At 43.2% G+C, this 42,308-nt stretch carries 35 protein-coding genes and 2 pseudogenes (1 of these 37 running past the window's edge); 17 read left to right on the top strand and 20 right to left on the bottom strand.

The genetic code is table 11. The features are described 5' to 3' along the window. From N5E87_RS22530 to mobI, 12 genes are all read right to left on the bottom strand, one after another. Window positions 1-331, bottom strand: a 331-nt coding sequence (locus N5E87_RS22530; RefSeq protein ID WP_279776079.1) for a hypothetical protein, incomplete at its 3' end; no start/stop codon positions are given. A gap of 31 nt (window positions 332-362) precedes the next feature. After that, on the bottom strand, window positions 363-1,715 hold the full coding sequence (locus tag N5E87_RS22525) for a TraB/VirB10 family protein (protein WP_279776078.1): 1,353 nt from the start codon (window positions 1,713-1,715) through the stop codon (window positions 363-365). An 11-nt stretch (window positions 1,716-1,726) separates the two neighbouring features. Beyond that, on the bottom strand, window positions 1,727-3,001 hold the full coding sequence (locus N5E87_RS22520) for a hypothetical protein (protein WP_279776077.1): 1,275 nt from the start codon (window positions 2,999-3,001) through the stop codon (window positions 1,727-1,729). Window positions 3,002-3,004: 3 nt separating this feature from the next. Continuing rightward, on the bottom strand, window positions 3,005-3,661 hold the full coding sequence (locus tag N5E87_RS22515) for a TraE/TraK family type IV conjugative transfer system protein (protein ID WP_279776076.1): 657 nt from the start codon (window positions 3,659-3,661) through the stop codon (window positions 3,005-3,007). A gap of 11 nt (window positions 3,662-3,672) precedes the next feature. Continuing rightward, the gene (gene traL / locus N5E87_RS22510; RefSeq protein ID WP_279776075.1) at window positions 3,673-3,984 is read right to left on the bottom strand and encodes a type IV conjugative transfer system protein TraL; all 312 of its coding nucleotides are present in this window, start codon (window positions 3,982-3,984) and stop codon (window positions 3,673-3,675) included. 67 nt (window positions 3,985-4,051) lie between these two features. Continuing rightward, window positions 4,052-4,441 carry a hypothetical protein gene (locus tag N5E87_RS22505; RefSeq protein WP_279776074.1) on the bottom strand — a complete coding sequence of 130 codons (390 nt, stop codon included), beginning with the start codon at window positions 4,439-4,441 and terminating at the stop codon, window positions 4,052-4,054. A 120-nt stretch (window positions 4,442-4,561) separates the two neighbouring features. Beyond that, on the bottom strand, window positions 4,562-5,551 hold the full coding sequence (gene sppA / locus N5E87_RS22500; RefSeq protein ID WP_279776072.1) for a signal peptide peptidase SppA: 990 nt from the start codon (window positions 5,549-5,551) through the stop codon (window positions 4,562-4,564). A 55-nt stretch (window positions 5,552-5,606) separates the two neighbouring features. Then, complete coding sequence (locus N5E87_RS22495; protein WP_279776071.1) at window positions 5,607-6,248, bottom strand: DUF4400 domain-containing protein; 642 nt, start codon at window positions 6,246-6,248, stop codon at window positions 5,607-5,609. Next, window positions 6,249-8,135, bottom strand: coding sequence for a conjugative transfer system coupling protein TraD (gene traD / locus N5E87_RS22490; protein ID WP_279776070.1), 1,887 nt, complete (start codon window positions 8,133-8,135; stop codon window positions 6,249-6,251). Between the two features lie 9 nt (window positions 8,136-8,144). Further along, window positions 8,145-11,009: a MobH family relaxase gene (gene mobH / locus N5E87_RS22485; RefSeq protein WP_279776069.1), complete on the bottom strand. Its 2,865-nt coding sequence runs from the start codon at window positions 11,007-11,009 to the stop codon at window positions 8,145-8,147. 12 nt (window positions 11,010-11,021) lie between these two features. Then, on the bottom strand, window positions 11,022-11,705 hold the full coding sequence (locus tag N5E87_RS22480; protein WP_279776068.1) for a hypothetical protein: 684 nt from the start codon (window positions 11,703-11,705) through the stop codon (window positions 11,022-11,024). After that, window positions 11,698-12,207, bottom strand: a complete 510-nt coding sequence (gene mobI / locus N5E87_RS22475) for a conjugative transfer protein MobI(A/C) (RefSeq protein ID WP_279776067.1) — start codon at window positions 12,205-12,207, stop codon at window positions 11,698-11,700. The genes N5E87_RS22480 and mobI overlap by 8 nt, the downstream gene beginning before the upstream one ends. 842 nt (window positions 12,208-13,049) lie before the next feature. Here mobI and N5E87_RS22470 point away from each other — a divergent pair. Both N5E87_RS22470 and N5E87_RS22465 read left to right on the top strand, forming a co-directional pair. After that, window positions 13,050-14,129 (top strand): PRTRC system protein D, encoded by a 1,080-nt coding sequence (locus tag N5E87_RS22470; RefSeq protein WP_279776066.1) that lies wholly within the window; start codon window positions 13,050-13,052, stop codon window positions 14,127-14,129. A gap of 15 nt (window positions 14,130-14,144) precedes the next feature. After that, window positions 14,145-14,525, top strand: coding sequence for a hypothetical protein (locus N5E87_RS22465; protein ID WP_279776065.1), 381 nt, complete (start codon window positions 14,145-14,147; stop codon window positions 14,523-14,525). Between the two features lie 65 nt (window positions 14,526-14,590). Here N5E87_RS22465 and N5E87_RS22460 read toward each other — a convergent pair whose 3' ends face one another. Both N5E87_RS22460 and N5E87_RS22455 read right to left on the bottom strand, forming a co-directional pair. Next, window positions 14,591-15,793, bottom strand: a complete 1,203-nt coding sequence (locus N5E87_RS22460; protein ID WP_279776064.1) for a hypothetical protein — start codon at window positions 15,791-15,793, stop codon at window positions 14,591-14,593. After that, entirely contained in the window at window positions 15,793-16,734 is a 942-nt protein-coding gene (locus N5E87_RS22455) for a ParA family protein (RefSeq protein ID WP_279776062.1), read from the bottom strand. Before N5E87_RS22455 ends, N5E87_RS22460 begins: the two co-directional genes overlap by 1 nt. Before the next feature lie 445 nt (window positions 16,735-17,179). Here N5E87_RS22455 and N5E87_RS22450 point away from each other — a divergent pair, with 445 nt between their 5' ends. The 9 genes from N5E87_RS22450 to N5E87_RS22410 all read left to right on the top strand — a co-directional run bounded on the left by N5E87_RS22450 (window position 17,180) and on the right by N5E87_RS22410 (window position 32,613). Next, entirely contained in the window at window positions 17,180-18,643 is a 1,464-nt protein-coding gene (locus N5E87_RS22450) for a hypothetical protein (RefSeq protein WP_279776061.1), read from the top strand. 1,394 nt (window positions 18,644-20,037) lie between these two features. Continuing rightward, window positions 20,038-21,981: a hypothetical protein gene (locus N5E87_RS22445; RefSeq protein WP_279776060.1), complete on the top strand. Its 1,944-nt coding sequence runs from the start codon at window positions 20,038-20,040 to the stop codon at window positions 21,979-21,981. Window positions 21,982-22,098: 117 nt separating this feature from the next. Further along, window positions 22,099-22,497 (top strand): hypothetical protein, encoded by a 399-nt coding sequence (locus tag N5E87_RS22440; protein WP_279776059.1) that lies wholly within the window; start codon window positions 22,099-22,101, stop codon window positions 22,495-22,497. A gap of 11 nt (window positions 22,498-22,508) precedes the next feature. Further along, on the top strand, window positions 22,509-23,027 hold the full coding sequence (locus N5E87_RS22435; protein ID WP_279776058.1) for a FlhC family transcriptional regulator: 519 nt from the start codon (window positions 22,509-22,511) through the stop codon (window positions 23,025-23,027). 163 nt (window positions 23,028-23,190) lie between these two features. After that, window positions 23,191-24,225 carry a conjugal transfer protein TraF gene (gene traF / locus N5E87_RS22430; protein ID WP_279776056.1) on the top strand — a complete coding sequence of 345 codons (1,035 nt, stop codon included), beginning with the start codon at window positions 23,191-23,193 and terminating at the stop codon, window positions 24,223-24,225. Next, a complete protein-coding gene (locus tag N5E87_RS22425; protein ID WP_279776054.1) occupies window positions 24,222-25,658 on the top strand; it encodes a conjugal transfer protein TraH in 1,437 nt (478 codons plus the stop codon). Before traF ends, N5E87_RS22425 begins: the two co-directional genes overlap by 4 nt. Before the next feature lie 2 nt (window positions 25,659-25,660). Next, entirely contained in the window at window positions 25,661-30,910 is a 5,250-nt protein-coding gene (locus tag N5E87_RS22420) for a conjugal transfer protein TraG N-terminal domain-containing protein (RefSeq protein WP_279776053.1), read from the top strand. Window positions 30,911-31,034: 124 nt separating this feature from the next. Further along, a complete protein-coding gene (locus N5E87_RS22415) occupies window positions 31,035-32,369 on the top strand; it encodes a hypothetical protein (protein ID WP_279776052.1) in 1,335 nt (444 codons plus the stop codon). A gap of 1 nt (window position 32,370) precedes the next feature. Further along, on the top strand, window positions 32,371-32,613 hold the full coding sequence (locus N5E87_RS22410) for a hypothetical protein (RefSeq protein WP_279776051.1): 243 nt from the start codon (window positions 32,371-32,373) through the stop codon (window positions 32,611-32,613). A 300-nt stretch (window positions 32,614-32,913) separates the two neighbouring features. Here N5E87_RS22410 and N5E87_RS22405 read toward each other — a convergent pair whose 3' ends face one another. Genes N5E87_RS22405 through N5E87_RS22395 form a run of 3 tightly spaced genes read right to left on the bottom strand, consistent with a single transcriptional unit; the run spans window position 32,914 to window position 34,934 of the window. Continuing rightward, a complete protein-coding gene (locus tag N5E87_RS22405; protein WP_279776050.1) occupies window positions 32,914-33,546 on the bottom strand; it encodes a hypothetical protein in 633 nt (210 codons plus the stop codon). Continuing rightward, window positions 33,543-33,977 (bottom strand): hypothetical protein, encoded by a 435-nt coding sequence (locus N5E87_RS22400; protein ID WP_279776048.1) that lies wholly within the window; start codon window positions 33,975-33,977, stop codon window positions 33,543-33,545. The genes N5E87_RS22405 and N5E87_RS22400 overlap by 4 nt, the downstream gene beginning before the upstream one ends. Before the next feature lie 57 nt (window positions 33,978-34,034). Beyond that, on the bottom strand, window positions 34,035-34,934 hold the full coding sequence (locus N5E87_RS22395; RefSeq protein ID WP_279776047.1) for a DNA replication terminus site-binding protein: 900 nt from the start codon (window positions 34,932-34,934) through the stop codon (window positions 34,035-34,037). A gap of 378 nt (window positions 34,935-35,312) precedes the next feature. On the opposite strand from N5E87_RS22395, the gene N5E87_RS22390 reads away from it, so the two are divergent. Continuing rightward, window positions 35,313-35,900 (top strand): OmpA family protein, encoded by a 588-nt coding sequence (locus tag N5E87_RS22390; RefSeq protein WP_279776046.1) that lies wholly within the window; start codon window positions 35,313-35,315, stop codon window positions 35,898-35,900. 43 nt (window positions 35,901-35,943) lie between these two features. On the opposite strand, the gene N5E87_RS22385 is transcribed toward N5E87_RS22390, so the two are convergent. Next, on the bottom strand, window positions 35,944-36,270 hold the full coding sequence (locus N5E87_RS22385; RefSeq protein WP_279776045.1) for a hypothetical protein: 327 nt from the start codon (window positions 36,268-36,270) through the stop codon (window positions 35,944-35,946). A 425-nt stretch (window positions 36,271-36,695) separates the two neighbouring features. Between N5E87_RS22385 and ung the strand changes: the two genes are divergently transcribed. The 3 genes from ung (at window position 36,696) to N5E87_RS22370 (ending at window position 38,813) form a co-directional block, all read left to right on the top strand. Then, window positions 36,696-37,415 carry a uracil-DNA glycosylase gene (gene ung / locus N5E87_RS22380; RefSeq protein ID WP_279776044.1) on the top strand — a complete coding sequence of 240 codons (720 nt, stop codon included), beginning with the start codon at window positions 36,696-36,698 and terminating at the stop codon, window positions 37,413-37,415. 323 nt (window positions 37,416-37,738) lie between these two features. After that, on the top strand, window positions 37,739-38,143 hold the full coding sequence (locus N5E87_RS22375; protein WP_279776043.1) for a hypothetical protein: 405 nt from the start codon (window positions 37,739-37,741) through the stop codon (window positions 38,141-38,143). A gap of 262 nt (window positions 38,144-38,405) precedes the next feature. Next, on the top strand, window positions 38,406-38,813 hold the full coding sequence (locus N5E87_RS22370) for a hypothetical protein (RefSeq protein WP_279776042.1): 408 nt from the start codon (window positions 38,406-38,408) through the stop codon (window positions 38,811-38,813). Window positions 38,814-38,840: 27 nt separating this feature from the next. On the opposite strand, the gene N5E87_RS22365 is transcribed toward N5E87_RS22370, so the two are convergent. Then, entirely contained in the window at window positions 38,841-39,197 is a 357-nt protein-coding gene (locus N5E87_RS22365) for a hypothetical protein (RefSeq protein WP_279776041.1), read from the bottom strand. Between the two features lie 763 nt (window positions 39,198-39,960). Here N5E87_RS22365 and N5E87_RS22360 point away from each other — a divergent pair. Beyond that, window positions 39,961-40,710, top strand: a pseudogene (locus tag N5E87_RS22360) (DUF4158 domain-containing protein); the annotation flags it as partial. A 10-nt stretch (window positions 40,711-40,720) separates the two neighbouring features. Here N5E87_RS22360 and N5E87_RS22355 read toward each other — a convergent pair. Beyond that, window positions 40,721-41,929 (bottom strand): IS4-like element IS10A family transposase, encoded by a 1,209-nt coding sequence (locus N5E87_RS22355; RefSeq protein ID WP_088585397.1) that lies wholly within the window; start codon window positions 41,927-41,929, stop codon window positions 40,721-40,723. Window positions 41,930-42,029: 100 nt separating this feature from the next. On the opposite strand from N5E87_RS22355, the pseudogene N5E87_RS22350 reads away from it, so the two are divergent. After that, window positions 42,030-42,308: pseudogene (locus N5E87_RS22350) on the top strand (Tn3-like element ISKox2 family transposase); its annotated part runs 1,974 nt beyond the window's last position; the annotation flags it as partial.

Genomic DNA, 42,308 nt, shown 5'->3' with positions numbered 1-42,308 from the left:
CTTCAAATTGACCAACCTTCCCAATCACAGAGGCCTTATCAAGTATGATGTAGCCTTTCTCGTTGTAAAAGTTGACTGTGGTTTCAACCGCCTTCATCGCTAGCTGGTCTGAGCGCCCAGCCCATTCTCTGGCAGTCTTTGCTAAATCTAGCGTTACGATCTTTGGCGATACGGCCACCTGTTTCGACAAATGAGAAATTTTTGACTCTAATACCGTCTTATCTTCGGCAAATCGGTTTGATTGACTATTTAGGGCAAAACCAAACAAAAGGCCCAATACGGCAGTCCACGCAACAAGCACACCCATCATGATTTTTAAATCTTTACTCATTATTTATACTCTCTGTTGAGAAACGCCCAGGTTATTCTAGGCGTAAACTTGAACCGCGTTGAATTATAAAGTCGATGCTTTGACCAGGGTTGACCTCGATATACGGCTTCATTTGCTCCGCTATCTCGATGTAGTAATCAGCTAAACGGTTCATTGCGTCGCCAGCACCTTGTAGCGCCGCCGAACCAGCAAGTGTTTTCATCGCTTCTCTTGACTGGAATACTCCAAATGCACCAGTTTCGCGGTCGCTGATACTCAGTGTCGATGTGCCTGCTAAATCAGAAAGGCCCCCCAAAAATCCCGCCCATGCAGATTTCATAGCCGCTTCTCCATTCTTGGACACAAGACGACCTGGGACTCCGTTGCGACCATCTGGACCTACAGCAAAAGCGTTTAGGTTAGCTTCGACCGCTTGACCTTCATCAGTAACACAACTAATCGCTTCTGCTCTCATGTACGCACGACGGCTTGCAATGTCACCTATAGCTGAAGCCACAATCACACACTCACGAATATCGGCAGTAAAATTGTTTGGTAGCAACGCCTCTTCTTTGATTCGCAAAATCGAGGGGAACGGATCACGCATAACCGAGTTACCGGTAGGAACATCCATACCCGTGATAAGAACACCACTCAAGATACTGCCAGCGGGTAGAAACATCTCAACTGGTTTCTTCGGCTCTTCTTTTTGAGGCTCTTGATTAGCTACTTCCTTATCCTTTGGCTTCTTATCCTCTGGGGTCTGGTCAATCACGTTACCCTGTGAGTCTTTAAAGTGATCGCCTTGACCATTAATGGTACGGATACCTACCCGCTTTCTGTCGATAACTCGCGGCATGATTGTCTCCACTGCGTTAGCCATCGGCACGTTTGGTGCTACAGGTTGCTGAGGTTGTCCTTGTGTCGGTGTTACCCTTGTTGCTGGTGGTGCAAATGTGCTTTGTGTTGGCGCTGTCTGGTTACGAATATCATCTGACGCCGTCTTCTGAATCTCCATTTCGCGTTTAAGATCGTTCTGAGCAAACTTCAATGATTCAAGTTCTTTAAGCAAGCGCCCTTCCATCATTCGCATTTCTTGCTCACGATCATCAATTTCTTTTTCACGTTCAGCTAACTGGCCTTCCATCAGGTCATAGATTTCATCCATGCGGCCTTGGTCGATTTGATCTGCTCCAGATTGTGTAAAGAAGTTAGCTTCCACCTTTTTTTGAACCTGCTTTTCCTCTGCCACAATAGGGCCCTTTGCACCGCCCGTATTCATATCATCTGTATTGAAGGCTATAAGCGAGATGATAATAAGTAAAATGGTAGCAATTGCCCCGTATCTAACTTTAGGTTTTTCCCAATGCTCCTGCAGAGCACCTTTGATTGAAGTCTTATCCATGCTCAGCCCCATTAATTAGTAGTTGTCAGGCGTGGACGCGCACGGGTACTTTTCAGTTTCTCCATGTGCAATTTATCTCGAAGAATGTACAGCTCTGTATCTTCTCCCGGAGCAAGAGTTGCCCTATCGAAAACACCTACTGCAATTACATCATCACCTAGGCAAAACTCTTCGCGTATCTCACGGAAACCATTGATGTCGTTTTTAACTCGAACAACATCTATGAGTTCTCTACCACTAATAAGACGCTGCCCTACTTCGTGATACATAGCCATGCGGCGAATATCACACGGGTAACGCTCTTCCTCTGGTATCTTGTCTGCCAGGTCAAAGCCTTGGGGAATTTCACCGTTAGCCACTTCTGCAAGAATGCTGCTAGCACGATCTACGTGTTTGCTATTAGTGCGAGGGTCGTTAATTCCAACTGGGTCTTGGCGAATTTCTTCTAGACGCTGCTCTTGGGCTGCAATCCTTTCTCTATCTTCTTTGAAGGTTTGATGTTCTTGCTTCAATTCAGCTGACATCTGGACATCCAGATCGACCATTACCGGCGGCACATCGAGAGGCATTAACGTCAGGCTGACCATCGTTTTAGGCATTCCTGCCTCACCAATCATCAGACCAATAGGTGCTTCTGACATTGGCGTGATATAGATAAATCCACCATCTACATCAATTGGCACCTCAGCATCAGAAGTCTTAACTTCGACCTGAACAAACTCTGTAGCTATCCTGTTTTGCAAACCAGTGGCGACTGGGATTAACTCACTCCGTCCTGGCTTTAGTTTTACTTCCTGGTGGGGTTTGTAGTTCTTTCGAACTTTGTCAATCACAGGATCACGTCCAGCAATTTGAGGGGCAATAGCTTCAATCGGAGTAGAAGGAGCAACAAGATTCGCAGCTGCAGTGCCTGGCAATGTTAATGGAGGTGGTGTAACTTCTGTTCTAACTTGAGGCACACCTTGCATCAGAGCAGGATTCAATCCAACTGCATTGTTATTGATTGGTCTACCATATAGGTCAACAGAACCTTCACTTACCCCTTTTGCAGTTTGTACAGATTCCATAGGGAGACTTTTCGCAACGGCTTCCATCATTGCCTCATCAATAGCGTTCGCAACCTTTCCATCTATAGCTGGTGGCTCAGAAACTGGAATTCTCTCGAGGTTGATTGGACTAACTGGAATATCTCCAGCAACGTTCTGTTCGTTGGCCGATAGCTGTGCAACAAATGAGATTGCTAAAAGCAAAGCCGCGGACGATTTGCGTATCTTAATTTGATTCATAACCTACTTGCCCTCAGCCTCTGCTGAATTCTGTGTTTGTTCCTGTTTCATTTCTTCCGCCTGCATTTCACGCATTTCAATCACTCGGTTGCGTGTATTTGGTGCCCCTTCATACTGAGTGAAATGAATGATTTTTGGCATTCCGTTACTTGCGGCGATTCGAATCTCGTAAGTCCACTTTTGAGTGGTACTTGCACCTGAACGGGTGGATGTAGTCTTCTTGTCTCCGTACACCCAAACCGTATCGACTTCACTGTTGTAGATAAGATCAAGAGGCGTGAAGGATTCTCGAACGCCACGGACTTTTAATGCCTCAACTTGAGCCATCAACTGGCGTTCAAAGCCATCGGCATCTTTGGCTTTAAACATCTTCCGTAACGTGTCCACAACGAATCTTGCATTCCGTTCGGAAATGTTGCCGGCAAGATTTGCGGCGAATAAGCCCCAGCCAGTTTTATATGCTTCGCTGGCCTGGTTGCCAACGAAAGTGATCTCTTCTGTAAATGTCGGCGGAACGACCACTACGGTTTGCTCTTTAGTTAGAACAGCATATGTAAGCCCAACAATTGCGATGGCTAAAGTTAAGTTACTCTGCGCCATTGTTTTAGCTAAATTAACGCTGTGACTCCACGAGCGAAGCGCTTTGGATTTGTTAAACACTAAACGTGCTCCTATCGGAATAGTTCTCTGACAAGCGGGTCGGGCATTGAGCGAGTTGTCTTCATTGGCAGCAGTCCATGCCACCAGCTCATATGCGAAAGGATGCCTTTTGCGTATTTTGCTTTGATTTTTCTGGCGATATAGAAGTACACCAAGCCTAGAGGGACAGCGTAGTTCACAATATCGAATGGCACCCCTAAGGCGAAACTCAAGATAATTGGCCTGACTTCGTCAACATCCCAAAAGATAACCATCATGGACTCATTGACCCTGATAGGTAGATAATGCTGATCTGCTCTTAGCGATTGGCGCTGCTCTTCCATATTGCCTCTGTATAACTAAGAATTAGAAAAAAAAAAGGGCGCCTTGGGCGCCCATTCCAGTGAACGCTTAACCACCGATGAGAGGGAGTAAAGCAGCTGGTGCTTCAAAGATTGTGGAAGTCAGCGATGAGTCAATGATCTTGCCTGCGTTAGCAAGTACAAGAACAGAAACCACACAACCTGCGAAACCCACAAGGTTTGGTTTCACGGTTGAGAAGAAGACAACACCCATAACCATCAGCATCATCAGAATCTTACCTGGAGCACCACCAGCAAGACCTTTCACTTCGCCCCACATCTCTGCGAACTCACCTTCTAACGTTCCGGTTGCAGCGATGGCATCAAATCCAACGAATAAAAGGCTGGCGCCAACTACAACCGCAAGCGCAAGCATCGCGTTGCGCAGAGAAAAAGGGGGGTAAAGTGCATTTTGGTCAATTTCAGCGTTTGCTTGCATTTTATAAACTCTCAATTTTGATCACGAAAGACATTAAGCATTACATGCTTAACTACCGAGAGATAGAATGCCAAGAAAAAGAGCCATGCATAGCGATTATGTAGGGCTCTGTAGGGGTAGTTATTCAAAGCTCAAAGAACTAGCTCCATTTTTAACATCATTTTTGAATGCGTGGTAAATAGAATCTCCCAATGAATCAGTTAAATAGCTTGCGTCCATAGAAAACAAATTGGTTAACTTGAACTTTGTCCTTCCGTGATAGATGTACTTGGTCACACCATGACGCGACTCAATTAGCGCCTCAAGTTCAGTTGGTGTTTTTACACCGTCAATCAAGCCCAACGTCACAGCTTCTTCACCAGTCCAAATCAGACCACTGAAAATATTTTTATCTTCCCTAAGACGAACACCCCTTCCCTCTTTTACAGAGTTTATGAATTGCTGATGTAGCTTGTTCATAAGTTGGTCCTGTATAAATAACCTTTCTTCATCAGTAACTGGCTTAAACGGGTCAAGAAGAGCTTTATGCTGTCCAGCATGAAATACTCGACGCTCTACACCCACCTTATCCATCACCTTCTGGAAGTCCCAGCCATCCATACGTACACCTATTGAACCAATAAGGCTGGAATTCAATGCATAGATTTCATCTGCGGCTGCAGCTATGTAGTAACAAGCTGAAGCGCAGACACCTCTGACAGTCACATAAATTGGCTTGCCATTATTACTATGGCGATATGATAGGATCGTTTTATAGATATGCTCAGCATCTGCCGGAGAGCCACCCGGCGAGTTAGCCTCAATAACTATCGCCCTGACATTGCCATCTTTCATCGCCTCGCCAATTTGACGGCTTACGGCCCATCCATCAGTTTCCCTGCTGCCAGTTTCAATTGCCCCGCTTAGGTTGATCACCGCAACATGAGGACCAATTTTCTCACTAGCAGCATCACTAAATGTGAAAGCAATGCTTAACAACAAACCTCCGCCGATAGCAGCGGCCTTGAACTTAGACACCCTTAGATGCTTGGCACTCTCTTGAGCGACGACACCTGCAAGGTTCACCGGCTCAGGTTTAACTTTATTGCGGCCAAACCAATTTTTGAACATGTAACCACTCCACAGATAGAAAAGCGCCTCCTCGAAGAAGGCGTGATTAAAAAAACTAGAAAACCTTACTCACGTTGGATAGCGCATAACGCATCGCGAAACCGAGGATCAGGAACATAACTGGCGGGAGAAGTACCCCAAAAAGACCCGCGGCAGGGAAAATGAAGTAAACATCAATGATAAAGAATGCAAACAGACCCGCTTTTACCCACATGCGAAACAAGTTTGCACTGGCCACACCAAATTCATATTGCTTAATTCGTCTCTTATAAAAGCCGTCAGCCGCCATGGCAAAAATTAAAGGCGCCCCAAGTGCAAGCCAGTGTAAAAACACAGACATACGATAGCTTGATTGATAGAACATCAATTTTAAGTTCTCAACAATTCGAACCATCGGCATGAGCCAGAAATCCTCTCCGTTTACAACTCCAGATGGACGGACAGCATCTTCCATGCTCTGCACAACCCCCGTTTCGATAAACGCCCAGTGGTACATAGCACCTGCTCGCTCAATTACATCCTTCGACTCAGTAGGGCCTATCACAGTTTTAAAAGCAGCAATTTCAGCTTGCAGCGTCTCGCGGTATGCTTCAGGAGTCATTAATATCATTATGTAAGCAAAGGAAACCAATGCGACTGCAACGACCATTCTTGCGAGAAATCCCTTCTGCTTACTTGACTCATTATCATCGAACATTTATGCCGCCTCCTTCGTTTCAGTAATGAAGGGGATCCGTCCTTTAATCTTCCTTCCGTCAGCAAGGCGCGCGATGTACTGTAGGTTTGGCAGGTCACCTAACATGGTTGCAGGGAATATTTTTTCTCTCGTATCAGTTAACTGCTCCTTCAGCCCCCCAGAAAACTCGCCAAGAGTCCCTTTTGTCGAGGTGCCGGAGTTAAGCGAAAAGCCCACAGCCCTAATACTGGCTTCGCCAAAGTTCTCAGTCGCATACTTTTGTGTGATGTCATCGTTCACACGCAGACAAAACAGATTGGACGCTAAACCAAGAATTCGCCTTGCTTGAGCCTCATCAGTTTTCGCAATGTAATCGGGCAATGTTTGGCTAGACACATACAACTCGAACTTGGCGCCACGAGCAACAGCCAGCATGTTGATGAGCGGGTCATTGATACATGCATGTGCCTCATCGACGAATAAACTCACACGACGGCCCTCTCCCTCCTCATAGTTGTAACGACGAGCAGAAGCAGCACAAACATCAGCAAGAACCAACTTCCCTATTGCAGAGGCAACCATGGCATCTGACAAACTATCTAGCGCAACATAAAGAACACCACCTGTGCGTACCAACTTGTCCACATCCACTAAAGGACGCAGATTATCGTCTTCTGTCATCGTGACTTTTGGAGAAAGAAGCTCATCGAGGGGCTTAGATGTAAGTTGGGCAAAAAGAGGTGCTGTAGTTGAAAGCATCTTACTCATGTGTTGGGCATCGTGAGTTACCATTGAGACAATACCATCAAGCGCTTGACATGAGTGTTCAGACATTAAGTTCATTTGGTAGTGGTAAATCATGCCGGCCAGCATGTCTCCCTGTCCTAATTTCGCAATGTCTTTACCCATCGCAGTTACCCATTCAGGGCCATACACCTTTAAGAACAACTTATTCAAACAGCGCTCTGCTAACTGGCGCTTACCTGACATAAGGTAGTATCCAACACTCGTAAGCTGCGGTTTTTCATCTACATACAACATAGCTTCGATGATCTGGTATATACATTTCCATGCAAATTGTACGAATGGGTCACTTTCAGATTCGCCCGGTAACAGTGAAGCAATACGAGAAGCGAGTTCTGTTGTACGAGCATATGAGCTCATTGGGTCAATACGACAACTCTTACTTGGGTGTGATGGATGGAAGAAGAAGAAACGGTCTTCCATTCCAATAGCTTTACACTCAGCTTGGATCCCTTTGCGCCATGCAGAATCGTTTTTCGGGTCGATAATAATGATCACGTTACCCCGATGAAGCGCTCCACTGGACAACATCTTAAGCAGCGTTGTTTTTCCTGTACCTGGATTTCCAAAGATTACTGAGTGCGCATGGAATACACTTTCATTGGCGGTAACCTCCTTCTCATCACCGAGCCCATGGATCCATGAGCGCCCGCCAAGTTTGCGGGTTGTTTCTTCGTACTTCTTACTCAATGGCTTAAGAACCAAAGGCAACTTGATTTCATGAAATTCCGTCGACATTGACATTACTTGGTATGCCCGTTGAGCATGCTCGGGGCCCCACTCAAAGCCTCGACCCAAGAATGAAGTTTCCTTGTCTTTCATGTTACGAGTTCTGAACTCAATATCAGAAATCATGTAGAAGTAGTTTACAAACAGTTGGAACTGCCTTTTAAGAAGAGGCAGACCTTGGCGGAACCGAATAATGGAAATAACGATCATCACACCTCCCACCACAAGGTGCGCAGGAACCTGCGTATCAAACGCAAGCCCTCCAGTGATAAGTGTAAATAGGCCACCAAGTAGCCATATTTGAGCTAGTTTTAACTCAAATACAGGACGGAATAGGTTTTCCATCCAAAACTGTCTAGATCTATCTGCTGCCATATGTACTCCTTAACCAATAACTGCTTTTTGAATTAGCAAGTGTTTCGTTTTCTTCTTGCCTATAGGCGTAACCATTTCTTCTACACCAACAGCCAACATGGTTAACTCCTTTGAAAGTTGATTTCGTTTCGCCCCTTTACGCTCTTCCTCCATAAATGCCTTAACAGCTCCTTGAACAAACACTCCCCATGATTTACCGTCAGAAGATTTCTGAATAAAGTCGCACTCACCGGATTCAGCTTTCTTCGATAGGAATGCTAGAAACAGCCCCACTTCATCTTCAGAAGCTGTATTTGGCGCCTCTTGTGATTTCGTTGTAACGTCTGTCTCAACTTTTGTTTGATTAGGGGGTGGGCTGGCCCGAACTTCAGTCTTTCCTCTATCAAGAGGTAAGGCATTTTGCACTTTGGAAGATGTCTTACTTTCTGGAGTTGCTTCCTCGTAGTTCACATCGCTTGCAGTGATTCCAAGTTCAGAACAAAGCTGAGAGCTTACTTTCATGGTAAGACTCATCACCATCACTTGCTTTCCACCGTAGTTTTCCCTGTGAACAAGTAGGTTTGGTTTTAGCTTGTCATAATCGAGTAGTCGCTCATTTTTCAGGATTGTGGCTGTATCTCCTACATCACAACCAAGCAAACCGCATACCGATTTACAGTCCAAATGCAGTTGCCCATTTACCAGGAAAACATTACCTTGCTCAATTCCTAAATCACCATTGGCTAGTGCTTTCGCAAGATCTATAAGGAACGCATCTCCCTCTGACCGACCAGTTTTCTTCTGTCCGAGCCAACCAAGACGTTCCAGCTTTACAGCTGTCTGCATAGCGGCTTTCTTCTGTCTGAGCATGCTTCCAATACCACTCCCTGTGCTTGCAGTTTTCTTAGCTCTAAATTGGTTTTTCTGTACATGAGGTGTCGCCGCAGACTCTGCCTGTACTTCTTCTGGCACAACTGGAATCTCTTGTGTCTGTACAAATTGCTCATTGAAATTAATAGGCGTGTCGACCGAACCTTCAACATAATCTGGAATTGACAAGAACGCTGGCTCTTCGTTTGAGCGGTCATAATTTGACTCGAAGTACTCATAATCAATTGCAGTTAAGTAATCTGGCACCTTCAAGTCATCCTCCGGCAACTCAGGTATCTGTTGCTCTGGCATGGTGTCATCAGGGGCTGCATTAGGTTCAGCGATGAACGCTATAGCTGACATTTCTTGCTCTTGGTTTGCAAATCTCAAACCTTTGTTACTATTCTTAGGCACCGGCCGCTCAGAAGCTTGTGGAATTTTAGGCATAGCAATTTCAGGGTCTTTATCCTTTTCGGTATTTACTTGCTTTTTACCTCCTGAGTTGGAGTTGGACTTGGGTTTTGGTTGTGACTTAGCTTTTGGCTTAGCTTTTGGCTTAGTTTCTGGTTCTACAGTTTCATTCACATCTTCTTGAGGCGTTAGCTCTTTGGTTGCCTGACGGCCAGCGATACCCTTCTCTTCAACAAGCTTCTCATCCTTCGTTGATTCTGGCTCTAACTCAATGATTGAACCGTCAGCTTTGTACTCGAGCGACTTACCATCATTGTTTAGGCGTAAAACACCTGGTACTGATCTCGGCACGGGCATTGTTTCGTACAGCAACCCGGGCCAAGCTAAACAAATAACTCTTTCGGCACCGGTTACACCTTCAATACCTGAAGGAGTAAACATGCTGTAAGTAACACTGTCATCAAGTCGGCGAACTAAATTGCGTTCCTCTAAAATCTCAAGGATTCGGCTAGGGTTCACTGGGACATCAACCTTGTCAGCCTGCAATCGCTGCACAATTAGCTGAATAGTTTTCGGCCAGCTAAGGAAAACATCATGTCCAATAATCCAAACATGCCCCTTCGGCTGATTAACCTGCCAGTTGTCGCGTAAACGTCTCATTGCATTAACAAGGGCGCTCTCTAGTGGATAGCGTCGCTTACCAATCATTTCGTGCCATTGGGTCTGAATATCTTTTTCAGTTGAAGCACTGTCAGCTTCGCGTAAACATCGTTGCAGATAGCCCTCACTACTTCCGTAGTGCGCTAAAGCATGGTTCATGGCAATTGGTAGTTCATCCGTGTTATCCATCAAGTAAGCTTTTGCTTCTTTAGTCAGTACCCACTCAATGACTGTCACGCTCAGATTTTCATGCTTTTTGTGTCGGTGCTCAGGCCGCCAAACTACTCGATAACGACTAACACTATTTTCATGAGCCCATGTGAACAGGTCAGATAGGTATGGGTTCCAATCTTTACCTGTATCCACGTCATAAACGCGCATGTCATAGAGCACCTTGCCTGCATCATGCAACAGACCACAGACCCAAGCGGCATATTGCCATCTCGGTTTACGTGCCTGCTCATCATCAAGATGCCCAATTGCAGGCAGGACTTGTTGCTGTGCTTTTCTGAGACTATTAAGTGCAACTTCCAAACTATGGCGAACTAACCCACCTACATCGCAGTGATGGTGATTTTCGGATGCAGGTAACAGATGTACATAACGTATGTAGTTCACTACTACCTGTCGGAACAATGTATCGAAGTTCAGATCGTAATTCTTACCACGAGCATTTTTCTCTGGCCGCGGCTTCAAGGCCTCCTCTTGGTTTAACTCGAATGGATCAGGTAAGCCGGAATCTCGGTGCATAAGCCGCAAGATTTCGACTTGAGAAGCGATAATCTTCTCAAGTCCAATGACCGGAATCCCCTTAGTTTCAGGCGGGTATCGAATAAGGTCTTCAATTGTTAGATCAATGGAAGGCGTGGCAACGTTGGGTTGTATATGTGGGGCTACTATCTTCGCAGCCCCACTTAATACTGTGTGCAATGCGCCCTTTAAGTGGCTTAGCATCAAAGTATCCCGTTATTCAGTAACCACAGCGGCTTCTTCAGGTGAGTCTTCTGTTTCCTGCTGCTCAGGCACGGGATCTCCTTTGGTCAAAGCTTGCATGAGTTCTTTATAAGCCTGAGGAGAGTAAAGGCCACCCTTCCGAGTTCTTGATGCGTTCGTCACGTAGTAGATACGGTTGACCATGTCTTTAATCGTATTAACCGCCTGGCCACTAGCGTTTTGCAGATGTACATCTTCGAGTTGACCCGCCAGCCACAAGAACTCGATCTCAGCCATAACGTTGTCAATCATCTCAACCAAGCCGATGAACTGCCAAAAGATAGGGTGAGTTATCTCTACTGTGTATTGATAGTTATCAGGCACTTTAGGGCGGGTAACATTCACCACCATCCCCTCTGTATACTTCTCCTGTTGAGAGCTCAAAGCGGAAGCTCGTTCTGACGCAACCCCCATTACACCTTCGAACCATAAATCTAGACGCTCACGAACTTCAGCGTCATTCGCCGTAAATTGGATAAGTCCTGCTACACGCTGGAATGCACCTGCTGCGGCCCCTCCATTTCGAGTCATATATCGCAGCATTGTGTCAGACTGAACCTTCAATGTGTAAGGAAGGGATTTTCGAGTCTGAACGAATTCATTTCGCTGCTTACGTTCACCGGTTTGTTTCTTAGTTGTATTTGCTTGTTCAGCCATTGTTCACCTCATTATCAAGTTGTTCTGATTCATCTGTGTCGCTAGCATCATTCATTTTCGAAAGAAGCCTGCTTAAATAGGCCTGTGACCCGTGTATATTTTCGATTGCATATCGCAGAGACCTTAACTTCGACTCTGCTTGCTCTATAAGCACCAGTTCCCACGGTTGCGCCTTCTTCTGAAATTGACTTAGGTGGTAAACTGGCCCTTTGCGTGGGGCAATCCTTTCCCCCCAACTCTTTTGCCTTGCCCCATACCTGCCCGGACCATAAACAAGCCACTCAATGTAGGTTTTTCCAGTACGTTCTGTGATTCGAGGAGCAATATTTCCTCGCAGATAACCTTCTGGGGCATTAGTTTGTTTTTCTCGCTCACGCAGCCGCGAGTTTGTTAAACGCCACTCGATCCAATACCAATCGACTATCTCTTTAGCCTCCTCTATAAGCTTTTCTAGGGTTAGCCTTAGTTCGGAACGCGCTGCCTCAATTGCCTGTCTTGACATGCGCACTCCCCCACCTGTTTCTTATTCTCATCTCTACCCTTATCTATTCGGTGCCGTGTTAGCCATTTCCGGCAATGCGTTGGAATTGCAGGAAAGCGCAGTTCGGTGCCGACTTTTGCCTTTAAGTGCTAATTTGGGGCATCAGTAATTAATGACCCTGCACAAAGTTCGGTGCCGGGTTTAAAAATGTCGGCTATGCTACATTGTGATTGCCGAAATCAGTTCGGTGCCGAGTTACGTAAAAAACCTAAAACCAGCAATAATCAACAGAGAGCGTTTGTTAAATAAACCTGCAACCAGTTCGGTGCCGACCTTTATATTTATCGGCAATATGCAGGAAACACACCCGCAGTTAGTTCGGCGCCGACTTTGATTTATAAAATCACTGGTTGGTGGTTGAGAATTTTGTAGGAAAAAAAGAGTGCGCATGACGATTATGTGGCGCTCTGTAGGCCCACTTATTAAAAGCCAATATGAGCGCCAGAGGAAAACCAGTGCTCTACTGGCCAATTATCGCCATACAACATCTGTAGCCGCGTGAACTTCATAATTGATAATTAAATCGAAATTAATGGCCTAGGTTTACTCAATCTGAGAAATTAGAGAGGTCGTGCATAACCTCTTACGAGTTCTGTGGGACTTCTGTCAGTTCTGCGGATTTGTGATTAATAATAACTTGATGTTCTGTAGAACTTGTGAGAAGTCATGCAGGCCACCTTACATAAGTATTGCGCTATCAATATTAAGCGTTTATATTGTCAAAGTTCCACAAGACTTCTTAGAAGTCTTGTGGGACACCTCCTTTTCGTCTGGCAATATTGATTATGTTTTTGGAGCAAAACATGGCAAAAAAACACATTGTTCGTAGCATCGAAATTGGCTACGGCACAACTTCATCTGTTACCGGTGAAACAAATGAAGGCTTCGTAATTCGTACTTATCCTAGTGTGCCTGTGGCTGTGAGTCATAACATACAAAGTCTCGGCGGAGATATACTAAGTTCTCGCAAAACTGTATTCGTACCTGTAGGAGAAAACATTTATGAAGTTGGGGAAGATGTTCAAGCATCAGCAGACCCACGTTCTACCCGTGTATTAAACACGGAGGGCTATATTGACTCTGAGCGATATAAAGCCCTTTTCCTAGGTGCATTAAAAATGATCCCAGATGATGAGATTGACTTACTTGTTTGTGGTCTTCCTGTCTCCGTTATGCCTCGTAAAGAAGAACTTCAAAAGATGGTCGAAGGTGAGCATTACTTAGGTGATGGACGCAAAGTTCAAGTTAACTCTGCGTGGATTATTGCACAGCCCCTCGGTGGTCTTTTGGCATACGCCCGTGAAGGTGGCCAAGACCGCTTTAAGGAAATGAAGCAAGAAAACTTGCTCGTAGTGGATCCGGGGTACCTAACTGTTGACTGGCTAGTTACTCGCGGTCTAATGGCCAACGAAAACCGTTCTGGTGACTTTGAAGGTGGTATGTCCAAAATCCTTCAAAAAGTTGCAGATGCAGCATTTAAAAAATTTAGCACAGATACTAGGTTTAAGCGGATCAAAGAAGTTAACGTGGAACTAATCGATCAAGCATTCATCACTGGGAAGCTTAAGCTGTTTGGTCACAAGATGGATTTTCCTATCCATAAAGGAGATGAAAGAACACCCGCTTTTGATTTTACAGATGCAATTAACTCGGTTGCAGAAGATGCTGTGACAGCACTTGTGAACCGAGTCGGTGATGCACAAGACTTAGACCGCATTATTGTTGTTGGTGGACCAGCTAAACTGTATGTGCATGCATTACAAAAAGCCTTTCCCAATCACGAAATTCAAGTTTTAAAAGATAGTCTGCGAGCTAACGTTATAGGATTTCAGGAGGGAGGCAAACAACGGATGCGAGCACTGGCAAGACAGGCAGCAAAGTAATATAGGAGCCTGTCTATGACAAAAGCTCAAAAGAAAGAGCTTGTTGCTGGTGTAGACTTTGTTCGGTGCAATCTTCGAGCAATGAAATCTGACCATCCAGACATTTATGAACACCTTGCGCCGATTAATGAAAAAGCTCGAGCGGAAGAGATCCGGCACCTTATTAGATTAGGGTTGATGGTAAAGAAAGGTCAACTGGGTGGAGCAATGGCTATGGTACAACCCATGCATGCAATTGCAACTATGCCTACTCATATTCCGCAAACCCAAACAGTCCATGCAGAGGTTGCAGAAACAAACCACATCCCATCACAACCAAAGATTCCATCAAACTCAGATGTGGTTCAAATGGAAGAAACTGATTTAGATATGGGGGATGATCTTCTTAATCTGTAGCGAATTAAAAAAGGGGCTTACTACTAACTCGCTAAGCCCCTTTTTTTAATAATGAATTCTCAGCTCTATTCTTCTCTAAGAGACTCCAGGTGTTTAATCACTTCCGTTAAGCAATGGTTAACTTGTTCTTTATCTTCCCAGTCAATACTCCCCCATTCTACCCCCTCAATCTCCATTTTAGTGACATCTTGGGTCAACAGAGTTCTAACCGCTATGGAAGACTTAATGCGAGGAGCGGTATAAGAAGTAGCTCTTCTGCCACGTTTCCCGGGCTGAGGCCGTTCCGGGTTCTTATCAGCTAAGGTTTGTTCAGGATCTATAACTGCGGGTGGTACCTTCAAAAACTCTGGAACTTCCCTACCCGCTTCAATAAAGCACTGAGCTAATAAGGGACGCATCGCGGCTTCAAAACCTTCAATATCCCCTTCATCGTGATTTGCTTCAACTTGTTTAAGAAGTGGGGTCAACTTTCGGTCGCTTATAATGCCGACACCATGCTGTATTGCATCAATGACTAGTTGGCTAGAGGCGAGCTTCATGTATCTATAGAAACTATTTCTCGGAACCCCCATCAATTTCATAAGTTCAGAAGAATTTGGCTTATCAAGCTTGGATTTTGCTTCTTCTAGAGCGAAGATAAAAGCTCTTAACTTTTCATGTAGGGCCAACTTCAAATGAGAGTTGTTTTCAACGAACTGGCGTAGCTTCGGACTTTCAGGGATCTTTCGGAGAACCTTGAATGACCATACAGAGTCCCAACCGACTAGGTAGACAACAGAATAGAATCGTCTATGGCCATAAACGATTCTGTAATCAACACCACCAGCACGATAAACTTCAATCGGTTGATATAAACCACCACCGGACTCAATTTGTGCCGATAGCGCAATCACTTCGTCAACTTGAGATTGAATGTGGTGATATAAATGATGGCCCTTTGGTGTTTTATTTATTATCACGCCTTTGTCCAACAGGACGTATGCGACATCATTTCCTTGGTTTGCATTTAGAAACGCCTCCTCTCCAGAAGGCTTAACTACCGGGAAGTCTCGCGAATTTGTTGGGTCTGGAGAAACCGTCGAAATCGCCAAGTCATCGTTCACAGCATCTTTTGCCCCAGTAGAAATAATCACGTCATCTGGAGTTTGGCCATCTGGTGAAGTTTGTTCATCGACCTGCTGACGTGCGAGTTGGAGCTTGCTGGCGCCAGTTCGAATATTGCTTCTCCCACCACGAATTTGAACTTTTTTACCTTCATCTCCAGGCATTATGCATCTACCCCTAGTCTTTCACATACATAGTTATAAAGCTGCGTCATCTCATCCGAAGCTTTCTTGTCTTTCTTTAAGCAGAATACTGTATCAAGGTCATCTGGTTTCCTTCTTGGCTTAAAGATAGTTCTGTTCACTAAGAAGAAATCCTTCAACAATAGCTCATCGTTAATGTTGTTAATTGACTTGTATTTTTCTACATACTCATAAAGCGCAGTGTACTGCTCTACTTCATTATTGGTGAGAGCAACGGAGCTAGCAAGGTTAGGAATTACACCGACAATTTCAATTGGAGTCTCGCGTTCTTCGTTGTAAAGCCTAATGTTCTCCATTAATTGTGGAACACTTTCCACGGAATCGTACTCTAGCTGTGTAGGTACAAGAACGTGAGAACACTGAGAAAGGAATCCTTCACAAATAGCAGTCTTGCTCGGCGGTGTATCGAAAATAACTATGTCGATTTCCCCCATATCTTCCTCAATTTCAAGGAAGGATTTTGCAAGTTCACCGATAAGAGGGATATAGCCATCTTTATGCATTACGTCATTCAACCTATCGACGCGCCCTTCTGAAGGTAAAATCTTGAGATTATCAACTCCAGCTACAGGGTAATACACGAAATTACGATTGAACAAAATATCTGACGACGTTGAGTAGCCATTCCAGCTTCCGTTTTCTGGTGCACCTTCTACATAATCAGGATGTAATGGAGGGAGTAGATAAGGGAGCCCGGTTTTATGGACCATATTCAAGAATGTCTTACTAGCATTTTGCTGACTATCTAGATCAACCAAAACTACACTTAATTTCTTGCCTAACTTATCAATTCCGCCAGTAGCAAGCAGGTAAGCAAGCCAGCCAGCAATAGTTGTCTTTCCAACCCCACCCTTGTGGTTGTAAACCACCAAAGAAATAGGTTTGCTATTTAGTTTTCCCACTTCTTTCCCCTTGATAATCCGATATTTTCAAAAAGGATACGGCAGCAAGTATGCACTAGCAATGAAAGTATGGAATAATGACTGGAAATCGAGCACATTTTCATGTTTTTAATCCACATTCATAAAATTGAAGACTAAGTTGGACCCCAAAAATGCTGAAATGTCCTCATTTAAAATTTAATTCAAATTCATCGTAAGATATTGTTATATTTAGGTTTTCTTCGTAATTTTTGGATGTGTCCCGCGCGGGACACATTTCTACAATTAATTATTAATTTCTTGAATTAAATTTTAAATAAAATGGCTGCAAACCATTGATACAACTGACCTTTTTCCTAAATAGTCAAAAGTGTCCCGCGCGGGACACTTTTCCCATGCAGTGGGGGGGAGGACGCGGAGTCAGTTGCCATAAATAGTGTGATTGAAAAATTTAAGGCAGGGCCTAATGGCAGATGAAGCTACTACAACGATTGACTATACAGAACTAGGCTTGAAAAGAGGACTCACTCCCCCCTTGATTCGAATACCGGCTGCAGAAGTCATTGCATCTCTAAGACGGTCATTGCCAATGCTGGACATTTCCGAAAAACAATTGGATATGATTAACAGTGCAATATCCTTGTGCCAGAACCAAGAAGATGAGCACATAACTACATTAGAAGATGTTTCGGAACTTATGGGGGTATCAGTTTCTACAGCAAGAAATCATGCTAAACACTTGCAAAACTCCGGTGTTTTTAAGCAGAGATATTGCACAACAGATCCCAAGAATAAAAGACGTGGTTTGCTCTACGATTTTTGTGTTCCCGACCTATCAATAAAGATAAATGAAGTTAAAGCTAGAGTAGAGGAATCTCAACCACTAGCTCACATGAATGTTGAAGAAGTAGATTTAATCTCACAAGCAGACTTAGCCGATATGGCATTTTGTGACTTAGTAACTTCGGTTCTTTTTGGAGCTCTTCGGTTTAACCAAAAAGGTATCCAAAGCAAAATAGAATCCCATGTTGTATGGGGTGCAGAACGTGTGAAAGTCGAAACAAGGTCTGGTAAAGGAGAGCGCATTGCCCTTCTCAAAGACCTTAAATATTACATTGCAGCAATAACGGTTCTGGAAACGATAATTCGAGAAAGAATTTGTAATGGAGAAGAAATTCCGGAAACTTATAATATTCCGATGAATTCGATCCTGACGGTATTGAAACTTCCCAAAACAGGTGGGAACAAGATGCAGGGTTTGAGGGCAATTCGACGTTTGTCAGGAACAAGCTTTCATATGCATCAATTGCCTAAGTGGTTTCTGCGAAAGTATGGAATGAGTGAAAACTCGGTGCTTCACTTGAATATTCTGACATTGAGGCTGGAGGGTGAATCTAAACAAGTACCTGGTTCACTTGTATTGCAAATGCAATTCCCGCCAGAAACAATCGCGCAGATTAGGCGCCGCTTCGATGGAGATGCAGAAGCAATTCATGAACTAACGAAAATTCAACCATTTGTATTGTCTATTACTAACAATCTCGTTTTTGCCTTCAATCTTTGGTCATCAGCTTACTTCTCAGAAACCGGTATGGCTGTAATGGATTGGTTGGAGTTGAAGGATAGAACAGCACCACAATTTACATTGCATGCATTCAAGAAAGCGTTTAGTGAAATACTAAAGAAACATGCGGTACCGGCCACTACCTTTTCGGGCTACACACCTGAGGGCCGTGGAATAGAGGTGCCAGACGACAGCTATGAGCCGCTCTATAAGAATGGTATAGCTCTAAGGGAGACGGCTAGTATTCTAGGCGTAAAATTAGTGCTTGATGAGCAAGAGTTTGTATTGATGCCGGAAATTAAACATGACTCATTGCTTATCCAAAATCTCTTTTCACCGTACTTAAGCAATCAATTGAAGAAGTAGAACGGAACAGTCGACCTAAAAGGTGCCATTAGGCACCTATTTTTTTGCCCTTTAAAAGTGGAATAAATCTATGCTCCGTTTTGAATTGATGAAATTGCAATAAGCCGTTAAAGAGATATTGAAGTGGAAAAAATCAGACGTCAAATCTGAATCTTTGATAAAAGATACTCTTGAAGGGAGGAATGTGGCCTGTGTAAGTAAATTTGATATGTATCGCATACGCTGCAAGAGGTGGAAAAAATATCACCTAAGAATTAAAAACATAAATTTCAACTTCCCAATGTAACGATAACCGACCAGATGCTCTACTTGCTATCGATTATCAACAAATGACACCCCATCAGTAAATCGCTACCACATACTTTTGGGTCACTGAAAGTGATAGAGGTATGTACTAAGGTCACCATCTCCAGTCGCTATCGAGTCTCTCAAAACAAATTATTAAATTATGGGTTTAACGAATCGCGTTGAAATGTCTAGGTCTTCGTGTGCAAAGGTCTTGGAATTCTTAACCACTGTTATGTGTTAGTTGTAGATACAGCCAGCAATAAATGGAGCATTTGGGATTCATAGATTTATTCCACAATTAGAATTAAGAGTATCAATGGATATAGAGAATAGTGCTTCAAGCATGATTTGACGCATCCTCAGTGAATATCGATATCCGTTCACGCAAGAAAGTTGTAAGCCTGATAAGAAACCTTGCCCACAATCCATCCGATAAGAAGCATATAACTCTCCTAAAGTGTAAGTAATACATTTTCTTATGTAAGCATGTGCTGGCTCGTTCTAAGTAACGTATATAAAAACCAGCATTTTTAGTGTTTGTGATGTGGAATAAATCCATGCCATGGATTGAAAACATAAAGTGGATTCAAAACATGATGTGGATTGAAAGTTTAAAGTGGATTCTATATTCGAAATGGATCAAAAACATGAACTGGAATATAAGCTTGACAATTGATCATTAATTTATAGAGAGGATCCGTGTTAGATCGTCGCAAAGTACCGTCGCAGCGCTGTTTCAGACGATCTCAGCATAGATCCTTCGATCGTTGATCTACTTGAAATTACTGTTATATTCATCGATGAGATTTCATGTTTTCAAATCAACAATAAAAAACGTTAAAAGATGAAGTGGAAACTTGAAAATACGAGAAGAGGATTGCTTATAGAGTAACGAAAAAAAAGAAAGCCAGCCAACTTGGCTGGCCTATTAAACGACACAAAACCAAGATGTTCGCAGCTAACGGGTGGCACCCCGTGAACTGCCTGCCTCACCATTGATCATGGAGAGATGGCTTTGTTGAATCTGATTATACTACAGGTATCAACATGGTCAAATTTTCACGGTGCGGCAACCTATTGTTCTAAAAAAAAGGTTATGGCCCAACATGAAGAATTTTGACCGAGCAAAAGCCAAGAGCGAGCTTTTGAGTTCGTTCGAACCAACATATCCAATAACAATCGTTATGGATGAGGCTGACACACGTCCAGAAGAAGTAGCCCTGACGAAGACTCAGCTTTTTGAACTATTTACACATCATCAAATTGTTGACGATAAATCCACAACAGCCTTCATACCTGGTACATTTTCTAACTTAAAATCACGTTCAGCAGAAGACGTTCGACAAATCTCAATGATTGTTTATGACGTAGACTGTAAAAATCATTACTACAGGTTATGCGATCTCCAGAATAAGCTATCTCCGTACACATGCATTGTACATTCAACATTCTCTGCGACATACGAGCACCCTAGATGGAGAGTAATTTTTCTCTTGAAAGAAATGGTAGCACCTGAGCAATTTGATAACGTTTATCGAGGTATTGCTAAGCACCTAGATCTGGAGTTCGATCTGACGTGCACAAATATTAACAGATTGTTTTATTTGCCATCCGTTTCAGCTAATAATGATTTTGTAGATTCATGGTCAAATGAAGGATCACTAATCTCAGCAAAACCCTTTTATGGCAAGGCTTTAAAGAAGAAACCTGCAAAGAGTTCAAACAAAACTAAACCATCTTTAAGAGCTGTAGTGAACAGAGGATACGTTTCCTTAAGTTCAGTTGACCTTCTGGACTCAGTGAATAATCCTGTTGAGAGTGTAGGGCAGATCTGTGGCTTCCCTGTTCCCAAGGCCTTGAAAGCTCCTTTTTCTCAGTCAGACTTCGATGAGTTGCTATCACATCCAGGAACATGGCTACAAGCTGCAAAACATCTAGGTTTTCCAGTTGACCGTATTTCTCCGACTAATACATACTCGAAGCCTTTTTCATCAGTCATTCCGGGTGTCGAAGATAAAAAACCAAGTTGTAGCTTAGCTTTACTTTCATCAAATAATAGAACGAGATTGGTGTACCAAGCTTTTAACGAAACTCATGATGTAAATGGAGCTAGTGGCCCCGTAAAGATCGATTTAGCACGGATTTATGCCATGATGCACTGCGGCCGCCGTATTGATCGAGATGAATTCCCTGCAGGCACACATAAAGTTTGGCTAACTAGGTTGTTTATTGCATCCGGTATGATAATTCCTGAAATCATTGAAGATTTGCCTGAGTTACCAGATGAAGCAAAGAGTGCTGAACGATTATATGTTGGTTTTCGAGACTTGCTCATGTGTAAACGAGCATTTAAGGAGCAAAAAAGCGATGCTACCGCATTTAGTCTTTCCTTCGCCTGTTACTGGTGCAAGATTGGAAATAGAAACACTGTAAAAAAATACAGCCAAGTGTTACTTGATTCCAGTGTAATTCGATTCGTAGACCGTATTGATCTTCCGCGCGGAGGGTCAATACCATTGATGATGCCAGCTGGGAAGAGTGCTTCACTTTATAGGATTAAGCAAAGAGCGGTGTCAAAAGGCAGTACTGCCAACGATAAATCTCAATCTTACAGACCTAGGAACACCGATCATCAAAATGCATCAGCTAACAAACAAGTTGTAATTCCAATTGACCCAGATGTTTCCTACACGCAAACCGACCTAACGCCAGCAACGAACGATGGCCATAGTTATTCCGGTTTTACTCCGTTCGTTGAAACTAAGGCCATTAGCCGTCCTGTGTCTATCCCAAATGATACTGAGAAGGGGAGGGGAGGCCATATTACTCGGAAACCTAATAATTCTTCTGATGCCATTCAGGACATAGTGAAAGTTCTAAGAGCTCATAGTAACAAGCCAATAGCACTTGAGCTATTGCTTGCTGAAAGCAAATTACCTGTTGATGAAGAACTGATTAGCATTTTGCCGCTCGTAAAAAGGTATGTTTCAGACTATGAAACTGGGTACTCTATGTTGTTGACTTACAAGGATAAAGCCTTCGGAACATAATATTATAAGGTTCCATGTATTTGCAAAGCTCTGAAAATCGTTGAAAGCGTAAGCATCAGACCGTAAAATGTGTGCTACTACACATTTAAACATCAGCGTTAATATGGTCGGAGCAAAATGGAAATCGGAATCCTAGACAACGATAGTTATCGTTCAGTTCAAATAGCACAAGCTTCATTTATTTTATCCATGCGTGATTTAGCACGAATTGACCCGGTCAGCGTTGCTTGTTTGTTCAAAATCACAAAAGATGAAGCTCGACGACTAGCTGATACACCTATTCACGTTTTGGAGAAGGCTCTGCATTCAAGCCCACCAATTTTGACGATTAAAGGGCAGGATGGAACATACATGCGTGGTGCAAGCCCGATGACGGCGTTGCTTGCTTCTTTGCAGGAAAGTGGCACCGATGCATTTCATAATACTGTTGCACATATAAATGCTTTTTCTGGCCCCGTTAATCATGGTTCGCTTGAACGTGACAATGACAGCAGAATTACAAAAGCTGCGAGATAGGTGAGCAGAGAATGACAGATAACAGTAAAGGCAGCAAAAGACGAACACAACCTTGGGACCCAGGATTATATTATGAGCAGCTTCGCCTAGCATATGAGATGGCAAGCTTAGGGGCCAATGCGAATGTTCTAGACCAATTCTTCGCGGTCGACAAGCGTCTTGAAATGGCGATCAATAAAGACCTTGGAAAGTTTCGTAAAGGCGCGGGCTGGATGACAACTCATGTAATACATAGAGTACATGCAAATATCGTGTACCGAATGTATTGTAATGCAATACCTGAAAATGCGAACCTCGAAAGGCCTATTACTGATAGAGAGTTATTGTCATTAGCTCGGACATATCACGTTTTACACAACAACCAGTACGTTGATATTAATAGAATATTTTACATCTTTTGCTATCTTTCGGATGGCACATTCTCACGTAAAATATGTTCTAAGTGTGGTATGGATTTCATATTTCATAGCGAACGAAATTACAGTCATTGTCCATTTTGTGAGCGTGACTCGCCTCTGTTTGATAAGTAACCACTCCAGTGCCGGAGTGGTTTCCGATTTTCTTAAAGTCAAATGCTAGTCCCCGCCAATACTATTAAGATACCACGCATTCAAAACCTAATAGATTTACTCCCCCTTAATACACCCAGATAATCGTCACGCGATCAATATCTGTCAGGCAATATTCCTTGCTATGAAGACGAAAATCCTAACCGCTGCTATAGCTGCCTGCCTGACGGCGGCATTTACTCCGAGCACATCCGCTGCTGACCAAGCAGACGGAGGGCGCTCATCATTTTACGATCGCAAAAGCGAGGGCTGGTTCTGGCATGAACCAGAGCCAGAGGTAGTTGAAGAGGTTGATAATGCAAAGATAGATACTCCACCGAATGAGACTGCAGAGTCAAAAGTAGATGAGGTTATGAAACCTAGTGAAGTAGTTGTGAACGTAGCATGGTTACGAGATAACTTACCAAAATTGCGTGACGCAGCTATTGATGAACCAACCTACGACAATGTACGTCGTTATTTCTACGCACAGCGTGTAATGATGGATAAAGCGAGTAAGTTTGCATCTGTTAGTCAGGAAGTCTCCAAATTCGAAGTGGCACTAGATGAAACGCTACGTAGACCTGACCATCAGGGGGCACTTTACGATTTTAAGCTGGGAGCTAAGAATAGTCGTAACGCTTTAATCCAGGAACTATCGAACCAGGTAGGTTTCTTTTTTTTCTATTCATCAAATTGTTCCTACTGTATCAAACAAGCTCCTTTATTGACTCGTATGAGTTCTGATACGGGTATTGATGTTCTTGCTGTTTCTCTCGATGGACGACCACTGCCTAGCGGTGAATTCCCTGATTATGTCACAGACCCGGGCACATTGCGTGAGCGCCTGCAGGTGATGGTGACGCCAACCATCTATCTTGTTAAGAAGGATGGGTCAGAATTCCATAACGTAGCCGCAGGCCTCACTTCTCCAGATGAGCTAATGAGAAGAACAGTAATGCTAGCCAAACGCCAAGGTTGGATAACAGAAGAGCAATATAACGAAACAACAGAAGTTAAAGAGATCCTCTTAAATGATGACTCTAAAGAAAAACTTGTCGTCGACGAAGATAAGGTCTTCTCTGACCCGAATTATCTAGCAGACAAGCTCCGTCAAAAATTCCAATCGCAATACAAATCTGTACCACCTGCGCAGAATAATGAGGTAATGCAACCGTGAGTTTTATTAAAAGAAAAGCAAAACTGGTGACGCTTGCCTCCACGGTAGTTCTGTCATTGGCTGTGCCTTCTACCGCCGTTGGCAGCGATCCACTAAAAAATGTATTTGGGATGATGACCACCAGTACAGGTGGTGCTGTTTTTGAATCTCAGAAAAGGAATGGTGTGGCTTTTGGTACTTTTAGTGCCAGATTTTCAATGTACCAACCGAAAGTAGTTAGCTTCACCCCTCCTTCACTAAGTGCAGGGTGTGGTGGCATTGACTTCTTTGGTGGTTCAATAAGTCTGATCAAGAAAGAAGAACTTGTCCAAATGGGCCGAAATATTGCAGCCGGCGCCGCAGTGTACGCATTCAATCTTGCGGTTGAATCGATTTGCCCATCTTGTGCAGAGGGTATGGCATGGCTGCAAGATAAGCTTGACCAATTCAACGAACTTGTTAGCGCTGATTGTCAGGATGTGGTCACCTCGCTTAGCGAAAACAGAGTTGGAGCAGGCGCCGCTGACAAATTAATGGGAATTGCAAACAAGAATGGCTGGCAAGAAGGACTGACAACTTACGCAGATGTTATGCCTGATACCCATGGTAGCTGGATTGAAATGCTATCTGCCCGTTCATCCACTGGTGATGCTAAAGATGCTCCTGTCGATGGCATGCTGGGAAACCAAATTTGGGACGCCCTAGGAGAAGCCAAGGTTGACCGATGGAATTTTGCCGCGGGTTGGGACAAACAACAGGTTCAAGAACTATTGATGAGCATTACAGGCACAATGATCGTTGGGCCTTCAAGCAATGGAACCGATGTTGAATGGCAACCTGTACCAAAAACTCTAGATATTGAAGACTTAGTTTATTCAGATGCAGGAACCAAAATTAAAGTTCTCCAGTGTGATACTAATGAGCCGAAGAAAGATAACCGTCTTCCATGCACAAAAATAAAAGATATGGAGGGTACCGAAGTATCTTGGGAAGGAATGCATCATCAAGTGATGCGCCTATTAATGGGAGACGGAACTCGTACTGGAATTGCTCGAAAAATTACATACAAAGGCAATATTGCAGTAGATGAGCAAGCGCTGATTAATAATGCAAGCGTGCCATTCATGTCGATGCTTTTCTATCTCGGAAATGACGTTGAAGCTCAACGTGCGATCGCTTCATTAGTAGCAAGTCAAATGTCATTTCAAATGATCGATGAAATGATTGAGCACATGTACAAGATGCTCAAAAACGCTGAGCTATCAGAGCAAGGAAACACAAAAACAACTGCGGAGCGAATTCAGTTCATTAAAGGCCGAATTGTTGAAATTGAACAGCAACGAGCGGCATTGAAAAAGAAGCATGATGCTCAAGTGAAACAAGCTAATGAAATTTTTGAAACCTACAACGCACTGATTGAGGGTGTGAAGAATATGAGCGCATTGGGAGTTTAAGAATGCAGGGATTTGTTATTTACAGTATGGGCGACCCTGAATTTATCCGATTGGCTCTATTGGGGTTGTCACACGCATTCGAACAAGGTGCGGTAAGTGTTGCCAAGATCGGCTTAATGCTATGTCTTCTCGGTGTTTTTTGGAAAGGAGTGTGGAGCCCTGACAAGATTGAGTTCAAACAGTTTTTCATGGGCTTTTTCCTTGTATTTTTGTTGTTTGTAAAGCAAGTACCTGTGACATTAATTCACAATGATGGGGCAGGGGCAGACCAAATGCCACCGATCCCTATAGGTATTGCATTGGCCGGAACAATTGCAACTAACTTTGGTTACAGCATGGCCAATAGCATGCGAGATTTTTATCACACCACATATCAGCCTGGTAATGCTCAAACTGGAAGCTATAGAGCAATGGTAGGTCTTGATAATGATGGCACTCATCCTGTACCTGTTGCTGGCAATGGATTAGCTCCATTACGAGAATTGATGAAGATGCGATTTGATGGCTCTGTGGAAGCATATTCGAAAGCTAACGCATCCATCGCGGGTGCTGGTGGCGCCAGTGTTGATATTTCAAAATCTCTTGAGAACTACATACATGATTGCGTCCTTAAAGACGAATTTAACGGCCGATCTGTACAAGAGGTAAACACTGCTGCCATGCATACAGCCGCATATGCATGGCCAAACATGCGAGTTACATATGATGGTTGGTCAACATCGGTGAAAATTGATGCGGGTCACGGTTGGAAAACAATGGGGTGTGGTGCTGCCTATAACAAAATTGATGGGGCGATAAATTCAACTTGGAAAGATATCGCCTTAAAAGATAATTCGATAGAAAAAGCTCCGAATGAGGCGTTAGTTAATATCGGTTCTCAAATGCTCGGGGATGTGAATTCCGAAGCGTGGAAAATCAAAGTAAACCAGTTAATCCATTATCACTACAATAAGACTAAAGCTAAGAGTCGTTGGGCAAGTGAAGCTGATCTGATGGCTAGCCAAGTAGAATTTGAAGCTATTGATAAGCGTCGTGTATCAAGTGCTGTTCAACATTCATTGTGGTCTGAAATGGCGATCCCGCTGATGAGCTACATTGAGGCATTTGTATTCCTGATTGGTCCAATTATGCCATTTATTGTAGCGTTCGGTGAGAAGGGGGCTGGGCTTGTACTTAAGTATTTCTTCCTTTTGGTATGGGTTAATACATGGCCGATTCTTCAAGTTGGTGTGAACATGTATCTACAAAATTCTATTAATAAAGCTTCATTTGCGAATAGTAACTATGAAGCATTTTCCTGGGCAGGATACAACACTAGCTTCACCGAGGTAGAGTCATTCATTGCAATGGGGTCTACATTGCAAACCATGGTACCCGCTCTGAGTTTGATGCTTTTATATGGTTCGGCACATACCATGATTAACGTTGCAAACTCCGCTCAAAAAGGTGGAGGGGGCGAAGGTGCTCAAGCTACACCGAATGCGGCAACTCCAACTCATAGCGGTAAATCTTCCGTTGGAAACACAAACTGGTCATACGATAAAAATGCAAACGGAATGCTTCAAACATACTCCGGTGATAGTAGTAGTGCTATTGGTATGAAACAGTTCAATACCAGCAACGCTATTTCTGCTGCCAATTCAAATGCGATTCAAGCAGCTCAAGAAAAAGTAGAGTCAGCTGGTACTCAACGTTCGGCCATTAATTCGGAAATGGCGAACATGATGAAGGTTGGTGCTGATGAGAAATCAATGCAAATTTCGGGTACCGCGAATAAGAGTTTGGGCCTGAATCTTGCGAACACCTATGCTGACCAGCTTATGAAAACTGGTCACTATACGGCTGAAGAAGCAAAAACCCTTGGTGTTGCACTGTCTGGAGGTATGGGGGCTCAACTACAAGGCAAGGTTGCTGCTGCATTGAAATTGCCTACCGGAGGTGGTGAAGAAGGAGATAAAGGGAAGAAGAGCCCATTTTCAGCAGGTATTGCTCTTGAGGCTTCTGGCGGAGTAGATGTGAAAAATAATGCCAACTTACAAAGTGCATTAAGGAAAACCTCTAGCTTGGCTAACCAAGGCACTAACAGTTGGTCATTCGGTGAATCTGAACAAGGTCAAGCAGCATTTCAAAAGGCGCAATCTCTGGTTGGTGGTGCGAAGATTGGAGAAAATGGAGCTTGGGGTGAAGTTGGTCAAAGAGCTGAGCAAGCATCTCGAGCGTGGACTGAAGCTAATAAGATTGTAGAGTCAGAATCTCGACAGCAAACAGCACTGCAAGGCATCTCTGGAGGATTGTCATTTAACATGATGGGCGCAACGAGTGATGCTTTGTCTAACAAGGTTGATGACAAATTCGCAGACGGTACTTTGCTTGCTGAGACAGCAAGAAAAACTGCATTTGGCGATATGGATAGTACCCAACGAGCAAACTATGAAGCATTCAAAGCAAATGGAGGCTTTGGTCAGGGCTTGGACGGTGATATGAAGGCACTTTCTGCATTCTCCAAGACAGAGCAGGGTGCTTCCCTTACGGGTATGGCAAGTAACTTTAAGACTACTGCTCAGAACAAAGGTGACTTTGAAGCTAGAGTTGGAAATGCATCTACCCTACAAGAACGTCGTGAAGCAGTAGGTCGTTATGCAGATAACGCATTCCAGAATTTACTGAATACATCAGGATCACATCGTTATGATGCTGGTGCCAACATGCTGGACATCATGAATCAAGCGTCTGGTGGCAAAATGGCTAACTGGGCTGCAGCTGCGAATGATCTACGAAAAGTAGCAGATCACACAGAAGAAGCTCTTAAGACGCCGGCACCGAAAACAGCAAATGAAGCTGGTGGACCAACGGAAAAAAGCGTTAATGATAAAGTTAGTCAGGTTTCTACGGACTCCAAAGGCTTTATTGCAGCACAGCAAAGTCGAATTGATGAGACTAATTTGGAGAAGGTACACAGTAATGACAAACAAGCTCTAAGAAACGAGGTCCAGGCGGACTCGGGCAAAAAGGGTGAACAGCAGACTCTCATGGCTGTTGGTGCAACGGCGGCGGAAAATGCGAAGCCTCTCGATAAAGCTGTAGCTCCGCTTACGGAACAACAGAAACCAGCAATGAGTTTGGCGGAGACTCTAGCAGACATTTCTACACCTGCTTGGAAAGCGGCAGGGGACATTGTGGATAATGTAACGCGCGAAACAGCGTATGACCGTTTAACAAAACAGGGAGTTGATGAGAGCGCTGCTAGGATCTTGGGTGGCGAAAGTTCAAAGACACAACATTCAGATATAGTTGAGACAGTTGCTCGTGGTCTTCAGGTGAATGCAACACCTACCGACCAAGTTGCCGCGGCAAAACTTCTTGCTGGTGCACAAAAATCTGATGAGGTGATTAAAGACCTACGTTCTTCAGGTAACCCAGAAAATATGAAATTGGCTGATTCACTTGAAAAGAACAAAAATGTTGTTGAAAACGCATTTAATTCTGCGAATGCAGATGGAGGACAGAAAGAGTTAATTCGTGGACTTGGAACTGCTCTCAACAATGGTTCAGCTTCCAATGACGGTGCACTCTATATGTTTGAGCCTAACAATATAGAGCTTCGGTCGAGCCTCCAAGCAAAAGAGCAGCAACATGCTGCGCAACAAGGGACATTGGCGCAAATGGAGGCAAACGGAGCTACTGATACTAAGCAGTATCAGGAATTGAAACAACAGGCTGACCAGCTTGGGAAGTATCTTGAAAGGAATGAGGGTGCACGCACGATGTTTGATGCGTGGCGAGGCTATGAAGGCAGCATGGGTAAAGCGGCGTCGGACGGAGGGCCGAGTAGAGACGTAGTTGTTGATGAGATCGGAAAAGGCATTATTAAAGATGCAGTTTTGGGTAAGAACAATAACAGCCTTAGCAATGCTTCGTTTAGTGAAGCTCTAAAAGAACAGGGTTCAGATTACAGCCGCTTTACGAAGGCATTTGGTAGGGATGGAATTACCACTAATATTGATGCTATGCGTCAGTACGAGCAAATGCGTCCGGGATTGGAAGGTGCTGTTGCTGAGTTACGTAAAAACCCTGAAAACGCAGAGAAGGCCGATCGTCTTGATCAACGTATTCAAGAATTAGATAAGTTGACTGGTTTTGACCAACGAGAGATCACTTCGCTTACTGGAAATGTAGGGTACTCTTCGAGTGATAGGAAAAATGTTGAAACAGCTACAATGAGTAGTGAAAGTCTTAACCGGGTAAATGAAGCTTCGATTGGTCAGAAGTTCCAGTTTGGAGACAGTACTACGTTTACGAAAGTGTTTGCCGGTGAAGGACAAGACCCCAAGCTTCTATCAGAAACTGGTCAATTGTTTAGTGTTTCTTCTGCCAAAGATGGTAGTGGTGTAATGCAGCCAAGTAACGATCAAGTTTCAAAAGTGGGTGAAGTTGCTCCTAGTGGTGAGAGTAAACCCAATAATAATATTGGTGAAGTAAACAAGGTATCGCCAAATGAAAGTGCGATAAATGCTAGTGGCAAAAGTTCAGATGAAACTGGAACAAAGCCAGCTAGTTCTGGCGTTGCTGCCAACGCTCAAGCTAGTGAACCAGTTTCGACCTCTGGTAATGTACCTGGCTTGGGCACCGGAAAAGCTAACGAGAATGGTGGCAAAAGTTCAGATGAAACTGGAACAAAGCCAGCTAGTTCTGGCGTTGCTGCCAATGCTCAAACTAGCGAACCAGTTTCGACCTCTGGTAATGAAGCCGGCGTGGGCTCAGGAAAAGCCAATGAGAAAGGAGGCAATGTTTCTTCTACCACCGGGGAAGAACTGGCCATTAAAGCCAAAGAAGAAGTAAATACCTCTGGAACTGTCTCGGATGAGCCAACTCTTGCTAGCAATGTCACCTTAAACTCTGGCCGTGGAAACTATGAGCAAACCTCCCATTCAATCGCTACTGAGACAGGTAAATCTTCGGGAGCTGAGAATCAATCAGCTGGGGAAGTAAATGCAAGTTTTGTTTCAAGTTCGTACGGTGATGGTGACCGAATAAATGTTAGTCCTGATAGTTTCCAGTCTCTGCATAGTGCTGAAACTGGCTCGAAGTTTGACATTGCTGGGGAGACATTCACTAAAACGGGTGGCAATGAAGATGGCAACAGACAAACAACGACTCTAATGCATGATAAGACAGGGGATACATATAATTTGTATCAGAATAATGACGGGACAGGAAACCTGACTATCGAGGCTAAAGACGGTAAGTTCTAAAGGTTTTAAAAAAATTAAAAATGCTGGGCAATGCCCAGCATTTTTTTTTCAGATTTATGTGTTTTGGGGGTTGCGGAAAGTGGAGCCTGTTTTAGATTGGGCATTGAAATTAATGGAGTTTAAAATGAAGACATTCACTTTAGTGGCCGTTCTTCTAGGTTCAATATCTTCAGTCTCGGCTGCAGAATTGTCTCTACAGGGCGAAGGTGTTTATAGAATCGGTGAGTTTGACAGCTTACATTCAGCTAAGGAGATTGCTGGCCAATTCGCACTAGAAGATATGGCCAGAAAAGCAACTGAGAGAGTTCTTTCACTACAAAAAATCGACAAAATGGGTTACTACTCCAGGGCCAGTTGGCTAGTAAACTCTTCTTTGCTTACCAAAGAAGTGGTTAGTGACGATGTTGCTGTGTGTAGTGAAGGCGTTGGGCTGTGTGTAACGGTTAAACTGAAAGGTGTTCTAGATACGGCGCAGTCTGAAAAGCACCTCAAATTGCTTTACTCCGATGTGAAGTTAGCTAAGAAGCTGGAGGCACTAATCGAGGACGAATCCGAGCGAGAGCGCCTTGTCTTAGAAGGAGAGACCCTGGATTATGCAGCAGCAAAAGAAAGGCAGCATAAGCGAAAGCAGATCATCGATTACCTATCAGGAAGAGAAATCAAAACGAACGTAGGCGCCATCGACTCTTCCCTGATACAGACCATTTATGATGCGGCGGCGGCTAATCAACGAGCCGATTTAAACAGGGGCTCTACATACCTTGAGTACCAAGAGTATTTAAATGAGATACAGAGAGAGCTAGCTGTAACAATCGTCGAACAAAATGCAATAACCAACGCGGATGGTTCAGGAGGCATCCGGCTTAGGGTTTCTCTTGAGTCGCCCACATTAGAGACCACTTTAAGCTGGGTAGCTGAAAAACTTGGAATTCAAGATGGAAACTGGAAACTTCATCGAGAAATTAATCCTAAAAACCTTGGCGAGGCATGGGTGTATGGTGTTGAAGTTGACAGCACCCTTGGTGAAGTAGTAACTGAGTCCGTTATTATAGGTGAGCAAACTGACCTGGTAATTGATGCTGATCGTTACTTGATTCAGTATGGCATTAACAGTGCCGGTATTAGACAGCACAGCAATGGCAAACCTGATTACCGCCTGAACAGAGAAAAGCTTAAGTTGGTCAATGAACTTGGCAAAGCACAAGTTTGTATCGAGTTCTCATTAGGAAATCTGAAACCAGTAGAGAAGTGTATTGCTGGTGGGGCATCGAATTCAGAGGGTGACCATATAAACCCTGCATGGGACATCAATTCTCCGTTCCTGTGGTATGCGAAAGACGGGGCTTCTTTTAATGTTTTTATTCCTATTGATAATGTTACCTTGCGCGATCCAACTTCTATGAGAAATTTATCATTTCAATATCAAGTTACTGTTAAGGCAGAGACTCTGGGTAAGTAGAATGAAGATAAAGAGTTTATTATTTGGTGTCATTGGGTTATCAGTTGCAAGCCATTTCGGTTTCTCTGCTGAGAAGCTTTTCCCACCAGCAATTGTTGATTTGGACAAGAAATGGTTCAATGGCGCAGTAATGGAAGGGATGAATATAGCTGGTAAAGCTGGACGCGATAATGCCGAAAAATGGTTTGAACTATATTTTAGTGAATATAAAAATACAGATACTCAGGACAGTAATAAGTGGTAGAGGAAATCACTCCCACGTCCCAGCGGAACACAGGGGCAGATTAGACCACTCAATTATTTGGTAATTTGATTTTACTTAGCTGCAATTGAAAGCAATTCCATTTGCGGGAGGAATGAGGCAGATCTAGGATAAAAATTTGATCGTCAGATGAGGTGACATCTATTTTGACGAAGGTTAAGTGTGCTGCTGGCATAGAAGCAGCATAGAGAGAGGGGTTTAACAACATGCATAAAAAAGGTCTGCAGAGCAGACCCTTTTTTGATTAGGGTTTGAAACCTTTTTTGATTAGGGTGTGAAACCTTATTTGATTCGTGAGTAACCTAAAAAGTCGGGCCAGCTAGTCCATTTATCAATTTTTTCATAGTGTTTGTCTGGGTTACATGGAATCAGTTTTAGGTCTTCATTATTACGACGACCTTCTCTGAACTCGAGGTAACTTGCGAAATTAAATGTCCTAACAAATTTTCGGGCTTCCTCAAAAGTTAGATAAGGATCATCCTTCGGGCAAAGTAGGTCAGAAAACTTAACTTCAAATTTTTTATCTGGCGCTGAGTGGATGTTATCTGGCCTATTTCCGCTCTTGGACACTTCACGAAACTTAGTGACGGTAGTGATTTTATTGTCTATAAACCACTGTTTCGTTTCCTCCAATCCCAAAAATTCATCTTTTTGAACTTGTGTTGCTTTCGTATCAGTACCCAAGAAGTCCGGCCAACCAGTCCATAAGCCACGACGACCATAGAATTTGGATGGGTCGCCAGGAACATTTCTCGGTCTAACTTCACCACCTTTTCGTGGATTGTGGTAATCGAACCACTGGCGCATGCTTTTTATTTTATGATTAGAAGCATATGCTTGAGCTTCTTCATAGCTCATCATGTCATCTGGTGTGGCCAAACCTTCGGCTTGCATTTCTTTGATTGTTTGGTTCATTGTCCACCCCTCTTTAACTGTATACTTCCAGTTATCTTTGGATACATTAAATACTCAGTATTATCTGGAATAAAAGCTGTTATAAAGCTATCCATAGTCCTTGATGCGAACTGGTGTAAGGATTTAGCTTTATCATTTTTAAGAAGGTCGCTGGTCAGAAAGGACTTTAAATCGTAGCATGTTACTTTATTATTGGTCCCCAAGAACTCAGCCCAACCATTCCATTCCCCATTCTTTTGAAAATAGGTTGCTGGGTTTTTTGGCATGTTTGTTGGAGTTGGTACTCCACCTTTACGCTCATTATGGTGTCGGAACCATTGACGCGAACTTCTTATGTTATTTTCAATGGCATAAGCCTGTAAATCTGAATAGCTAATAGTTATCTCCTGAGTTTTCAGGCAAAAGATCTCTCTTGTAATATGATGGTTCATATTTCGATACTCAATTTCTCGCTATCCTCGGCGCCCATAAAACACTTGGATTTTTGTTTAAAGTTTACTTCGTTTTGAATACAGATGAAGCCTTCCTATGATGGGTTTGCCACCAATCAAAGAGTCGGATCTAACACAGCGTCTATATGCAGCGTTGAAATCTATTAGTGGAGAAACGCAAATTGGGCTCTTCTGCACGATTATGAGTGGAAGATGAGCACTTAACTGTGGGGTATCTTCGCAATCTAGATTTACAACAGCATTTACTTTCGCAGGTCGTTTGTGCCTAAGTTCAATGCCTGCAGGTAAGCGTTGGATATCTGTAATCTCCCTTTCGAGAAAAATTCGCCATTCATCCGGGTTACAATTTAATGGCGGGTTATCAATCTGACATTTTATTTTAGATATTACTTCTTCTCGAGTAGTCGTGGTTGTCACGAACCGCTGAGCCCAACAAAAGCCAAGTTGGCTAATGTCGGTGTTGACGGCATGTAGTCGTCTATATAGTTGTTTTGTTATTAAGCCCGGAAAAAGCCCGTGTACAATATCGTGCTTCTTCTTGGCCCCCTTAATCTGGTCAACAAAGTCTTTGAACTCGGCTTTTTCTTTGTTAATTTCAGATACAAGGTCAATAATTTCTGTTCTGTTAGCATCAATCTGAATGTACCCAGGCAGTCGGAAAACAGACTTCCTTGACATCCCATCATCAGCATAGACTTTACTAAAAGCATTCATTGCTTTAAAGAATGCTGCCTCACCAGTATATGTTGTTACTCTGATTTTACTAACTTTGTTATGTTCATCTCCAATTGCAACCGGTGGTAGTTGAAACACCTGAGCGGAAACGAGTTCAGAGCTGCGAATCAGCTCACCTAAGTCCTTGTAAAGTCCATCCATCTTATATTTATGATAGAGAAGTTCACTTCTAACTTTTGGCTCAGTAATAGTCGTTGCCACGGGCATAAACACCTACCAATATTTCCGTGCAATAAATAGTTGACCAATCTATACACAACTGATCAATCGTTGTTCACACATCATAGTTAACCTGCAAAATAGGGTCAATGTATTATTATGCAATACAATTCATAACTATACATTATTGATGTCGTGGTAATGCTTTCTATTTACAGTATCTTACGAAATCAAAAGGTTGTGTGTGGATACTATACCAATTATGCATATAGTTTAATGCACCCGTGGGTACCTGTACGTTGATTTGTCCTAAATTATAGCCCAATCCACTATTGATTGAAATTTGAGAAAGTATCCATGTTCAATGATTAGCGTTAGAATGTTTAACTTTGAATTTTGATATCGTAGTAGAGGGGTCGAATGATGTGTTTACGTGCTGCATTTGTTGCTGCAGGCTTGATTGTTATCGCTGGATGTACATCAAAGGAGGTCGTTGGAATACATCAAATTTCACCGTTGAATACAACAACCAGTTCAGACGCCGATTACTACGCAAAGATTGAGGGTAGGCTGAAAGCGATTGAAGAAAATCGCAAGCTTACATTGAGCCGGTTGGAGCAAATACAGCTAGCTATCGATGCGGCAATATCAGAACGAGTTGAGCCAATTTTGATTGTGCAACCGAGAGAGAAATTTGTCTATTTTGTCACTAGTGACACTGAAGTAGAAGACAAATGGATACCGTTGCTTAAGAAGCATGTTAACTATCTGCACAGCGACAAGAGTATTCGAGTGATGGTTGCTGGATTTACCGACAACAAAGGATCTGCCAAGGCAAATTTAAAAATTGGTCAAGAACGCGCAGATAATGTGTGTGCGAAACTTGTAGAATTAGGCGCTCGAAAAGAACAACTAACTTGTGTTTCTTACGGAGAGTCTCATCCAGCAGACCCAGGAAACACGGATGATGCGAGCGCTAGAAATCGCCGAGCAGAAATATTGTATTAATGAAATGAACTAGGGCGCCCATTGTGCGGGCGCCTCCTAGCTATTAGCGATCTGGGGCTACAAACAGTGGCTTTGTTAGGCGCGAATGGCACAGTCGATAAATCTCGTCAATTATCATCTTTGCATGATCACTTAGGATTATTTTATTTGTATCTATATCCCGTTCAAACAATTGTCGGTCCATTAGGTTTTCAATAATCATCTGACCAGAATGAATATTTTCATTATTGCTTATAAACATTGCCAATTCATCGTCAGAAACTGATGCAATTTCATGGACATATGAGAGAGCCCGATAATGACAAAGCTCAAGTTGGTCAATCGTAAGTCGACGGTCAAGAGCGCTCATTGCGCTTAGCCAAGGTGACATAATTCTCTCCAGAGTAATAATTTCCCACGCATTCTATAGTTTACATTTGGAAGCCGCAATCTTATGGCAACATACATATATTGTTGGTGCTGCCTTTTGTGTATGTAATTTGTCCGTAACCACTAAAATTTGCCCATAAGAGCAAAATGAGACATTAAAGTTTGCCCGTAAAGCTTAACCCATTGTTTCAGTTGATAACTTTGATGAGTGTTAAGTCTCTGTCCTGAGCAGTTCAGGATAGGACTTAACCTTAGGGGCAAACACTGATGCATCGGCTTATCTATTGTAATGGCTGCGGTTTGTATGAAATCCTTGGGGGTTATAACAGGCATAAAGTGTTGCTAGTAAGATCACTACGACCATGAGGACTTGGGAACGGGCCTGTAATCTAAGACCTCGGCACCTTCATTTTATGAGAGAAAACTATGAGTTTTGATGAATCGAGACTCCCGCCCGGTTGGCTTCCATTTTTTCAGCAAGAGCTCACTAAGCATTACATGTTGAAATTGAAAACGGCCATACAACATCAAATCAATAATGGAGTCAAAATTTGGCCTATGCCCCGCGATATTTTCAAAGCGTACGAGTTAACCGACCTGGTTGATATTAGAGTTGTTCTAGTTGGTCAGGATCCCTACCCAACAGCAGGTTTCGCACATGGCCTTTCCTTTAGTGTGAATGAAGGTGTGCCAATACCTGCTTCCTTACGAAACATCTTTACAGAACTGGAACGTGACTTGGGAGTGCCTCCTCCAGCCAGTGGTAACTTAGAAGCATGGGCGCGTCGAGGAGTGTTGTTACTTAATAGCATACTCACCGTTGTTGAAAATAAAAGGAAATCACATGAATCGATCGGTTGGAGTAGTTTTACTGAAGCAACTATCAAAGAGATTAATAAGCTCGAGCATGGAGTTGTATTCCTAGCTTGGGGAGGAGCTTCTCATGAAGTTTGCGAACTGGTGGACGAAAGTAAGCATAAAGTTATTCGGACCTCACATCCAAGCAATACTCATGATGCATGTAATCGCTTTGGATATACAAAGTCGGGTAAAAAGTTTCAGGCATTTAACGGAAGTTTCTGTTTTTCACAAGCTAACAATTGGCTTATAGATAATGGCCATGAACCCCTTAACTGGGAACTATAGTGAAGCACTCTAGTTAGAGTTGCGCGTTTGTCCAACTATGAGATCGTTTAATTTCGATGAAATAGTGTGGAGAGGCGGAATGCCAGACATTTGCGACCACGCCCTAGGGCTGCTTAATGGAAAGGACGTAACAAAAATTGATTGCGAAGCGGTACGTAACTTTATGAATGAGGTGAGGCAATTTAACACAAGTAGAAAGGTGCTCCCTCATCCAGGCTTGTTTATCCTAGCGAATTTTTGTCACAAGTGTGGTTCAAAACTGGATAAGGAACTGAACAAAGATGAGCTCAACAAGTTTGTGATCGAACAAGGGGAGCAGATCTATGATGCATCCTGTTGAAATAAAACAAATTAAGCTTGCGATTGAACAAAATGACCGCGGTTTGGATGCCATTGCATTAAAGGTAACCCTGATTAGTGTTGGTGGTCATGACTTCGTGATAATGCATGAAGAAAAGTCTACTTTGCCATCTATAACTGACTTTGTGGAATATTGCATTCCACGTTTAGTCGTCAAACTAGACCTAAATTTTGATTCGGCCTCGTTCTATCTACACAACGGTGATAATGGGATTACGGAACCGACTTTTCTTCAGCTTTTGTTTGAAACAAAGAATTCAACAAGTCATGGTGGCAAACTATGTCTAAACAATGGGGTAAGAATACATGTGGGGGAGAAGCAGAGTGCTTGGATGGCGGCACAATTATTAAATGTGTGCTTGCATTAGATGCAAAAGCGCCCCGACTCTGCCGGGGCGCTCTAGTGGCTCAAAAGGTCAAGAAAGCCGTGCCATTACTACGAAGCGTGAACAAGAAAGGGAGGGTGCTTCGATAGTTCAACTACAATACTTCGAATGTCTCACCCTGTCAATGAGTGGCGTTAAGTATTGCTTTTTTTTAATAAAACTAAGTGTCATTTAGTTCGTTTTACTTACAAAATTTGAATTGTGAGAATATAATTATTCAATTTTTGATTGCGAAGGACCAGTTGTGAGACTTATTCATAATGCCAAAGCTGTAGCAGTAGGCGTCCTAATCGCAGTGTTTGCTAAAGATATAGCAAGTAATGCTGCCCATAACTATCTAGTTGAATCATTTCTAGGTGCTGAAGGCTTGAAAGTTGCCATATTTCTACCAGAAAAATATCAGCAATGGCCAAAAATGGATGTGCGAGTCGAACTGGCAGAAAAGCTTGATGACTCAGGCAGCTTGAGTTGTCTGCATGTTCTGCCTATTTCGCCTGAATACCAAATAACCTCGGTGCTTGATGATGGCACAAAGTTATGTTGTAGCGTGGAAGGAGGCTCAGTGTACGTTCCTATACTTGCTCGTGAGGACTCAACAGAGTATTTTTGTGGGCATTACCCGAACCAGCAAGTAGTTCGGGTAATGAAATAGTGTGGGTCGACGAGTTTGGCAAATAAGTTATGATGCCCCAACTCTGCCGCCCTCTGTACCATTATCATCTTTCCTAATAAATACAGGCTCTTTCAAATGCAAAAGCTGTACTTCAGGGTGAGTAACTTTAATACTTTTTAGGGTTTTTTCTGCTTCAGCCAGTTCGTTTGTCATTCCGGGCCAAAACCCAATTTCAAATTCTTGGTCATTATTGCGTTTGTCTATGGCAGTTAGCTCTATGTAGAAAAACACTACGGGCGATAAAGCTACTCTGAAACCGCGGATAGACGCAACCACCTTGAGCCCTCGCTTAAGAGCTTCTAAAACTCGATCTTCTACCGCCAAAGGAGGCCTCTCTTGTTCATTACTATTAGCTAATTCCATAGTTACTTTGAATCCGACTTGGTGCACTTAAGCTCTTTTGAGCAATGCAATCTCTGATTTATGCCGAGAAATGTCGACAGTCCATGGTGTTCATTATCAATTGTTTTTTTTAAATGCGTGGGGATTAAGCTCGACGATGTAAGGGGAGAAAATCTACTTGCAGGCCATTGAAATACAAGTGTTGTACAAATTCCAGCCTATAGATGACTTACTGAATATAACGTTTTGGAATCCGAATTTTATTCAGTTTTACTCTACTTTGAATCAAATTTCTGATTTGTTTAATAACTCAACGCCATTTGTTAAACTTGAAGTAGCCCGGCAAGAGGGTATGAGACTTTACCGACGTTGGCGGCGGCAAGCTTCAATGGTTTGTGTTCGGCAAATCTCTCTTTGTTTTGCTATGGAAACTGATACAAACCATCCTCAATTGGCTTTCTAGACGTTGAGGGCTGACATCAAGCATTAAGCTATTGTAGTGATACTTGATGACGACCCGAAACTGAGGAAGTCATCAATGAAAACCAATGACGTCATTTATGTAAGGCCTATTGCGGAATCAGCTTTATAGTTCAGCATTAATACAGCTTTCAATTATCAGGGGTTCAATATTCCAATGTTAGATGGGGTTCTAGGGATTTTCCCCTCTAAAGTAACATAAATCGCCATACTCACCATATTTAAAGGCATACAAAGGTGGGTTACTTCTCCAAAGTATGGCAAATTATGAGGTTAACAACCCCTTAAACTTAATTTAATTCCTATGGCTATAAAAAACGAACTATCAATTCTTACCAAAGCTGAGCAGCTTGATCTATATTCTCCGCCGCTATTATCACTTGAACAACAACGATTGTATTTTACGCCAAACGAGATCGAGTTAACAGAGTTGAAAAGTATTCGCCTAAGGAACCACCGATGCTATTTCATTGCGTTATTAGGGTATTTTAAGTCTAAGCCTGTGATTCTTTCACCTAGCTTTAACCTCATCTTTGACGATATGCAGTTTATTTCAACGCAAGTTCAAGGAGGCAAAGGGATCAGGCCTTTCAGCATTAATAAGATGCAGCGTGACCGTATATATCAAAGAATACTGAGGTTATTAAACTATCAGAAATGGGACGAAAGTCTGCACTTTGCGCCGCTGTACGAACATCTTGTTATGGTCGGCAAAGCTTGGCTTGAGCCTCGTTATCTATTCGATGCAGCCGCTGAATATCTAGCAACGCATAGAATTGCCATCCCTAAATATACTGTCTTACAAAAGCTTATCAGTCGTGTTATCCAACAGGTCAAGAAGGCGTTAAATAATAAGCTTCGTATTCATGTTTCATCTGAACTACACGGATTTCTAAATACTATTATCGATGACAAAGATGGGCTCTCCTTAAGCCAGCTTCGAGCCGGTGCAAAAAGCGTTATGGTGACAGAGCTAAAAAAAGAACTGACGGTGTATCATCAGTTACAGCCTTATACAAGACAGATTGATAATGCTGTTAAGGGCTTAGCCCTGAAGGATCCCCTCATAAATCAGCCATAGCATAGCCATATTTGAGCAACTGATTGGCGAATAATACCCAGGCCGCCAGCAATTCTTTCTCCGTGATTTGATAATCAGGCCGCCTGAGTACCTCCAATCCCAAGCGAATCGTTGAGAGTACCGTTCGATGCCCAATGGTATTGGCCTGAAAATGCTTATCCCAGCCCTGTTGCTGTGCGTGTAAACCAACTAGCCACAACAGGCATTGAACCATCAACGCTATCAGTAGGATGATGTCGAATCGCTCTGGACTGTTGGTACGACTTTGGCGTAAGCCAAAGCCGTATGCCGGGCTTTTGAGGTCACGAAAGGTTTCCTCTATTTGCATACGTTTGGCGTACAGGTTTACCAGCTGCTTTGGGCTCCGAGATTCTGGTGGTAAATTGCTGGCTAACACCCAAGGCTCTTTCGCCGATGTTGAGTACGTTTTTGCCGATGGATGGTGGCAATTAGTCCTCGTTGAACGCTGATTTGTACGCCCCTTAGGTTTGCTACGATAAAGCGTGAGATGGCAATTGATAGGGTTAGTTTTGGTCAAGGTCTTACAACCCAGGCTCTTCGCTTGACCGTTGGCCAAGTCATGTGTACTGCGAACTGCACGCCAATTTTCAGCGCCAATATCTGCAAATTGAACTGTACCGCGAATACGGCTTAGCCAAAACCAACCATGCGCCTCAACCTCTTTGTACCAAGGCACTTTGAACCCCGCGTCAGTCACGATGAGAGGGGTAACATGCAAAGGTAAAATCTTGGCTAAGTCCGCTAAAAAACCGTTGTGGGAGGCCTTAGAGCATTGTTCTGATAGGGGATAGGACTTCTCATACAGGGTAATAGAGCGGCCATTGAAGGCTATTGAGGCGCGCAGAGCCATGATGCGTTTATGCTCTCGGATGTCTGACCAATCGACGAGCACAATCGGCATAGGGTTACCAGAACAGATGAGGCGGGCATGCCATTGGTAGACAGCTAACCGTTCTTGATGCAGATGCGTGTTGCCGAGCAAACGATCAATGCGCTTGATGTTGTGCTTGGTTCGGGCCGTGGTTGGTAAATTTCGACCTAACTCAGTCAAGGTCAGTGTCTTACATTCAATCAGTGCCTTAGAGGCCAGCATCAAGCTGTTTAATCGTTTTAGGTGAAGTTCTGGGCAGTATTGGTGTAAAGAATGTTGTAGGATATTGGCTTCGCGCATCTTGTTGTCCAAGTGTAGTTTTTAGCGAAACCATTTGATCATGCAACAAGATGCGCTTCCACTCTAATTTGATGATTTATTTGTAAATCATCAGGGGATTCTTCAGGGCTTAGCCTTATCGTCTAAAAACCAACAACACTTCGGTGAAATGGTGGATTATTATGGCAGTAAACTAAAACGCTTTAAGCGTCCACAGCAACACCTATGGTTGCTGTGTTTTCTGACTCAACGCATACGGCAAAGCCTAGAGCGATTGGCTGATGGGTTTATTCATCATATCCGTAAACAACAAGAAGCTGCGCATGCGTTTGCCCAACAGGCAGTGTTTGACTCATGGAGGTCAGCTGCAGACAATGTCACCAAAGCCGCAGAATTACTG

Origin of the sequence: Shewanella sp. GD03713 (assembly GCF_029843705.1) — a bacterium.
In the GTDB taxonomy this organism is placed as follows: Bacteria; Pseudomonadota; Gammaproteobacteria; order Enterobacterales; family Shewanellaceae; genus Shewanella.
Note: the sequence above shows the minus strand (reverse complement) of the source record. Positions and strands in the feature narration are given on the sequence as shown.

Bases quoted from the DNA above. Each gene is read 5' to 3' on its own strand.
- N5E87_RS22385 (WP_279776045.1), bottom strand. From the start codon at position 36,270: ATGTCACCTTGGCTAAGCGCAATGAGCGCTCTTGACCGTCGACTTACG.
- mobH (WP_279776069.1), bottom strand. From the start codon at position 11,009: ATGCTAAGCCACTTAAAGGGCGCATTGCACACAGTATTAAGTGGGGCT.
- traF (WP_279776056.1), top strand. From the start codon at position 23,191: ATGAAGACGAAAATCCTAACCGCTGCTATAGCTGCCTGCCTGACGGCG.
- traD (WP_279776070.1), bottom strand. From the start codon at position 8,135: ATGGCAGCAGATAGATCTAGACAGTTTTGGATGGAAAACCTATTCCGT.
- N5E87_RS22415 (WP_279776052.1), top strand. From the start codon at position 31,035: ATGAAGACATTCACTTTAGTGGCCGTTCTTCTAGGTTCAATATCTTCA.
- N5E87_RS22460 (WP_279776064.1), bottom strand. From the start codon at position 15,793: ATGCCTGGAGATGAAGGTAAAAAAGTTCAAATTCGTGGTGGGAGAAGC.
- N5E87_RS22525 (WP_279776078.1), bottom strand. From the start codon at position 1,715: ATGGATAAGACTTCAATCAAAGGTGCTCTGCAGGAGCATTGGGAAAAA.
- N5E87_RS22480 (WP_279776068.1), bottom strand. From the start codon at position 11,705: ATGGCTGAACAAGCAAATACAACTAAGAAACAAACCGGTGAACGTAAG.
- N5E87_RS22405 (WP_279776050.1), bottom strand. From the start codon at position 33,546: ATGAACCAAACAATCAAAGAAATGCAAGCCGAAGGTTTGGCCACACCA.
- N5E87_RS22365 (WP_279776041.1), bottom strand. From the start codon at position 39,197: ATGGAATTAGCTAATAGTAATGAACAAGAGAGGCCTCCTTTGGCGGTA.
- N5E87_RS22450 (WP_279776061.1), top strand. From the start codon at position 17,180: ATGGCAGATGAAGCTACTACAACGATTGACTATACAGAACTAGGCTTG.
- N5E87_RS22445 (WP_279776060.1), top strand. From the start codon at position 20,038: ATGAAGAATTTTGACCGAGCAAAAGCCAAGAGCGAGCTTTTGAGTTCG.
- sppA (WP_279776072.1), bottom strand. From the start codon at position 5,551: ATGTTCAAAAATTGGTTTGGCCGCAATAAAGTTAAACCTGAGCCGGTG.
- N5E87_RS22470 (WP_279776066.1), top strand. From the start codon at position 13,050: ATGGCAAAAAAACACATTGTTCGTAGCATCGAAATTGGCTACGGCACA.
- N5E87_RS22390 (WP_279776046.1), top strand. From the start codon at position 35,313: ATGATGTGTTTACGTGCTGCATTTGTTGCTGCAGGCTTGATTGTTATC.
- N5E87_RS22440 (WP_279776059.1), top strand. From the start codon at position 22,099: ATGGAAATCGGAATCCTAGACAACGATAGTTATCGTTCAGTTCAAATA.
- N5E87_RS22420 (WP_279776053.1), top strand. From the start codon at position 25,661: ATGCAGGGATTTGTTATTTACAGTATGGGCGACCCTGAATTTATCCGA.
- N5E87_RS22410 (WP_279776051.1), top strand. From the start codon at position 32,371: ATGAAGATAAAGAGTTTATTATTTGGTGTCATTGGGTTATCAGTTGCA.
- N5E87_RS22505 (WP_279776074.1), bottom strand. From the start codon at position 4,441: ATGCAAGCAAACGCTGAAATTGACCAAAATGCACTTTACCCCCCTTTT.
- N5E87_RS22355 (WP_088585397.1), bottom strand. From the start codon at position 41,929: ATGCGCGAAGCCAATATCCTACAACATTCTTTACACCAATACTGCCCA.
- N5E87_RS22495 (WP_279776071.1), bottom strand. From the start codon at position 6,248: ATGTTCGATGATAATGAGTCAAGTAAGCAGAAGGGATTTCTCGCAAGA.
- mobI (WP_279776067.1), bottom strand. From the start codon at position 12,207: ATGTCAAGACAGGCAATTGAGGCAGCGCGTTCCGAACTAAGGCTAACC.
- traL (WP_279776075.1), bottom strand. From the start codon at position 3,984: ATGGAAGAGCAGCGCCAATCGCTAAGAGCAGATCAGCATTATCTACCT.
- N5E87_RS22375 (WP_279776043.1), top strand. From the start codon at position 37,739: ATGATGCATCCTGTTGAAATAAAACAAATTAAGCTTGCGATTGAACAA.
- ung (WP_279776044.1), top strand. From the start codon at position 36,696: ATGAGTTTTGATGAATCGAGACTCCCGCCCGGTTGGCTTCCATTTTTT.
- N5E87_RS22435 (WP_279776058.1), top strand. From the start codon at position 22,509: ATGACAGATAACAGTAAAGGCAGCAAAAGACGAACACAACCTTGGGAC.
- N5E87_RS22465 (WP_279776065.1), top strand. From the start codon at position 14,145: ATGACAAAAGCTCAAAAGAAAGAGCTTGTTGCTGGTGTAGACTTTGTT.
- N5E87_RS22400 (WP_279776048.1), bottom strand. From the start codon at position 33,977: ATGAACCATCATATTACAAGAGAGATCTTTTGCCTGAAAACTCAGGAG.
- N5E87_RS22520 (WP_279776077.1), bottom strand. From the start codon at position 3,001: ATGAATCAAATTAAGATACGCAAATCGTCCGCGGCTTTGCTTTTAGCA.